General features: G+C 70.6%; 54 protein-coding genes, 1 pseudogene and 1 riboswitch (2 of these 56 only partly in view). Of the genes and pseudogenes, 29 read left to right on the forward strand and 26 right to left on the reverse strand.

The genetic code is table 11. The annotated features are described in order from the left end of the window. Nucleotides 1-75, reverse strand: the 5' end (the start) of a protein-coding gene (locus tag AB0D45_RS01720) for a hypothetical protein (RefSeq protein ID WP_362454832.1). The gene continues 987 nt to the left of window position 1, outside the view; the window shows 75 of its 1062 coding nt (coding positions 1-75); the start codon lies at nt 73-75; its stop codon lies off the left edge, out of view. Between the two features lie 291 nt (nt 76-366). Here AB0D45_RS01720 and AB0D45_RS01725 point away from each other — a divergent pair, with 291 nt between their 5' ends. Further along, on the forward strand, nt 367-1479 hold the full coding sequence (locus AB0D45_RS01725) for a glycosyltransferase (protein ID WP_362454833.1): 1113 nt from the start codon (nt 367-369) through the stop codon (nt 1477-1479). Nucleotides 1480-1600: 121 nt separating this feature from the next. On the opposite strand, the gene thiC is transcribed toward AB0D45_RS01725, so the two are convergent. Continuing rightward, nucleotides 1601-3388 (reverse strand): phosphomethylpyrimidine synthase ThiC, encoded by a 1788-nt coding sequence (gene thiC / locus AB0D45_RS01730; RefSeq protein WP_361595621.1) that lies wholly within the window; start codon nt 3386-3388, stop codon nt 1601-1603. Continuing rightward, nucleotides 3383-3527, reverse strand: a riboswitch (TPP riboswitch). It overlaps the preceding gene by 6 nt. A 39-nt stretch (nt 3528-3566) precedes the next feature. Between thiC and AB0D45_RS01735 the strand changes: the two genes are divergently transcribed. Then, the gene (locus tag AB0D45_RS01735; protein ID WP_362454834.1) at nt 3567-5000 is read left to right on the forward strand and encodes a YibE/F family protein; all 1434 of its coding nucleotides are present in this window, start codon (nt 3567-3569) and stop codon (nt 4998-5000) included. Nucleotides 5001-5066: 66 nt separating this feature from the next. Here the strand turns inward: AB0D45_RS01735 and AB0D45_RS01740 are convergent, their stop codons facing one another. From AB0D45_RS01740 to AB0D45_RS01755, 4 genes are all read right to left on the reverse strand, one after another. Next, nucleotides 5067-5516 carry an SsgA family sporulation/cell division regulator gene (locus tag AB0D45_RS01740; protein WP_362454835.1) on the reverse strand — a complete coding sequence of 150 codons (450 nt, stop codon included), beginning with the start codon at nt 5514-5516 and terminating at the stop codon, nt 5067-5069. 96 nt (nt 5517-5612) lie between these two features. Further along, on the reverse strand, nt 5613-6359 hold the full coding sequence (locus AB0D45_RS01745; RefSeq protein ID WP_362454836.1) for a helix-turn-helix domain-containing protein: 747 nt from the start codon (nt 6357-6359) through the stop codon (nt 5613-5615). A 356-nt stretch (nt 6360-6715) separates the two neighbouring features. Beyond that, on the reverse strand, nt 6716-6934 hold the full coding sequence (locus AB0D45_RS01750) for a DUF5326 family protein (RefSeq protein WP_361595873.1): 219 nt from the start codon (nt 6932-6934) through the stop codon (nt 6716-6718). A gap of 204 nt (nt 6935-7138) precedes the next feature. Beyond that, entirely contained in the window at nt 7139-7456 is a 318-nt protein-coding gene (locus AB0D45_RS01755) for a cupin domain-containing protein (RefSeq protein ID WP_361595633.1), read from the reverse strand. Between the two features lie 91 nt (nt 7457-7547). On the opposite strand from AB0D45_RS01755, the gene AB0D45_RS01760 reads away from it, so the two are divergent. From AB0D45_RS01760 to AB0D45_RS01775, 4 genes are all read left to right on the forward strand, one after another. Beyond that, nucleotides 7548-7928 carry a phage holin family protein gene (locus AB0D45_RS01760; protein WP_361595636.1) on the forward strand — a complete coding sequence of 127 codons (381 nt, stop codon included), beginning with the start codon at nt 7548-7550 and terminating at the stop codon, nt 7926-7928. Nucleotides 7929-7978: 50 nt separating this feature from the next. Then, nucleotides 7979-9151, forward strand: a complete 1173-nt coding sequence (locus tag AB0D45_RS01765; protein WP_362454837.1) for a cystathionine gamma-lyase — start codon at nt 7979-7981, stop codon at nt 9149-9151. Between the two features lie 175 nt (nt 9152-9326). Next, nucleotides 9327-10223 carry a LysR family transcriptional regulator gene (locus AB0D45_RS01770; protein ID WP_362454838.1) on the forward strand — a complete coding sequence of 299 codons (897 nt, stop codon included), beginning with the start codon at nt 9327-9329 and terminating at the stop codon, nt 10221-10223. A 61-nt stretch (nt 10224-10284) separates the two neighbouring features. Beyond that, nucleotides 10285-10764, forward strand: a complete 480-nt coding sequence (locus AB0D45_RS01775) for an NUDIX hydrolase (protein WP_361595645.1) — start codon at nt 10285-10287, stop codon at nt 10762-10764. 37 nt (nt 10765-10801) lie between these two features. On the opposite strand, the gene AB0D45_RS01780 is transcribed toward AB0D45_RS01775, so the two are convergent. Next, nucleotides 10802-12007 carry a globin domain-containing protein gene (locus AB0D45_RS01780; RefSeq protein WP_362454839.1) on the reverse strand — a complete coding sequence of 402 codons (1206 nt, stop codon included), beginning with the start codon at nt 12005-12007 and terminating at the stop codon, nt 10802-10804. A 120-nt stretch (nt 12008-12127) separates the two neighbouring features. Next, entirely contained in the window at nt 12128-12778 is a 651-nt protein-coding gene (locus AB0D45_RS01785) for a haloacid dehalogenase-like hydrolase (protein WP_362454840.1), read from the reverse strand. A 139-nt stretch (nt 12779-12917) separates the two neighbouring features. Between AB0D45_RS01785 and AB0D45_RS01790 the strand changes: the two genes are divergently transcribed. From AB0D45_RS01790 to AB0D45_RS01800, 3 genes are read left to right on the forward strand one after another with little or no spacing between them, the layout of a single operon-like run. Then, nucleotides 12918-13823: a GNAT family N-acetyltransferase gene (locus AB0D45_RS01790; RefSeq protein ID WP_362454841.1), complete on the forward strand. Its 906-nt coding sequence runs from the start codon at nt 12918-12920 to the stop codon at nt 13821-13823. Nucleotides 13824-13841: 18 nt separating this feature from the next. After that, a complete protein-coding gene (locus AB0D45_RS01795; RefSeq protein ID WP_362454842.1) occupies nt 13842-14306 on the forward strand; it encodes a GNAT family N-acetyltransferase in 465 nt (154 codons plus the stop codon). 54 nt (nt 14307-14360) lie between these two features. Beyond that, nucleotides 14361-15536 (forward strand): crosslink repair DNA glycosylase YcaQ family protein, encoded by a 1176-nt coding sequence (locus tag AB0D45_RS01800; RefSeq protein ID WP_362454843.1) that lies wholly within the window; start codon nt 14361-14363, stop codon nt 15534-15536. 35 nt (nt 15537-15571) lie between these two features. Here the strand turns inward: AB0D45_RS01800 and AB0D45_RS01805 are convergent, their stop codons facing one another. Next, nucleotides 15572-16957: a serine hydrolase domain-containing protein gene (locus tag AB0D45_RS01805; protein ID WP_362454844.1), complete on the reverse strand. Its 1386-nt coding sequence runs from the start codon at nt 16955-16957 to the stop codon at nt 15572-15574. A gap of 9 nt (nt 16958-16966) precedes the next feature. Further along, nucleotides 16967-18430, reverse strand: coding sequence for a replicative DNA helicase (dnaB, locus tag AB0D45_RS01810; protein ID WP_361595876.1), 1464 nt, complete (start codon nt 18428-18430; stop codon nt 16967-16969). A gap of 452 nt (nt 18431-18882) precedes the next feature. On the opposite strand from dnaB, the gene AB0D45_RS01815 reads away from it, so the two are divergent. Then, nucleotides 18883-20220, forward strand: a complete 1338-nt coding sequence (locus tag AB0D45_RS01815) for an MATE family efflux transporter (protein ID WP_362454845.1) — start codon at nt 18883-18885, stop codon at nt 20218-20220. Nucleotides 20221-20373: 153 nt separating this feature from the next. On the opposite strand, the gene rplI is transcribed toward AB0D45_RS01815, so the two are convergent. From rplI to rpsF, 4 genes are all read right to left on the reverse strand, one after another. Further along, nucleotides 20374-20820, reverse strand: coding sequence for a 50S ribosomal protein L9 (gene rplI / locus AB0D45_RS01820; RefSeq protein ID WP_125594108.1), 447 nt, complete (start codon nt 20818-20820; stop codon nt 20374-20376). A gap of 18 nt (nt 20821-20838) precedes the next feature. Further along, nucleotides 20839-21075 (reverse strand): 30S ribosomal protein S18, encoded by a 237-nt coding sequence (gene rpsR, locus AB0D45_RS01825; protein ID WP_005315025.1) that lies wholly within the window; start codon nt 21073-21075, stop codon nt 20839-20841. A gap of 42 nt (nt 21076-21117) precedes the next feature. Beyond that, a complete protein-coding gene (locus tag AB0D45_RS01830) occupies nt 21118-21705 on the reverse strand; it encodes a single-stranded DNA-binding protein (RefSeq protein ID WP_362454846.1) in 588 nt (195 codons plus the stop codon). A gap of 72 nt (nt 21706-21777) precedes the next feature. Next, complete coding sequence (rpsF, locus tag AB0D45_RS01835; RefSeq protein ID WP_004950685.1) at nt 21778-22068, reverse strand: 30S ribosomal protein S6; 291 nt, start codon at nt 22066-22068, stop codon at nt 21778-21780. A 251-nt stretch (nt 22069-22319) separates the two neighbouring features. On the opposite strand from rpsF, the gene AB0D45_RS01840 reads away from it, so the two are divergent. From AB0D45_RS01840 to AB0D45_RS01850, 3 genes are all read left to right on the forward strand, one after another. After that, entirely contained in the window at nt 22320-22643 is a 324-nt protein-coding gene (locus tag AB0D45_RS01840) for a hypothetical protein (RefSeq protein ID WP_361595674.1), read from the forward strand. Between the two features lie 131 nt (nt 22644-22774). Further along, the gene (locus AB0D45_RS01845) at nt 22775-23893 is read left to right on the forward strand and encodes a peptidoglycan bridge formation glycyltransferase FemA/FemB family protein (RefSeq protein WP_361595677.1); all 1119 of its coding nucleotides are present in this window, start codon (nt 22775-22777) and stop codon (nt 23891-23893) included. A 34-nt stretch (nt 23894-23927) separates the two neighbouring features. Continuing rightward, entirely contained in the window at nt 23928-24959 is a 1032-nt protein-coding gene (locus AB0D45_RS01850) for an alanine racemase (protein WP_361595680.1), read from the forward strand. 29 nt (nt 24960-24988) lie between these two features. On the opposite strand, the gene AB0D45_RS01855 is transcribed toward AB0D45_RS01850, so the two are convergent. Together AB0D45_RS01855 and AB0D45_RS01860 are read right to left on the reverse strand one after the other, a co-directional pair. Next, nucleotides 24989-26473 carry a glycosyltransferase 87 family protein gene (locus AB0D45_RS01855; protein ID WP_362454847.1) on the reverse strand — a complete coding sequence of 495 codons (1485 nt, stop codon included), beginning with the start codon at nt 26471-26473 and terminating at the stop codon, nt 24989-24991. A gap of 86 nt (nt 26474-26559) precedes the next feature. Further along, complete coding sequence (locus tag AB0D45_RS01860; protein ID WP_362454848.1) at nt 26560-29151, reverse strand: transglycosylase domain-containing protein; 2592 nt, start codon at nt 29149-29151, stop codon at nt 26560-26562. Between the two features lie 272 nt (nt 29152-29423). Here AB0D45_RS01860 and AB0D45_RS01865 point away from each other — a divergent pair, with 272 nt between their 5' ends. The 3 genes from AB0D45_RS01865 to AB0D45_RS01875 all read left to right on the forward strand — a co-directional run bounded on the left by AB0D45_RS01865 (nt 29424) and on the right by AB0D45_RS01875 (nt 32552). Beyond that, nucleotides 29424-30026, forward strand: coding sequence for a helix-turn-helix transcriptional regulator (locus tag AB0D45_RS01865; protein ID WP_361595689.1), 603 nt, complete (start codon nt 29424-29426; stop codon nt 30024-30026). Between the two features lie 50 nt (nt 30027-30076). Beyond that, nucleotides 30077-31159, forward strand: coding sequence for an inositol-3-phosphate synthase (locus tag AB0D45_RS01870; protein ID WP_361595692.1), 1083 nt, complete (start codon nt 30077-30079; stop codon nt 31157-31159). Nucleotides 31160-31262: 103 nt separating this feature from the next. After that, the gene (locus tag AB0D45_RS01875; protein WP_362454849.1) at nt 31263-32552 is read left to right on the forward strand and encodes an MFS transporter; all 1290 of its coding nucleotides are present in this window, start codon (nt 31263-31265) and stop codon (nt 32550-32552) included. 98 nt (nt 32553-32650) lie between these two features. On the opposite strand, the gene AB0D45_RS01880 is transcribed toward AB0D45_RS01875, so the two are convergent. Then, nucleotides 32651-34102 (reverse strand): CCA tRNA nucleotidyltransferase, encoded by a 1452-nt coding sequence (locus AB0D45_RS01880; RefSeq protein ID WP_362454850.1) that lies wholly within the window; start codon nt 34100-34102, stop codon nt 32651-32653. 185 nt (nt 34103-34287) lie between these two features. Here AB0D45_RS01880 and AB0D45_RS01885 point away from each other — a divergent pair, with 185 nt between their 5' ends. From AB0D45_RS01885 to trxA, 7 genes are all read left to right on the forward strand, one after another. Further along, the gene (locus AB0D45_RS01885) at nt 34288-36546 is read left to right on the forward strand and encodes a DUF6049 family protein (RefSeq protein WP_361595701.1); all 2259 of its coding nucleotides are present in this window, start codon (nt 34288-34290) and stop codon (nt 36544-36546) included. A 46-nt stretch (nt 36547-36592) separates the two neighbouring features. Next, on the forward strand, nt 36593-38773 hold the full coding sequence (gene murJ / locus AB0D45_RS01890; RefSeq protein WP_361595704.1) for a murein biosynthesis integral membrane protein MurJ: 2181 nt from the start codon (nt 36593-36595) through the stop codon (nt 38771-38773). 117 nt (nt 38774-38890) lie between these two features. Continuing rightward, a complete protein-coding gene (locus AB0D45_RS01895; RefSeq protein WP_362454851.1) occupies nt 38891-40603 on the forward strand; it encodes a serine/threonine protein kinase in 1713 nt (570 codons plus the stop codon). A gap of 26 nt (nt 40604-40629) precedes the next feature. Continuing rightward, nucleotides 40630-41331, forward strand: coding sequence for an RNA polymerase sigma factor SigM (gene sigM, locus AB0D45_RS01900; protein WP_361595710.1), 702 nt, complete (start codon nt 40630-40632; stop codon nt 41329-41331). Next, nucleotides 41328-42302 carry a hypothetical protein gene (locus AB0D45_RS01905; protein WP_362454852.1) on the forward strand — a complete coding sequence of 325 codons (975 nt, stop codon included), beginning with the start codon at nt 41328-41330 and terminating at the stop codon, nt 42300-42302. Before sigM ends, AB0D45_RS01905 begins: the two co-directional genes overlap by 4 nt. A gap of 147 nt (nt 42303-42449) precedes the next feature. Continuing rightward, nucleotides 42450-43409 (forward strand): thioredoxin-disulfide reductase, encoded by a 960-nt coding sequence (gene trxB, locus AB0D45_RS01910; RefSeq protein ID WP_361595716.1) that lies wholly within the window; start codon nt 42450-42452, stop codon nt 43407-43409. A 50-nt stretch (nt 43410-43459) separates the two neighbouring features. Beyond that, nucleotides 43460-43792: a thioredoxin gene (gene trxA / locus AB0D45_RS01915; protein WP_361595719.1), complete on the forward strand. Its 333-nt coding sequence runs from the start codon at nt 43460-43462 to the stop codon at nt 43790-43792. A 72-nt stretch (nt 43793-43864) separates the two neighbouring features. Here the strand turns inward: trxA and AB0D45_RS01920 are convergent, their stop codons facing one another. The 9 genes and pseudogenes from AB0D45_RS01920 to rpmH form a co-directional block, all read right to left on the reverse strand. Next, complete coding sequence (locus tag AB0D45_RS01920; protein WP_361595722.1) at nt 43865-44488, reverse strand: GNAT family N-acetyltransferase; 624 nt, start codon at nt 44486-44488, stop codon at nt 43865-43867. 100 nt (nt 44489-44588) lie between these two features. Next, nucleotides 44589-45671: a ParB/RepB/Spo0J family partition protein gene (locus AB0D45_RS01925; protein WP_362454853.1), complete on the reverse strand. Its 1083-nt coding sequence runs from the start codon at nt 45669-45671 to the stop codon at nt 44589-44591. Beyond that, nucleotides 45668-46768 (reverse strand): ParA family protein, encoded by a 1101-nt coding sequence (locus AB0D45_RS01930; protein ID WP_362454854.1) that lies wholly within the window; start codon nt 46766-46768, stop codon nt 45668-45670. Before AB0D45_RS01930 ends, AB0D45_RS01925 begins: the two co-directional genes overlap by 4 nt. Before the next feature lie 256 nt (nt 46769-47024). After that, nucleotides 47025-47762 (reverse strand): 16S rRNA (guanine(527)-N(7))-methyltransferase RsmG, encoded by a 738-nt coding sequence (gene rsmG, locus AB0D45_RS01935; protein ID WP_361595731.1) that lies wholly within the window; start codon nt 47760-47762, stop codon nt 47025-47027. 128 nt (nt 47763-47890) lie between these two features. Then, nucleotides 47891-48403: a R3H domain-containing nucleic acid-binding protein gene (locus tag AB0D45_RS01940; RefSeq protein WP_361595734.1), complete on the reverse strand. Its 513-nt coding sequence runs from the start codon at nt 48401-48403 to the stop codon at nt 47891-47893. Between the two features lie 16 nt (nt 48404-48419). Beyond that, nucleotides 48420-49526, reverse strand: coding sequence for a membrane protein insertase YidC (gene yidC / locus AB0D45_RS01945; protein WP_361595737.1), 1107 nt, complete (start codon nt 49524-49526; stop codon nt 48420-48422). A gap of 30 nt (nt 49527-49556) precedes the next feature. Further along, nucleotides 49557-49811: pseudogene (yidD, locus tag AB0D45_RS01950) on the reverse strand (membrane protein insertion efficiency factor YidD); the annotation flags it as partial. Then, nucleotides 49808-50182: a ribonuclease P protein component gene (gene rnpA / locus AB0D45_RS01955; protein WP_362454855.1), complete on the reverse strand. Its 375-nt coding sequence runs from the start codon at nt 50180-50182 to the stop codon at nt 49808-49810. The pseudogene yidD and the gene rnpA, both read right to left, overlap by 4 nt. 21 nt (nt 50183-50203) lie before the next feature. Beyond that, complete coding sequence (gene rpmH / locus AB0D45_RS01960; protein WP_161180774.1) at nt 50204-50341, reverse strand: 50S ribosomal protein L34; 138 nt, start codon at nt 50339-50341, stop codon at nt 50204-50206. Between the two features lie 359 nt (nt 50342-50700). Between rpmH and dnaA the strand changes: the two genes are divergently transcribed. From dnaA to gyrB, 6 genes are all read left to right on the forward strand, one after another. Then, entirely contained in the window at nt 50701-52482 is a 1782-nt protein-coding gene (gene dnaA / locus AB0D45_RS01965; RefSeq protein ID WP_361595743.1) for a chromosomal replication initiator protein DnaA, read from the forward strand. Between the two features lie 864 nt (nt 52483-53346). Beyond that, complete coding sequence (dnaN, locus tag AB0D45_RS01970; protein ID WP_267088734.1) at nt 53347-54477, forward strand: DNA polymerase III subunit beta; 1131 nt, start codon at nt 53347-53349, stop codon at nt 54475-54477. Nucleotides 54478-54671: 194 nt separating this feature from the next. Beyond that, entirely contained in the window at nt 54672-55547 is an 876-nt protein-coding gene (gene gnd, locus AB0D45_RS01975) for a phosphogluconate dehydrogenase (NAD(+)-dependent, decarboxylating) (protein ID WP_361595748.1), read from the forward strand. Between the two features lie 55 nt (nt 55548-55602). Next, nucleotides 55603-56739 carry a DNA replication/repair protein RecF gene (gene recF, locus AB0D45_RS01980; RefSeq protein WP_361595751.1) on the forward strand — a complete coding sequence of 379 codons (1137 nt, stop codon included), beginning with the start codon at nt 55603-55605 and terminating at the stop codon, nt 56737-56739. Beyond that, nucleotides 56736-57263 (forward strand): DciA family protein, encoded by a 528-nt coding sequence (locus AB0D45_RS01985; protein ID WP_362454856.1) that lies wholly within the window; start codon nt 56736-56738, stop codon nt 57261-57263. The genes recF and AB0D45_RS01985 overlap by 4 nt, the downstream gene beginning before the upstream one ends. 400 nt (nt 57264-57663) lie before the next feature. Then, on the forward strand, nt 57664-57671 hold the start of the coding sequence (gene gyrB / locus AB0D45_RS01990; protein WP_361595879.1) for a DNA topoisomerase (ATP-hydrolyzing) subunit B. The gene runs 2014 nt beyond the window's last position; the window shows 8 of its 2022 coding nt (coding positions 1-8); its start codon is at nt 57664-57666; its stop codon lies off the right edge, out of view.

Below are 57671 nucleotides of genomic sequence, written 5' to 3' on the forward strand. Positions count from 1 at the left end.
GGCGCCCCCGACCTGCCAGGCCCGGCTACGAGGAACGGGACCCAGGGAGGAACGGGTCCTGTGCTCACGACTCATCAAAGCGCTCCTTCGGAACGTACGGCCGCGCCGAAACGGGTGACACCCCGGTCGCGGGTTCGAGCTTCCTCCGGGAAAAACGGACGAAGTACCCCGCACCTTGAGCGCTGGGAGCCCGACGTCAACACATCGGCCTAGCAGACCCCCGCCCCGTGGGTGGCGTCACAGCCGCATCCGCAGTAGTGCTCTCGGCGAGTCGTGGACAACCGCACCGAAGCGCTCACTACGGTCACGAGCCGACACCGGCCTGGCCGTCCCCCGGGGGCGGCCCGCACACCGTGGACGGGACCTTTGAGCGCAACAGTCTGCCTGAACATGATCGTCAAGAACGAGGCTCCGACCATCCGGAAGTGCCTGGAGTCGGTGCGCCCCCTGATCGACACCTGGGTGATCGTGGACACCGGGTCGACGGACGGCACCCAGGACGTCATCCGGGAGTGCTTCGGCGATCTGCCCGGCACCCTGTACGAGCGCCCGTGGAAGGGCTTCGACGGCAGCCGCACGGAGGCCATCGAACTCGCCCGCTCCACGGCCGACTACCTGCTGTTCATCGACGCGGACGACGAGATGCGGGTGGAGCCCGGCTTCCGCATGCCGGACCTGACGCACGACGCGTACAAGCTGGCGGTCCACCACGGCCCGGTCATCCACTACCGTCCGTCGCTCGTCTCGACCCGGCTGCCCTGGCGCTACGTCGGCGTGCTGCACGAGTACCTCGACTGCGGACGAGAGCACAGCCAGGAGGTGCTCGAAGGGGTCAGCATGCTCATCGTCGGCGGAGGGGCCCGCCTGCGGGAGGGCGGCGAGCGGGCGAAGTACCTGCGCGACGCGAAGATCCTCGAAGAGGGGCTCGCCAAGGAGCCCGGCAACCCCCGGTACGCGTTCTACCTGGCCCAGAGCTGGCGCGACGCCGGCGAGCCGGAGAAGTCGCTCGCCGCCTACGACCACCGCGTCGCCATGGGCGGCTGGGTCGAGGAGACGTACTGCGCCCGGGTCTACGCCGCACGGATCGCCTCGGAGCTGGGACGGCCGCCGGCCGAGGTGATGGACCGCTACCTGCGCGCCCACGAGAGCCGCCCCACGCGCGCCGAGGCGCTCGGCGACCTCGCCCGCCTCTGCCGCGTCGAACAGCGGTGGCCGCTGGCCTACCTGTTCGCCCGGCAGGCGGTGCGGATCCCGTACCCGGACGACATCCTGTTCGTCGAGTACGCCTGGCACGACTGGCGCGCGCTCGACGAACTCGCCATCGCGGCCTACTGGACCGGCGCGTACCAGGAATCGCTGGACTGCTGCGAGCGTCTCCTCGGGGAGGGCAAACTCCCCGACGAGCAGCGCGAACGGGTCCTCGCCAACCGCGAGTTCGCCCGCCGCGGGCTGGGGGCGGGGTACGGCGTGGTGGCCTGAACCGCCCGCGGCCGGCGGACCCGCGCCGCCACCGCACCGGGCCGGCCCGCGACTCCCCCCATGAGGTCGCGGGCCGGCCCGTGTCCGGGTCCGGGGCCCGGATCGGTGTCCGGTCCCGGGGTCAGTCGGCCAGCGGCAGGTAGACCCGGTTGCCCGAGGCCGCGAACTCGGCGGACTTCTCCGCCATGCCCGCCTCGATCTCGTCGGCCTTCAGGTCACCGCCGTGCTCGCGGCGGATGTCCTGCGAGATCTTCATCGAGCAGAACTTCGGACCGCACATGGAGCAGAAGTGCGCGGTCTTGGCCGGCTCCGCGGGGAGGGTCTCGTCGTGGAACTCGCGGGCCGTGTCCGGGTCGAGGGCCAGGTTGAACTGGTCCTCCCAGCGGAACTCGAAGCGCGCGTCCGACAGGGCGTCGTCCCACTCCTGGGCACCGGGGTGGCCCTTGGCCAGGTCCGCCGCGTGTGCCGCGATCTTGTACGTGATGACGCCGGTCTTCACGTCGTCCCGGTTCGGCAGGCCCAGGTGCTCCTTGGGCGTGACGTAGCAGAGCATCGCCGTGCCCCACCAGGCGATCATCGCGGCGCCGATGCCCGAGGTGATGTGGTCGTACGCGGGCGCGACGTCCGTGGTCAGCGGGCCGAGCGTGTAGAACGGCGCCTCCTCGCAGATCTCCTGCTGGAGGTCGATGTTCTCCTTGATCTTGTGCATCGGGACGTGGCCCGGGCCCTCGATCATGGTCTGCACGTTGTGGCGCTTGGCGATGGTGTTCAGCTCGCCCAGCGTCTTCAGCTCGGCGAACTGCGCCGCGTCGTTGGCGTCCGCGATGGAGCCGGGGCGCAGGCCGTCACCCAGCGAGTAGGTGACGTCGTACGCCGCGAGGATCTCGCAGAGCTCCTCGAAGTTCGTGTAGAGGAAGTTCTCCTTGTGGTGCGCCAGGCACCAGGCGGCCATGATCGAGCCGCCGCGCGAGACGATGCCGGTCTTGCGGCGGGCGGTCAGCGGCACGTAGGGGAGCAGCACGCCGGCGTGGACGGTCATGTAGTCGACGCCCTGCTCGGCCTGCTCGATGACCGTGTCCTTGTAGATCTCCCAGGTCAGGTCCTCGGCCCTGCCGTCGACCTTCTCCAGCGCCTGGTAGAGCGGCACGGTGCCGATCGGCACGGGGGAGTTGCGCAGGACCCACTCGCGGGTGGTGTGGATGTTGCGGCCCGTGGAGAGGTCCATGACCGTGTCGGCGCCCCACTTGGTCGCCCAGGTCATCTTGTCGACCTCCTCCTCGATGGAGGAGGTGACGGCGGAGTTGCCGATGTTGGCGTTGACCTTCACCAGGAACTTCTTGCCGATGATCATCGGCTCGATCTCCGGGTGGTTCACGTTCGCCGGGAGCACCGCGCGGCCGGCGGCGATCTCCTCGCGCACGACCTCCGGGGAGACGTTCTCGCGGATCGCCACGTACTCCATCTCCGGGGTGACCTCGCCCCGGCGGGCGTACGCGAGCTGCGTGACGGCGGCGCCTCCACGGCCCCTGCGGGGCTGGCGCGGACGGCCCGGGAAGACCGCGTCGAGGTTCTTGAGGCCCCCGCGCGGGGAGGTGTGCTTGATGCCGTCGTCCTCGGGGCGGACCGGGCGGCCCGCGTACTCCTCGGTGTCCCCGCGGCCGATGATCCAGTTCTCGCGCAGCGGGGGCAGGCCCCGGCGCACGTCGGTCTCGATCTGCGGGTCGGTGTACGGCCCGGACGTGTCGTAGAGCGTGACGTCCTTGCCGTTGGTGAGGTGGACCTGGCGGACCGGCACCCGGATGTCCGGGCGGGAGCCCGCCAGGTATCCCTTGTGCCAGCCGGGCTGGCGCTCGGTCTGGCCGTCGGCGTCCTGGCTGACGGCAGGCGTGCGTGCGTCCTGAATGGTCATGAGACCTGATCTCCCTACGCCGGCATTACCCGGTAACAGGTTCGGCGGTCGACGCAGCCTCCTCCCGTACGCATTCTCCTGCGCGTACGGTGATCAGCGCCCTCTCAGCCCGGTGCTCCGAGCTCCCGCGTTGTGCAAAGTAGCCCCCACGTTAGCGTCGTGTGTGGCGTGCTGAACAGTGGGCCCCCTCATCTCTTGCGATGATCTGCCGGTGACGACCTCGCCGCAGCCTCCCCACGAGCCCACAGATCCCTCGGGCCACACCGGCCACGGGCATGCGTCCCACCGGCACGCGGCCGACTCCTCCCACGGGCATTCCCACGGCCACGGCCCGGCGGCTCCGGTCTCCAAGCACCTGCGCAAGGTGATCGCCGCCGTACTGATCCCCTTCGCCGCAGCCGTGTTCGTCGGCATGGCCGTGCTCTGGCCCGGCGGCGCCCCCGCCCACGAACGCACCGGGGTGGGCTTCGACCGGCAGACGCAGCAGGGCAAGGTCGTCGCTCTCGCGAAGGTCGACTGCAAATCGGTCAACGCCTCGCAGGTCCCCCCCACCGGCGACACCTCCACCCCCGAGGGGCGCGAGGCGCAGGCCGCCCGGACCGGCGAGTGCAAGAAGGCCACCGTCGAGGTCACCAGCGGACCGGAGCAGGGACGCGCCTTCTTCGAGATCGTCCAGCCGGGTGCGCCACGGCAGTTGGAGAAGGGCCAGGAGGTGGTGGTCGCCTACGCGCCGGACGCGCCGCGGGACCTCCAGTACTCGGTGATCGACCTGAACCGGAAGCTCCCGCTGGCCCTGCTGGCCGGCATCTTCGCCGTCGCGGTCGTCGTGGTGGGCCGGATGCGCGGACTGTTCGCCCTCATCGCGCTCGTCGTCAGCTTCGGCGTCCTGACGCTCTTCATCCTCCCGGCGATCCTCCAGGGCTCGAACCCCTTGCTCGTCGCCGTCATCGGCGCGAGCGCGATCATGCTGATCGCGCTCTACATGTGCCACGGGCTGACGGCGAGGACCTCCGTGGCGGTCCTCGGCACACTGGTCTCGCTGCTGCTGATCGGGCTGCTGGGCTCGGTGTTCATCGGCCGGGCGTTCCTGAGCGGCAACACGGACGACAACACCGGTCTCATCCACGGGCTCTACCCGGACATCGACATGAGCGGCCTGCTGCTCGCAGGCGTGATCATCGGATCGCTGGGCGTGCTCGACGACGTGACCGTCACCCAGACGTCGGCCGTATGGGAACTCCACCAGGCGGACCCGGACATGGGCCCGCGCGCCCTGTACCGGGCGGCCATCCGGATCGGCCGCGACCACATCGCGTCGGTGGTCAACACCCTCGTGCTGGCGTACGCCGGCGCCGCGCTGCCCTTGCTGCTGCTGTTCTCGATCGCCGACAGCAGCATGGGCACGGTGGCCAACAGCGAGCTGGTCGCGGAGGAGATCGTTCGCACCCTCGTGGGCTCCATCGGGCTCGTGGCCTCGGTGCCCGTGACCACGGCGCTGGCTGCGCTGGTGGTCTCGGCCGACCGGCCGGCGGGCGCGGGCGGCGCCGGGGCCTCCGGGGCGGCCGCGGGGCCGGCCCGCGGCGGCCGGGGCCGGCGGCGGCGCAAGCGCTGAAGGGCGGGCTGCCGGGGGGGGTGACGGTGACGGTGACGCCGCGCGGCCCCCGCCCCGTCGCGCTCGTCAGCCCGCGTTGCGCTCGTTCTGCTGTGAGTCGGCGAGGATCTTGTCGAGCGCCTGGTCGAGGCTCTCCTCGAAGTCGCCGAGGTTGCGCTCCTGACCGAGCGGAACGATCCGGTCGGTCCGGTCCAGGAACGCGACGAGCGGTGCGGCGCCGGCCCGGAACAGGGCTCGGTCCGCCGCGACCTGGAGCCGGATGTGGACGTCGGACAGCTCCTCCGGACCGGCGGGCGCGATGTGCACGTCGCCGTCACCGCAGGGCTTGTTGATGCCGTCGAGGAGCAGCTCCCGGCCGAACGCCCAGGTGACGGGCGCGTCTCCGGGAAGGTGGAAGGTGAGGCGTACCGCGTAGGGGTCCCCGGCGTCGTACCGGAGTTCCACCGGGATCCGGAACGCGAGCTCCTCGGAAACGAGGAAGCTCATCATGACCTCTGCCTGTACCGACTCGCGCATTGCCTACCCCGCTGTTGTGGAAGTGGCCGGAATGATCCCCCAGTGCCCCCTTGACAAGGGTGGTGGAAGCCCAAGCAGATCACAAGGAGTGAGTTTTCAGATACTGATAGAGAACGAGAGGGTGCTCAACAGCGCGCCTACTTCACTCCGTAGCCGTTCGATCACAGAGGGCAATCGGGCTTCCTGGTGCACGGGTAGGGAAATGGCCATGGTCGCCGCGGCGTCGCCGGCCGTGATGGGGATGGCCGCGCACACCGTGCCGAGGGCGTATTCCTGACGCTCGGTCACGGGCTGCATGCGCCCCAGGGAGCCGATCCGCTGCTCCAGTGCGTGCACGTCCCGCACGGTGTACGGCGTGATGCTCTCGACCGGGTGCCGGTCGTAGTGGTCCCTGCGGGTCTTCTCGTCGAGCTGGCCGAGCAGGCACTGGCCGATGGCGTGGGCATGGCCGGTCGCGCGGAAGTCCGCCCATTCCTCGCAGGCCGGATGGGCGGGGGTGTCCGAGACGCCTACGACTTCGATTTCACCCTCGCGGTACACCGCGAAGTAGACGGGGGCCCCGACCACCTCCCGGAAGTGCGCGAGCGAGTCGAGGATCATGCTGCGACGTTTCTGCTGAAGTCCGCCGCCCGCAAGCCGGCCGGCCGCGTCGCCGAGGACGAAGACACCGCTCTCGCGGCGCAGATAGCCCTCGTGCGTGAGGGTGCGGAGCAGGTGGTACGCGGTGGGGAGCGGGAGCCCGGCTTCGCGCGCCAGCTGTTTCGCCGGGGCTCCCCCACTATGGGAACCCGCCGCTTCGAGGAGTCTCAACGCCCGCTGCACCGAACCGATCAGGGTCGGCACACCGGCATTGGGAATCGATGACAAAGCTCACCCCCAGCCGTGGCGACGGGCCTTGGGGGGACCCGCCCTGCGGGGGCCGCCCCCGCGTGTGCCGTCGCTCCCGGGGGTCGTGCTCAGCGGCTGCTTCGACGCGACCGCCTGTGGAGGGCGGAGGTACCTGCTGTCGGCGCCCGGGGATCGGCACGGATTGCCACTGTATCCACCCGGTCCCGGCACACGGGCGGTCCGGCCGGGCCCGTTCCCCCGCCTGGGTTAATCCCCTTACCCGTTGGGGTCGGGACCCGTGGCGGTCCGGGGCCCGGGGGGGTCCAGGACGTGTGGGGTCCGGGGCGCCTGGGGTGGGCAGGGCCGCGTTCCTACCACTCGCCGGAGGAAGCCTTCGACCCGCTGCCGGTGAACTTCTTGACCGCGAAGACCACGGCGCCGACCAGGGCGACGAAGAGGAGCAGCTTGAAGGCGAAGGAGATCAGCGCGCCGAGGATGGAGGTGATCACCCCGCCGAAAACGAGGAGCGCCAGCAGCGGGACGGCGACCCACTTGACCCACCAGGGCATACCCGCGAACACCGCTCGGATCCCGTCCATGTTCCTACCTCTTCCTCGTCCGTGACCCCGTGCGCGCGACGCCGTGCGTACGCGTGTCCGGGAGCCCCCATGTCCGTTTCTTCCTCGCTCCGATGCTAGGAGGCGGCGGCTCCGCACGGGGGGCCGCCGGCCCCCGGAACCCCCTGACCCGCCCCCTAGGGGGATCGGGGGCGGGACCCTCGGACCGGGGCCGGCTCAGCTCTCCGGCGGGGAGAACACCACCATCACCTTCAGGGGTTCGGTGATGTGGTGGAACTTGTGCGGTACCCCCGCCGGGACGTAGACGACACTGCCGTTGGCCACCACCGTCGTCTCCTCGCCGACGGTGATCGAGGCCCTGCCGCTCACCACGAAGTACACCTCGTCCTGGCGGTGCGGCTGCTGCGGGTCGCTCTGCCCGGCGTCGAGCGCGTAGAGCCCGACCGACATGTTCCGCTCCCGCAGGAACTGCAGATAGGCGCCGTCGTTGGCGGCGCGCTCCGCCTCGAGCTCATCCAGCCGGAAGGCCTTCATCTTCGCTGTGCCCCTCGCTCTTGCCACTCGTGCACGAGATCCGCTGATCTGCCGATGCCCGGCCCGGATCTTCTCTGCCACGATCAGACACATGACGAATTTCGTAGTCAAGACGCTCGCCAACGCGGCGGCCCTGGCCGTCGCCATCTGGCTGCTCTCCGGCATCACGCTCGACGACGGCAGCAGCACGGGCCGCCGCGCCCTGACGCTGATCCTGGTGGCTCTGGTCTTCGGCCTGGTCAACTTCCTCGTCAAGCCGGTGGTGAAGCTGCTCTCGTTCCCGCTGTTCATCCTCACCCTGGGCCTGTTCACCCTCGTCGTGAACGCCCTGATGCTGCTGCTGACCTCCTGGCTGGCCGAGCAGTTCGACCTGAGCTTCCATGTGGAGGGCTTCTGGACCGCCGTCCTCGGCGGCCTGATCATCTCCGTCGTCTCCTGGGCCGTGAACCTGGCCCTGCCCGACAAGAACTGAGCCGTCCACCCGCGCACCCCGGGCCCGGCAGACGAGAAGGAGCACCCCGCGTGAACGAGCACACCGCCGGCGACACGGCCGCGGTCCCGTCCGAGCAGTACGGCGACGGCACCCGGGCCGTGCGCGCCGGGCTTCCCGAGCCCGTCAAGAACGAGCCCCCGCTGCCCGGCCCGGTCTTCGCCGCCCACTTCCACCTCCCCGGCGAGGTCGAGGGCCCGTACACCTACGGCCGCGACACCAACCCCACCTGGACCCTGCTGGAACGGGCCATCACCGAACTGGAGGCCCCGGGCCGGGAGGGGGCCGAGACCGTCGTCTTCGCCTCGGGCATGGCGGCCGTCTCCGCCGTCCTCCTGTCGCAGGCCCGTACCGGCGACACCGTCGTCCTACCGTCCGACGGCTACCAGGCCCTGCCCCTGGTACGCGAACAGCTGGAGGCGTACGGAGTGCGGGTGCGCACCGCGCCGACCGGCGAGGACGCCCAGCTCGGCGTCCTCGACGGGGCCCGGCTGCTGTGGATCGAGACACCGTCCAACCCGGGGCTCGACGTGTGCGACGTACGCCGCCTCGTGCGGGCCGCCCACACCGGGGGCACCCTCGTCGCCGTCGACAACACCCTGGCGACCCCGCTCGGGCAGCGCCCCCTGGAACTCGGCGCGGACTTCTCCGTCGCCAGCGGGACCAAGGGGCTCACCGGCCACGGGGACCTGCTGCTCGGCTACGTCGTCTGCCGCGGCCCCGAGCAGGCCGCGGCCGTCCGTCGCTGGCGCAAGATCGTCGGAGCGATCCCGGGGCCCATGGAGGCCTGGCTCGCCCACCGCTCCCTGGCCACCCTCCAGCTGCGGGCCGGACGCCAGTGGGGCAACGCCCTGGCCGTGGCCGAGGCGCTGGCCGACCGGGCCGAGGTCACCGGGCTGCGCTACCCGGGGCTCGCCTCGGACCCCTCGCACAAGACGGCCGCCCGGCAGATGCACGGGTTCGGCTCGGTCGTCTCCTTCACCCTGCCGGACCGGGCGCACGCGGAGCGCTTCATGACCGCCCTGCACCTGGTCGAGGACGCCACGAGCTTCGGCGGAGTCCGGTCCACCGCCGAGCGGCGCGGACGCTGGGGCGGCGACGCCGTGCCGGAGGGCTTCATCCGCTTCTCCGCCGGGGCCGAGGACCCCGAGGACCTGGTCGCGGACGTGCTCCGGGCCCTGGATTCCGCCGCCGCCGGGGCCTGAACGCGCAGGAGGGGAAAGCGGTCCGAGCCTCCCCCCTGGTGGCTCGGACCGCCCCGGTACCCCGTGGGGACCACGCCGACAAGGCTAGTTGACTCAGCGTCAGAGTCCAATCACGGTAACGACAGGGGCCTATCGGCATATTTATAGTTGAAGGCCCCCACCGAGAGGGGCCGCCATGGACCTGGCCCTGCTGCGCACCTTCGTCGCCGTGCACCGGGCCGGCTCGTTCACCCGGGCCGCCACGCTCCTCGGGCTGTCCCAGCCCGCCGTCACCTCGCAGATCCGCACCCTGGAGCGACAGCTCGGGCGGCCCCTGTTCCACCGGCGCGCCCGCGGCGTCACCCCCACCGCGGTCGGCGACGAGCTGGCCCACAAGGCCGCCCCGCACCTCGACGCCCTGCTCCGGATCGCCGAGACCGAGCGGGAGGCCGCCGGCACCCTGCGGACCCTGCACCTCGCCGGTCCTCCCGAATTCCTGTGCCTGCGCGTGCTGCCCGCCCTCGCACCGCTGGTCGGCCAGGGGCAGACGCTGCGCACCGCCCTCGTGCCCGGCGCCGAGGAGAACCTCGCCGGGCTGGCCGCCGGACAGCACGACCTGGTCGTCACCACCGCCCGTCCGCGCGGCGGCCCCTTCACCGCGAGCGCCCTCTGCGACGAGGAGCAGGTGCTGGTCGCCGCCCCGTACTGGGCCGCCCTGGCCGACCCGGCCGGGCTCAGCGCCTCGGGCCCGGCGGCACTGGAGGGGATCCCGGTGGTCGAGGTGCACGAGAGCCTGCCGCTGGTCACCCGCTACTGGGCCGCCGTCTTCGACTCCGTGCCCGATGCCGCCGCCACCGTCGTGGCCCCCGACCTGCGGGCCGTGCTGGAATGCGTCCGGGCGGGGGCGGGACTCGCCGTCCTGCCGCGCTACTTGTGCCAGGACTCCCTCGACCGCGGTGAGGTCGTCGCCCTGCTGGAGCCCGCCGTGCCCCCGCTGCGCACGTGGTTCCTCGTCGTCCGGGCCGGCAGCCTGGCCCTGGCCCACCTCGCCCGGGCCCACGAGCGCCTGGTGCGCGCCGCCGCGCACTGGTGAGCCCCTTGGGTTCCGGACGATGGCGCGTTTCAGATGCGCGGGCGCGGGCCACTCTTCACCCATGACCGAACGTCCCGTCGTCAAACGCACCGCCCGCGCGATCCTGCTCGACGGTGACGCCCTGATCCTCATCAAGCGCACCAAGCCCGGCGTCGATCCGTACTGGGTCACCCCGGGCGGCGGCGTGGAAGCGTCGGACAGCACGGTCGTCGAGGCGCTCCACAGAGAACTCCACGAGGAACTCGGCGCCAAGATCACCGACGTGGTGCCCTGTTTCGTGGACACGGTCGAGCACATCGGCTCCGGGGGAGTGACCGGGGTGAAGGTGCAGCACTTCTTCGTCTGCCGGCTCGCGTCGATGGACCCAGGCCTGCGGCACGGCCCCGAGGTCGACGACCCGCAGGGCGAGTACGAGATCGTCCGCGTGCCCTTCAGCCGCGTCGGCATCGCCGCCGTCCACCTCGTCCCGCTCTCCCTGCGCCATTACCTCGACGGCAACATCGAGGGGGTGCGCGCCATGCACGCCCCCGACCTGGGCTGACGGCCCTGCGGGCCGGGGATGGCGGGCCGGGCCGGTCTCAGCCGGCCACGCCCGCCAGCTCCTCCAGCGCGTCGTAGCGGATGCGCTCCCCGGGGATCCCGATCCGCTTGAGCGCGTCGACACCGCTGCGGATCATCGCCGGCGGCCCCGAGATGAAGGCGTCGTACGAGCTCCAGGGCCCGTTCTCACCGACCGCCTGCGGCAGCTGCCCGGCCAGCCCCTCCCCGATCACCGGGCGGACCGACAGCCACGGGTGGGACCGCTGCAAGCCCAGCAGGGTGTCCTTGTCGTAGAGGTCGTTGTCACTGCGCGCCCCGAAGAAGACCTCCATCGGACGCCGCTCCCCGTGTTCCGCCACGTCCTCGATCAGCGCCTTGATCGGGGCGATGCCGGTGCCACCGCCCAGACACAGCATCCCGTTGTCGGTGCTGTGGTCCACCACCATCGAGCCGGCCGGCGGTCCCAGCCTCAGGACGTCGCCCGGGCGGGCGTGCCGCACCAGGGCGTTGGAGACCCAGCCGGCCGGGACGGCCTTCACGTGGAAGGACAGCAGCCCGTCCGCGCGGGGCGCCGAAGCGAAGGAGTAGTGCCGCCAGACCCGCGGCCACCACGGGGTCTCCAGGCTCGTGTACTGGCCCGCGAGGAACGGGTACGGCTGGTCGGGGCGGACCGTCAGCACGGCGATGTCCGGGGTGCGCAGGTCGTGCGAGACCACCTCCGCGTGCCACCAGGCCGGTGCGCGGGCCTCGTCCTCCGCCGCCGCGTCGATCATCGTCTGCGAGATGGTGGTGTACGCGCGCACCCAGGCCGCCTCGGTCTCCGGGCCCCAGGACATCTCCGCGTACCGGGCCAGCGCGCCGAGCAGGGCCTCTCCGACCACCGGGTAATGGGTGGGGAGGGTGCCGTACTTGCGGTGCCCGGCTCCGAGCCGGCGCAGGTACGGGGTCAGTACGGCCGGGTCGTCGATGTGCTCGGCGGCGGTCAGCAGGGCCTTCAGCAGCCGGTCGCGCTGGGCGTCCATGGCGACGGGGAACATCTCACGGACCTCGGGGTGCCGCGTGAAGACGAGGGCGTAGAAGTAGGAGGTCACCTTGTCCGCGACGGGTGCGATCTCCGCGAGGGTACGGCGGATGAGCACGGCGTCCGGGGACGGCTCGATCGCACCGCCCCCGGAGGGTATCCGGCCCGTCGGTCTGGCCGATCTGGTGGGCGGAGCGTCCATGCGGTGCCTCGCTTCGAACATCTCGGTCGGGTCTGGTACGCCACGGCCTCGGATCCGTGGCTCCGGGTTCCACAGCGTGCCACCCGGCCGGAAGCTCTGCGGGGGAATGGAAAAAACGGAGTTTCGAACCCCCTTTTCCCCCTAGGATGCCTCGACTCCCGAACGTGCCCCGCCCACGAGCTGGTATGCCTCCCGGAGGTCCCGGCCCTCGTAGACGTACGTGGCCCGCGCCGCCAGGTAGGGCCGGGCGTTCACCGCGACCGAACGCGGCACCGCCTCGAAGAGCATCGAATCGGTCCTGGAGTCCCCGTACGCGACGCAGTCGGCCCGGCCCACTCCGAACTGCGCGCACAACCGGTCCGCGATGTCCACCTTGCGCTCGGGCGTCAGGATCCCGGTGACGTCGACGGGCTGGGTGAAGGGGACCGTCGGGTAGACCGATCCGTGAGCGGCGTGCGCGCCCCACTCCAGCAGCAGCTCCACGAAGAAGGAGGGTGACAGCGAGATCACCGCGCAGTAGTCCCCGCGCTCGCGGATCTCCGTCCAGACGTCCCGGATCCCCGCCAGCCACGGTGACCCGTCGAAAGCCGCCCGGACGTGTGCGAGCGTCAGGTCGGCCCACAGCTCCCGGGCCGCCACCGAGAATTCGTGCGGACCGATCTCCTGGGCAGCGAAGGCCCGTTCCAGCTCTGCGATCTGCCGGTCGACACCGAGCTGCCGGGAGATCTCCACCGGTGCGGCCGATCCGTACATCAGGGTGCCGTCGAGGTCGAACAGGTGCAGCGAGGTCATAGCAGTTGAGGCTATGCGATGTTTCACGTGAAACACGGAGCGGCATGTTTCACGTGAAACATCGAGCGGCCCGAAACATGGAGCGGCCCGATCGTCAATTCTCTGGACTCCCCGCAAGTCGGTGATCCACTCTGGGCCGGTGACACCACCACTGCTCACCGACCTGCCGATCCGCGTACTGACCCCGGACGACCTCCGTCACTGCGCCGACCTGTCCGAGGACCGCGGCTGGCCGCGCGAGGACCACAAGTGGGGGCTGCTGCTCACCGCCGGAACCGGATACGGCATCGACGCCCCCGACGGCCGGGGGCTCGCCGCCGCCTGTGTCGTCACCCGGTACGGAGACCCCGGCGCGAAGCCCGACCTCGCCGCCATCGGGATGGTCCTGGTCGCCGACCGGTACGCCCGCAACGGCCTGGGCCGCCGCCTGATGACGCACGTGTGCGACGACATGCTCGCCGGGGTCCCGCTCACCCTGCACGCCACCCCGTACGGCCGCCCGCTCTACGAGGAGCTCGGCTTCGACACCACGGGCCGCGCGGAGATGCTCAGGGGCGCCTTCCGCCCCGAACCGGACGGCCTCCCGTCCGCTCCCGCTTCCGCCGCTGCCGGTGTCCGCGTCCGGCCGGCCACCGCCGAGGACCTCCGGGGAATCGTCCGGCTGGACACCGAGGTGTTCGGCACCGACCGGACCCACCTCCTCACCCGGCTCCCGGCCTTCACGGACAGGCTGGTCGTCGCCGAGGACGACGCCGGCACCCTCATCGGCTATGCCGCGATCTGGCCCAACATGGACACCCATGTCGTCGGCCCGCTCATCGCCCGCGACACCACCGCCGCCAAGGCCCTGGTGTCCGCCCTGGCCGCGAGCACCGAACGGGACCTGCGGACCGATGTCGACGTGCGCCACGAGGAACTCCTCGCGTGGCTGAAGGAACGCGGCCTGCGGTCCGTGGCCTTCAACGCCGTCATGACGCGCGACATCCCCGGCCTCCCCGGTGACTGGTCCCGTCGCTGGGCTCCACTCACCGTCGCCGCCGGCTGAAACGAGGACACTCCTTCCATGACCGAAGCCACCCCCGAGCTGACCATCCGGCCCGCCACCGAAGCGGACCTGCCCGACATCGTCGCCATGCTCGCCGACGACCCCCTCGGCGCCACGCGCGAATCCCCGGACGACCTGGCCCCTTACGCCGCGGCCCTGGAACGCCTGACCAACGATCCCCACCAGCACGTCGTCGTCGCCGTCCGCGGCGAGCGCGTCGTGGGCACCCTCCAGCTCACGATCGTTCCGGGCCTCTCCCGCAAGGGCGCCACCCGCTCGATCATCGAAGGAGTCCGCATCCACGCCGACGAGCGCGGCAGCGGCCTGGGGACCCTCTTCGTCGAATGGGCCGTCGAGCGGTCGCGGCAGGAGAACTGCGCGCTGGTGCAGCTCACCTCGGACGCGACCCGCACCGACGCCCACCGGTTCTACGAGCGGCTCGGTTTCACCGCCTCCCACGTGGGGTTCAAGCTCCAGCTCTGAGCGGTTCCGGCACAGGCCGGGCCGCCGTCGGCGGCCCGGCCTACGATCGGGAGGATGAGCCCCAGCCTTCCCCTGGTCACCACGGCCGAGCGCCGCCACCGGCTCGGCCGGCGGCACCGTCTGGCTCCCTCCGCCCGCGCCGCCACCGTGAGCGAGGCCGCGGACGCCGTCGTCGCCCTCCACGCCACGGACGCCGCGACGCTCTACCTGTCCGTCCGTGCCCGGCTGGCCGAGGGCGGGCCCGCCACGATCGAACAGGCCCTGTACGAGGACGTCAGCGTCGTCCGCATGCTCAGCATGCGCAACACCCTCTTCGCCGTCTCCGCCGGCCTCGCTCCGTACGTGGACGCGTCCACCGCCCGGAGCATCGCGGTGAAGGAGCGCCGGACCTTCCTGAAGCACCTCGCCGAGGACGGCCGGGGTCTCGACGCCGACTGGCTGGCGCACGCGGAGGCCGCCGCCCTGGAGGCGCTCGACTCCCGGGGTGCCTTGACGGGCAGCCAGCTCTCCGCTGCGGTACCGGCCCTGCGGCAGAAGATCACCATCGGCCGCGGCAAGACGTACGAGACCGAGACCGGCGTCGCCACCCGCGTCATCCGTCTCCTAGCCGCCGACGGCCGGATCCGGCGGGGCCGGCCGCGGGGTTCGTGGACCTCCAGCCAGTTCCGGTGGGTGCACACGCAGCCCTGGCCTCCGGTGCCCGCTGCCGAGGCACGCGCCGAGCTGGCCCGCCGCTGGCTGCTCGCGTACGGCCCGGCCACCGAGGCCGACCTCAAGTGGTGGACGGGGTGGAACCTCACCGACGTGCGCAAGGCCCTGGTGGCCGTGGGGCCCGAGCAGGTCCGCCTCGACGGTGGCGCAACGGCGCTCGTCTGCCCCGGGGACACCGGGCCCGAGCCGGCCGTGGAACCCTGGGCCGCACTGCTGCCCGGACTCGACCCCAGCGCCATGGGCTGGGCCGACCGGGGATTCCACCTCGACCCCGCCCACCGCCCGGCCCTGTTCGACTACGCGGGCAACATCGGGCCGACCGTGTGGTGGAACGGCGAGATCATCGGCGGCTGGGCCCAGCGCCCCGACGGCGAGATCGTCTGGCGGCTGCTGGGCAGTCCGGGCCGGGCCGCCGAGGAGGCGGTCGCCGCGGAGGCCGCCCGGCTGGCCGACTGGGTGGGGGCCGCCCGGATCACGCCCCGCTTCCGCACTCCGCTGGAGCGGGAACTCGTCGCCTGAGCCGGGCACGAGCCCCCGGCCCCCGGCCCGCGGTGTCAGCCGATGCCCCGCCAGCCCTGCGGATCCACGCCGCCGGGGACGGGGGCCGCGGGGTCGTAGGGTTCGCGCGTGAAGACGAACGAGGCGAGGTCGAGGTGGCTCACGGAGCCGTCCTCCCGCCGCACCGCCCGCAGCGTCTCCCCGGCGTAATAGCCCGTCAGGCCGGTCCAGGTGCCGTCCGCTTCGGCGCGGAAGCGGGCCGGCCGGCCAGTGGCGCCCACCGGGCTCAGCTCCAGCGATCCGTCGGCGTTCAGCCGCACGACCTGGGCCGACGTCCCCCAGTACCAGGGGCCGCACAGCTCCAGGGGCACCTGGTCGCCCTCCTTGAACGGCTGCCACGGCTCGGGGATGCGCGGCTCCGCGTCCGCCACGATCGCCACGAGGTCGGCGGCCACCGTCGACGGCGGCAGACCCGAGGTGCAGTTGGCCAGCACGACCGCCGCCACGTCGTCGGCCTCGCTGAACCACAGGCCGGCGACGAAGCCGGGCAGCGAGCCGCCGTGCCCGGCGAGCCGGCGCCCGCCCTGGTCCGCCAGCTGAAGGCCCAGCCCGTACCCGAGCTCGGCGAGCCCCGGCTCCGGGGGCGACGCCGCCGTACGCATCTCCCGTACGCTCGCGGCGCTCAGTACGCGCTCGTCACCGCGCATCAGCAGCCGGGCGAACCGGGCGAGGTCGCCGGTCGTCGACCACAGCTGACCGGCTGCGGCCATCAGCCCCAGGTCCTCGGACGGCTCGGGCATCATCACGTCCGCCCAGGGGTGCACCGCCCAGCCCCCCGCGTGCGGGGCCTGCGGAAGGCCGCTCGTACGCTTCAGCCCCAGCGGCTCCAGCACCTCGGCGCACAGCACCTCCTCCCACGGCTTGCCGCGCAGCGCCTCGACGAGCGAACCCAGCAGGGTGTAGCCGGGGTTGGAGTAGTGGTGCCGGGTCCCGGGAACGTGCCTGAACGGCTCCTCCCCGAGCACGTCGGCGAGCTCCGGCCGCAGTACGGCCGGCGAGCGCTCCCACCACGCGCCGGGCGTCTCCGCCGCGAGTCCCGCGGTGTGGGCCAGCAGCTGGCCGATGGTCACGTCGTCCGCTCCGCTGCCCGGGAGGTGCTTGCCCAGCGGGTCCGACAGCTGGAGGAGGCCCTCGTCCCGCAGTCGCATCACCAGGACGGCCGTGAAGGTCTTGGTGATCGATCCGATCCGGTACTGCACGTCGCCGTCCGGCCCGTGGCCCTCGACGCAGGTCCGGGAACCCTCCCAGACCACCTCGCCGCCCCGTACGACTGCCGCCACCAGCGAAGGGGACCGCCCCTCGCGCTGTGCGACGGCGATCCGGTGCCTCAGGGCGCGCCGGGTGGCAGGGAGCAGTTCCAGGTCTTCAGAGAGGGCATCCATGATCGGATGCTACGTGTTGGCCATGTCCACGAACCGCGAATAATGGCCCTGGAAAGCCACGGTGATGGTGGCCGTGGGGCCGTTTCGGTGCTTGGCGACGATCAGGTCCGCCTCGCCCGCGCGGGGCGACTCCTTCTCGTACGCGTCCTCTCGGTGCAGCAGGATCACCATGTCGGCGTCCTGCTCGATCGAGCCGGACTCGCGCAGGTCGGAGACCATCGGCTTCTTGTCGGTGCGCTGCTCGGGACCACGGTTCAGCTGGGAGAGCGCGATCACCGGCACCTCCAGCTCCTTGGCCAGCAGCTTGAGGTTTCGGGACATGTCCGAGACCTCCTGCTGACGGCTCTCGGGACGGCGCGAGCCACCCGACTGCATCAGCTGGAGGTAGTCGATGACGACGAGCGAGAGGTCGTTGCGCTGCTTGAGCCGGCGGCACTTGGCCCGGATCTCCATCATCGACAGGTTGGGGGAGTCGTCGATGTAGAGCGGGGCTGCGGAGACGTCCGGCATCCGGCGGGCGAGGCGGGTCCAGTCGTCGTCGGTCATCGTGCCCGAGCGCATGTGGTGCAGCGCCACCCGGGCCTCGGCCGACAGCAGGCGCATCGCGATCTCGTTGCGGCCCATTTCGAGGGAGAAGATGACGCTGGGCAGATTGCTCTTGATGGAGCACGCGCGGGCGAAGTCCAGCGCGAGCGTCGACTTTCCCATGGCGGGTCGCGCGGCGATGACGATCATCTGGCCCGGGTGCAGGCCGTTGGTCAGCGAGTCGAGGTCGGTGAACCCGGTCGGCACCCCCGACATCTGGCCGGAGCGCGATCCGATCGCCTCGATCTCGTCGAGTGCGCCCTCCATGATGTCGCCGAGCGGCAGGTAGTCCTCGGACGTGCGCTGCTCGGTGACGGCGTAGATCTCGGCCTGGGCGCTGTTGACGATCTCGTCGACGTCCCCGTCGGCCGCGTACCCCATCTGTGTGATCTTCGTACCGGCCGCCACGAGGCGGCGCAGTACGGCCCTCTCGTGGACGATCTCCGCGTAGTACTCGGCGTTGGCCGCGGTCGGGACGGACTGCACCAGGGTGTGCAGGTACGAGGCACCGCCGACCTTGCCGATCTCACCGCGGCGGGTCAGCTCGGCGCCGACCGTGATCGGGTCGGCGGGCTCGCCCTTCGCGTACAGGTCGAGGATGGCCTGGTAGATCGTCTCGTGCGAGGGCCGGTAGAAGTCGTGGCCCTTGAGGACCTCGACCACGTCGGCGATGGCGTCCTTGGACAGCAGCATGCCGCCGAGCACGGACTGCTCGGCGTCCAGGTCCTGCGGCGGGACGCGCTCGAAGCCGCCTCCTCCGCCGTCCCAGGAACCGCCCTCGCGGCCCCGGTCCTGCTGGTCGTCGCCGCGGCCGCGGCCTTCGCCACCCCGGCGCGAGCGGGTGGGGAGACGGTCGCCGGGACCGCTGTCGGCCCAGGGGTCGTCCATGGGCTCGGGCATGCTCACCGGGCCGCCTCCTCCCGTCCGCAGCGCGGACCTCGCCGTGGCAGTCTTTCTACGACACGGCTCTGACATTCGGGACACCCGGACCGGCTCTGAGCGCGTCGGGCAACGCCCAACGGTAGGGCCGCGAGCGGCGACAGCCAATCTTGTTATCCACAGGCTGTGTGGATGAGATGTGGACGACGGACCCAATGCTGTGGGTAAGTCGCCCGAAGCTGTGCACAGACCGGGGGACGACGCTGTGGACAAAATCACCCACCCCACCCCTACACCGCGACTGACCTGCGCTTTCTCCCAGGGAGGGCGAGGGTGGGGAAAAATCTTGGCCACCGTCTCAAGATCGTCCCCGACGGGCCGGAAAGAACGCCCAAGTCAGAAGCTTGGTAATGACCCAAGGACCCTTGTGTCCATTACCTGTGGAAGATTAGATTGGGCGCATGACACAGGCCCCCACAGCCGCGAAGGCCACACCGAAACGGCACGACCGCGAGATACTCGCGCTCGCCGTGCCCGCCTTCGGCGCCCTCGTCGCCGAGCCCCTCTTCGTGATGGCCGACAGTGCCATCGTGGGCCACCTCGGCACCCCGCAGCTGGCCGGCCTGGGCGTCGCGGCGGCCCTGCTCACCACCGCCGTGAGCGTCTTCGTCTTCCTCGCCTACGCCACCACCGCGGCCGTGGCCCGGCGCGTGGGAGCGGGCGACCTCCAGGCCGCCATCCGGCAGGGCATGGACGGCATCTGGCTCGCCCTGCTGCTCGGCACGGCGGTCGTGCTCGCCGTCCTGCTCACCGCGCCGTGGCTGGTCTCCCTCTTCGGCGCTTCGGACACCGTCGCGCCGTATGCAGAAACGTATCTTCGGATCTCCGCCCTCGGCATACCCGCGATGCTCGTGGTCCTGGCCGCCACCGGCGTCCTGCGCGGCCTCCAGGACACCCGCACGCCGCTCTACGTGGCCGTGGGCGGTTTCGCCCTCAACGGCGCCCTGAACGTGGCCCTGGTCTACGGCGCCGGTCTCGGCATCGCCGGATCCGCCTGGGGCACGGTCATCGCCCAGTGCGCCATGGCCGGGGTGTACCTCGTCACGGTCGTCCGCGGCGCCCGGCGCCACGGCGCCTCGCTGCGGCCCGACGCGGCCGGCATACGGGCCTGCGCCCAGGCCGGGGTGCCGCTGCTGGTCCGCACCCTGTCCCTGCGCGCCATCCTGATGATCGCGACGGCCGTGGCGGCCCGGCTGGGGGACGCCGACATCGCCGCCCACCAGATCCTGCTGTCCCTCTGGAGCCTGCTCGCCTTCGCGCTGGACGCCATCGCCATCGCGGGCCAGGCCATCATCGGCCGCTACCTGGGCGCCGGGGACACCGAGGGAGCGAAGGCCGTCTGCCGCCGCATGGTGCTCTGGGGGATCGTCTCGGGCGTCGTGCTGGGCCTGCTGGTCGTCCTGGCCCGCCCCGTGTTCATCCCGCTGTTCACCGGCGATCCCGTGGTCGAGGACGCCCTGCTGCCCGCCCTGCTGGTGGTGGCCCTGAGCCAGCCGGTCTGCGGAGTGGTGTTCGTGCTGGACGGGGTGCTGATGGGTGCCGGCGACGGCCGCTACCTCGCCTGGGCGATGCTGGTGACCCTGGCGGTCTTCGCGCCGGCCGCGCTCCTGGTTCCCGCCCTCGGCGGCGGCCTGACGACGCTCTGGTGGGCCATGACGCTGATGATGCTGGTCCGGATGGCCACCCTCCAGCTCCGTGCCCGCTCCGGCCGGTGGCTGGTCGCCGGGGCCACTCGTTGACCACGCTGATGTTTCACGTGAAACACGACCGCTGTGGGGCCATGTTTCACGTGAAACGACGAAAGCCGTGTTTCACGTGAAACGACGAACCATGTTTCACGTGAAACGACGAAGGGCCGCACCCCGGAGGGTGCGGCCCTTCATGCGCTGCCCTTAGGCGGCGACGACCTCGATGCCCACGTTCGCGACGACCTCGGCGTGCAGACGCACGGAGACCTGGTACGAACCGAGGGTCTTGATCGGGGAGCCCAGCTCCACGCGGCGCTTGTCGACCTTCGGGCCACCGGAAGCCTCGACCGCGGAAGCGATGTCGGCCGGAGTGACGGAACCGAAGAGACGACCGGCGTCACCCGCGCGGGTGGCCAGACGGACCTTCACGCCCTCGAGCTTGGCCTTGACCTCGTTGGCCTGCTCGATGGTCGCGATCTCGTGGATCTTGCGGGCGCGGCGGATCTGCGCCACGTCCTTCTCGCCACCCTTGGTCCAGCGGATCGCGAAACCACGCGGGACCAGGTAGTTGCGAGCGTAACCGTCCTTGACGTCGACGACATCGCCGGCGGTGCCGAGGCCAGAGACCTCGTGGGTCAGGATGATCTTCATTAGTCGGTCACCCTTTCCTTATCGCGCGGTGGACGTGTAGGGCAGCAGCGCCATCTCACGGCTGTTCTTGACGGCCGTGGCGACGTCACGCTGGTGCTGCGTGCAGTTGCCGGTAACGCGGCGGGCACGGATCTTGCCGCGGTCGGAAATGAACTTCCGCAGCATGTTCGTGTCCTTGTAGTCCACGTACGCGGTCTTGTCCTTGCAGAACGCGCAGACCTTCTTCTTAGGCTTGCGCACAGGCGGCTTCGCCATTGTGTCTCTCCTGTGTGATCAAGAAGTTTGGATGCGAGCGCCCTAGAAGGGCGGCTCGTCCGAGTAGCCACCGCCGGAGCCGCCGGAGCTTCCGCCCCAGCCGCCCCCGCCGCCCTGCTGCTGGCCGCCGGCCGGCGCGCTGGACGCCCACGGGTCGTCGGAGGGAGCTCCGCCGCCCTGGGGCGCACCGCTGGGGGCTCCGCCCCAGCTGCCGCCGCCCTGCTGCTGACCGCCACCGCCGCCGTATCCACCCTGGCCACCGCGACCGGTGGTCTTGGCGACCTTGGCCGTGGCGTTCTTCAGGCTGGGGCCGACTTCCTCGACGTCCAGCTCGTAGACCGTGCGCTTGACACCCTCACGGTCCTCGTACGACCGCTGCTTCAGCCGGCCCTGCACGATGACGCGCATGCCCCGCTGAAGGGACTCGGCGACGTTCTCCGCCGCCTGACGCCAGACCGAGCAGGTCAGGAACAGGCCTTCGCCGTCCTTCCACTCATTGGTCTGCTTGTCGAAGATGCGGGGAGTGGACGCGACACGGAACTTCGCGACCGCCGCACCCGAGGGGGTGAAGCGCAGCTCGGGGTCGTCGACGAGATTGCCGACGACCGTGATGACGGTCTCGCCTGCCATGGATGAACCTCTCGGCGGGGATTGCTGCTGGGCTGCTGTGCTACTCGATCCCGATTACCGCTGAACCGGGGTTCAGTGGGTCTCGGGGCGAAGGACCTTGGTCCGGAGAACCGACTCGTTCAGGTTCATCTGGCGGTCGAGCTCCTTGACGACCGCAGGCTCGGCCTGAAGGTCGATGACCGAGTAGATGCCCTCGGGCTTCTTCTTGATCTCGTAAGCGAGACGACGACGGCCCCAGGTGTCGACCTTTTCGACCTTTCCGTTGCCCTCACGGACGACGGAGAGGAAGTTCTCGATCAGCGGGGAGACAGCGCGCTCCTCGAGATCGGGGTCGAGGATGACCATCACTTCGTAGTGACGCATGTGGAACCCACCTCCTTTGGACTCAGCGGCCACGGTCGTTCCGTGGCAGGAGGGTCGTGATGCGTGCCGCACGGCGACTGAGAGCAGACACCGCGCAGACCGTACAGACTACCTGCTCGACTCCTTCCGGTTGAAATCCGGCGGGAGGAGGCCACAATCTGTAGGCACCGGGTGTGCTCGGTGCTATGCCTCCCGCCCAGGCGGGAGGCGGCCGCGCGCGCCGTTCTGCGTCAGCCAGGAGGTGCCTTCCGATGGCACAGGCCATGCATCGCCAGTCCTCGCCCCCGCCGATCTCGCTCCTCTCCACCGACGGCAAGCCGCATCCGCTCCAGGACACCCTGATGGCGGTCACCCTGGTCCTCGGCGCCGTGGCGTTCGTCACTGCGTTCTTCCACCATCTGCACCTGCTCAGCTCGTGGGCCGGGCTGATCGGGATCGGGACCGGGCTGTACGGACAGTTCATCTCCGCCACCACCCGCGAGCGCTTCGCGCTGATCATCGGCCTTGGCGCGTCTGCCATCGGCTTCTTCCTCGGAATGGCGCACGGCGGTCTCTTCGGCGGCTGGTTCGGCTGACCGGGGGACCTCCGCGGCGGGGCGCCGGCCTCACTCCGGCCCGGGCACCGGCCCGACCCCCAGATGGGTGGCGCCCCCGTCGCAGTAGGCTTCGCGCCATAGCAGCGAAGCCGCCCGAGGAGACACCCCGCATGAGCCTGTCCCTGAGCACCATCAGCCGAGAGCAGCATCTGGCGTACCTCCAGAGCCTGCCCTCGGCTAGCCACTGCCAGGTCCCGGCATGGGCCGACGTCAAGAACGAGTGGCGCTCGGAGAACCTCGGATGGTTCGACAAGTCCGGTCAACTCGTCGGTGCCGCGCTCGTGTTGTACCGCCAGCTGCCCAAGGTGAAGCGGTACCTCGCGTACCTCCCCGAGGGCCCGGTCATCAACTGGTACGCCCCCAACCTGGAGGAATGGCTCCAGCCGATGCTGGCCCACCTCAAGCAGCAGGGCGCCTTCACGGTGAAGATGGGCCCGCCCGTCGTCATCCGCCGCTGGAACTCCGCCGCCATCAAGGCCGGCATCCAGGACCCCGAGGTCAAGCGCCTGCGCGACGTCGAGGCCACGCACATCGAGCCCCGCGCCTTCGAGGTGTCCGACAAGCTGCGCCGGATGGGCTGGCAGCAGGGTGAGGACGGCGGTGCGGGGTTCGGCGACGTCCAGCCCCGCTACGTGTTCCAGGTCCCGCTGGCCAACCGCTCCCTGGACGACGTCCTCAAGGGCTTCAACCAGCTGTGGCGCCGCAACATCAAGAAGGCCGAGAAGGCCGGCGTCGAGGTCGTCCAGGGCGGCTACGACGACCTGCCCACCTGGCAGTACCTGTACGAGATCACGGCCGAGCGCGACAAGTTCCGCCCGCGTCCGCTCAGTTACTTCCAGCGCCAGTGGACGGCCCTCAACTCCGAGGACCCCAACCGGATGCGGCTGTACATCGCCACGCACGAGGGGGAGCCGCTGGCCGCCGCCACGATGCTCACCGTCGGCCAGCACGTCTGGTACTCGTACGGCGCCTCCGCGAACCACAAGCGCGAGGTGCGGCCCTCGAACGCGATGCAGTGGCGCATGCTGCGCGATTCGTACGCGCTCGGTGCCAGCGTCTACGACCTGCGCGGCATCTCTGACACGCTGGACGAGAACGACCACCTGTTCGGCCTGATCCAGTTCAAGGTCGGTACGGGCGGCGAGGCCGTCGAGTACGTCGGCGAGTGGGACTTCCCGCTCAACAAGGTGCTGCACAAGGCGCTCGACATCTACATGTCGCGCCGCTGACCCAGCTGTATTTCGAGAGAGGTTCCGGACGGGCATGGCGCTCACGCTCTACGTCGACACCGCGCGCTGGCGTGCGCACCAGAAGCAGATCACGGACCAGTTCCCCGGTCTGATCCCGGTCTGCAAGGGCAACGGCTACGGCTTCGGCCACGAGCGGCTGTGCGAGGAGGCGACCCGGATGGGCGCCGACATCCTGGCCGTCGGCACCACCTACGAGGCCGCGAGCATCAAGGACTACTTCGGCGGCGACCTGCTCGTCCTCACCCCCTTCCGGCGGGGTGAGGACCCGGTTCCGCTGCCGGACCGGGTGATCCGCTCGGTGTCCTCGGTGGACGGGGTGCGCGGGCTGGTCGGCGCCCGCGTGGTCATCGAGTGCATGAGCTCGATGCGCCGCCACGGCGTCTCCGAGCAGGACCTGGGCCTGCTCCAGTCCGCGATCGAAGACGTCCGGCTGGAGGGCTTCGCCCTGCACCTGCCGCTGGACCGCCCGGACGGCTCGGACGCCGTCGAGGAGGTCATCGGCTGGATGGACCGGCTGCGCGCGGCCCGGCTGCCGCTGCACACCATGTTCGTCAGCCACCTGCGGGCCGAGGAACTGGCGCGGCTCCAGCAGCAGTTCCCGCAGACCCGCTTCCGGGCCCGCATCGGCACGCGGCTGTGGCTGGGCGACCACGACGCGACCCAGTACCGGGGCTCGGTCCTGGACGTCACCCGGGTGGTCAAGGGGGACCGGTTCGGCTACCGGCAGCAGAAGGCCGCCTCCGACGGCTGGCTGGTCGTGGTCGCGGGCGGCACGTCGCACGGGGTGGGCCTGGAGGCCCCCAAGGCCCTGCACGGGGTGATGCCGCGCGCCAAGGGCGTGGCGCGGGCCGGTCTGGCCACCGTCAACCGGAACCTGTCGCCCTTCGTCTGGGCGGGCAAGCAGCGCTGGTTCGCCGAGCCCCCGCACATGCAGGTGTCGATCCTGTTCGTGCCCTCGGACGCCACCGAGCCGAGGGTCGGCGACGAGCTGGTGGCGCACCTGCGCCACACGACGACGCAGTTCGACCGGGTCCTCGACGCCTGATCCGCCCGCCGGCCGGGCCGCCCGCCCGGTCAGTCCCTGGGCTCCACGCCCCAGGCGACCCGCTGTCCCTCCGAAGGCGCCGCGTCATGCGGCGCCTTCGCCCGTTCCGACAGCGTGAACACGTCCTCGGCCCCGTCCAGGACGCCGCCGGAGGGGTCGTCCGAGCCGTCGCGGCGTACGACGTCGCGCTCGGGCAGCACGATGTCCCGTACGACGACGGCGCACAGGTACAGCGTGGCCAGCAGGTGGGCGGCGATGGCCAGCTGGTAGCCCTCCACGGGCAGCCCCTGGTGCTTGTCACCGCTGCTCGTGTAGGCCAGGTAGAACCAGATCCCGAGGTAGTACGCGATCTCGCCGGCCTGCCAGATCAGGAAGTCCCGCCAGCGGGGCCGGGCCAGCGCGGCGAGCGGGACGAGCCACAGCACGTACTGGGGCGAGTACACCTTGTTGGCCAGGATGAAGGCGGCGACGACCAGGAAGGCCAGCTGGGCGAAGCGCGGGCGCCTGGGCGCGGTCAGGGTGAGCAGGCCGATGCCGAGGCACAGGAGCAGGGTCAGCCCGGTCGCGTAGGTGTTGGCGTCCTCGAGCGGGTTGCCGGTGCGCTGGGAGATCAGCAGCCAGACGGAGCCGAAGTCGATGGGCCGCTCCTGGCTGAACTCGTAGAACCGCTTCCAGCCGTCCCAGGCGACGTACATGACGGGGCCGTTCACCAGCAGCCAGGAGGCGGCCGCGCCGAGGGCGGCGGCAGCGAACGCCCGCCACTTCCCGGCCCGCCAGCACAGCACGAACAGCACTCCGAGCAGGAGGACGGGATAGAGCTTGGCCGCGGTCGCCAGGCCGATGAAGACGCCGGCGAGCAGCGGGCGGCTGCGGGACCACATCAGCATCGCGACGGCGGCGAGCGCGACGGCCGGCAGGTCCCAGTTGATGGTCGCGTTGAGCGCGAAGGCGGGCGCCAGCGCGAGCAGCAGGGCGTCCCAGGGCCGGTGCCGGTGGGTGCGTGCGACGCAGACGGCGATGACCGCGGCGCAGACCATCAGCATGCCCGCGTTGACCATCCAGTACATCTGCTCGCGGTGCTGGACGGAGCCGGCGGTCGGCGTCATCCAGGAGGCGACCTGCATGAAGGCACCGGTGAGCACCGGGTACTCGAGGTACTGCATGCCGCCGTACTTCGGGTCGGTGGCGATGTCGGGGAAGCGGTCGAGGTAGGGCACGAGGCCGTCGGCGAAGCCGCGGGCGGAGTACAGGTGCGGGATGTCGGAGTAGCAGGCGTGGGTGTACTGCGAGGCCGCTCCCCGGAACCAGGCCCAGTCGTAGCAGGGCAGCTTCTGCGCCATGCCCAGCGCGAACATGCCGAGGGCCACGAGGACCACGACGCGGACGGGGCCCAGCCAGTGGCCGCCCAGCCGGGCGCGACGGCCGGCCGGTCCCCCGATGAGCTCGCTGCCGGCGGCGGCGACCTCGTCCTGCCGGGTGGGTGGTACGGGCCGGTCCTCGTGCACCTTGGTCATGGCGCCCATCCTGCCGTACCGGGCCGTACGCGCGGGAGGGCCGCCGCACGGTGTGCGACGGCCCTCCCGGGTCGGGCGGTTCGGGGTCAGCCGGAGGCGCCCATGATGCTTCCCCAGCTGGTCGAGCCTCCCGGCCGGCCGGGACGGGTGGTGGCGGACCGGGAGGGCTCGCCGGTGGTACCGCCATCGGGGAACCCGCCGGAGGTGGTGCCGCCGTCGGCTCCGCGGTTCGTACCGCCGGTGACCGAGGGGTCGCAGTTCAGGTTCCAGGGCCTGGGCTTGCAGGTCGGCTTGCCGTCGCCGGACGGCGACGGCGAGACCGACGGCGAGGTGCTGGGCGAGGGCGACGGCGCCGAGGTGGAGGGCGAGGGGACGGCCGAAGGGGTCGGCTGGGGCGCGCCGGCCGCGTCCGCGATGACGCCGATGTCCTCGGCCTCCGGGAAGTCCTTGACCGGGGTGCCCTTGAGCGCCTCGCGCATGTACTCGGTCCAGATGGCCGCCGGAATGTCACCACCGTGGATGGAGTCGACCCCGCCCACGTGGTTCATGGACATGAGCTCCTTGTTCTTGGAGGTCGGGTCGTTGCGGAAGAGGGTGACCGAGGTGGACAGCTCCGGGGTGTACCCGACGAACCAGGCCGACTTGTTCAGGTCGGTGGTGCCGGTCTTGCCCGCGGCGGGGCGGCCCAGCTTCTTCGCCTTGGTTCCGGTGCCGTTCTCGACGACGTTGCGCAGCACCTTGGTGATGTTGTCCGCGATGGAGTCGTCCATGGCGCGGGATTCCCTGGGCGGCGCGAAGCCGGGAATGTCCTTGCCGTCCTTGACGACCTTCGTCACCGAGAAGGGCTCCCGGTGGGTGCCGGAGGCGGCGAAGGTGGCGTAGGAGTCGGCCATGCGGATGGCGCTGGGCGTCGAGGTGCCGAGGGCGAAGGAGGCGTTGTTGTTCTTGTCCATCGACTCCTCCAGGATCCCGGTCGCCTTGGCGACCTCGCGGACCTTGCTGTGGCCGACGTCGAAGACGAGCTGGGCGAACGGGACGTTGATGGACTTCTCCATCGCCTCGTTGAGCGTCACGTAGCCGTAGGGGTACTCGCTCTCGTTCTTCTGCCGGAACGGCGTCCCGTCGTTGGCGAGCAGCGGCTTGCCCTCACGGTTGTTGATCACGGTGAGGTCGTCGGCGTTGTACTTGCTGTCGACCGAGATGCCCGCGCCCTTGGAGTTCTGCGTGCCGTACTGCATGGCGGCAGCGAGGACGTACGGCTTCCAGGTCGAGCCGACGGGGACGCCGGAGGTGTTGGCGTTGTTGGCGAAGTACTTGTGGTCCCAGCCGGGGCCGCCGTACAGGGCCACGATCGCCCCGGTCTTGACGTCCACGGAGGCGGCCCCGAACTGCACGAAGGTGTCGTACTGCGGGCGCTTCTTCTCGTCGAGGAAGTCGTTGCGGGTGTCCTCCACCGCCTTGACCAGGGCGTCCACCCTGGGCTTCTGGAAGGTGGTGGTGATCGTGTAGCCGCCGAGCGCCATCTTCTCGGCGGTGATGCCGGCGGTCTTCATGACGTACTGCTTGGCCACCTCGACGAGGTAGCCGGTCTGGCCGGACATGCCGCGGGCCTGCTCGGAGTCCACCCGCGCGGGGAACTCCTTGTACTTGTCCCGCTCGGACTGCGTCATGCGGCCCACCGCGACCTCGCGGTCGAGCACCCAGGCCCAGCGGAGCCGGGCGCGCTTCTCGTTGGCTTCCGGGGTGGCCGCGGGGCCGATGCCGCCGTCCGGGTTGTAGAGGTTGGGGCCCTTGAGCATGGAGGCGAGGAAGGCGCTCTGGGACGGGTCGAGGTCCTTGGCGTCCTTGCCGAAGTAGGCGCGGGCGGCGGCCTGGATGCCGTAGGCGTCCCGGCCGTAGTAGGCGGTGTTGAGGTAGCCCGCGAGGACGACGTCCTTCTCCTCGCTGACCCCCAGCTTGATCGCGATGAAGAGCTCGGTGACCTTGCGCTTGAGCGTCTGCTCGGAATCGAGGTACATGTTCTTGACGTACTGCTGGGTGATCGTGGAGCCACCCTGCGTCGAGCCGCCCGTGGCCATGTTCACCACGGCCCGCGCGATGCCCATCGGGTCGACGCCCTTGTCCGTTTCGAACGACTCGTTCTCCGCCGCGATCACGGCGTTCCGCATGGACAGGGGGATCTGGTCGATCGGGACGATCTGCCGGTTCGTGCTCCCGCCGGTGGCGACCATCTGGGTGCCGTCGGCCCACTGGAAGACGTTGTTCTGCGCCTTGGCCGCCTTGTTGGCGTCCGGCGTGTTCACACTGGCGATACCGATGCCGGCCCCGGCGAAGATGACCGCGAAGAAGCCGAGGAAGCTCCCGCCGACCAGCTTCCAGGACGGTACGAAGCGCTTCCAGCCCACCCTGCCCGCACGCGGGTAGTCGATGAGCCGGCTGCCTCCCTTCCCGCCCCCGCCGCCCTGCCCACCTGCGCGTCCGCGGCCGGCGGCACCCCGCGGGGCGGCGCGGCGGGCGTCGGCGCGGCTGCTGTGCTCCGCGTAGGGCCCGCCGGGCGGCGCGGCGGGGAGGTCACGGCCGGGACCGGCGCCCCGGCCGGGGCGCTGCGGTGCAGCCCGACGGGACGCGGCGCGGCCGCCACCCTGGGACTGCGGCGGTTTACGGCGGTGCTCGCTCATCGAACGACTACTCCTCGGGCAGGCGAGTGGCCTGGAAGCGGCAGGTGATTCCGGTTCCCCCCGGTTGTCCTGCAGCACAGACTACGCACGGCCAAAACCCAACCAGTGCCGAAGGTCACCCCAAATCAGGCAACTTGCGTCGTACGAATCGGTGATGTGACGCCGGTCACTACGCCACCGCTTGTCGCCTGGAGCAACGCGATCTATCGTCTGGATGTATCGGGCCGATACATCAGCCCGACATAAACTCCGGGGCAGAGAGGGGTAGGCGGATGAGCAGGCGCTCAGGCATCCTCGAGTTCGCCGTCCTCGGCCTGCTCCGTGAATCCCCCATGCACGGTTACGAGCTCCGCAAGCGGCTCAACACCTCGCTGGGAGTGTTCAGGGCGTTCAGCTACGGGACTCTCTACCCCTGCCTCAAGACTCTGGTCTCAAACGGCTGGTTGATCGAAGAACCGGGGAACGCCCCGGAAGACGCTCTCGCCGCTTCACTCGCAGGGCGCCGCGCCAAGATCGTCTACCGGTTGACGGCAGCAGGTAAGGAGCACTTCGAAGAGCTCCTGTCCCACACCGGCCCCGACACATGGGAGGACGAGTCCTTCGCCGCCCGCTTCGCCTTCTTCGGTCAGACCGAACGAGAGGTGCGGATGCGGGTACTGGAGGGCCGCCGAAGCCGGCTGGAGGAGCGCCTGGAGAAGATGCGCGCCTCGCTCGCCCGTACACGGGAGCGCCTGGACGACTACACGCTCGAGCTGCAGCGGCACGGAATGGAATCCGTCGAGCGTGAAGTGCGCTGGCTGAACGAGCTCATCGAGAGCGAGAGGGCGGGACGGGACCGGAGACGGTCCGGCCCGCCCGACGAAACTGCAAAGTGAGGCCTGTATCTCGCAGGCCTCGTTCCGAGAACAAACAGGGAGCAACCGGAATGGGTTCGGTTCGCGTAGCCATCGTCGGCGTGGGCAACTGCGCCGCCTCGCTGGTGCAGGGCGTCGAGTACTACAAGGACGCCGACCCGGCGGCCAAGGTCCCCGGTCTGATGCACGTCCAGTTCGGCGACTACCACGTGGGTGACGTCGAGTTCGTCGCCGCGTTCGACGTCGACGCGAAGAAGGTCGGCCTCGACCTTTCGGACGCCATCGGCGCCAGCGAGAACAACACCATCAAGATCTGCGACGTCCCGAACTCGGGCGTGACCGTCCAGCGCGGCCACACCCTGGACGGCCTGGGCAAGTACTACCGCATGACCATCGAGGAGTCCGCCGAGGCTCCGGTCGACGTGGTCCAGGTCCTCAAGGACCGCCAGGTCGACGTTCTCGTCTGCTACCTTCCGGTCGGCTCCGAAGAGGCGGCGAAGTTCTACGCCCAGTGCGCCATCGACGCCAAGGTCGCCTTCGTCAACGCCCTCCCGGTCTTCATCGCCGGCACCAAGGAGTGGGCCGACAAGTTCACCGAGGCCGGTGTCCCGATCGTCGGTGACGACATCAAGTCCCAGGTCGGCGCCACCATCACGCACCGCGTGATGGCGAAGCTGTTCGAGGACCGCGGTGTCCGGCTCGAGCGCACCATGCAGCTCAACGTCGGCGGCAACATGGACTTCAAGAACATGCTCGAGCGCGACCGTCTCGAGTCGAAGAAGATCTCCAAGACGCAGGCCGTCACCTCGCAGATCCCCGACCGTGAGCTCGGCGAGAAGAACGTCCACATCGGCCCGTCCGACTACGTCGCGTGGCTCGACGACCGCAAGTGGGCCTACGTCCGCCTTGAGGGCCGCGCCTTCGGCGACGTCCCGCTGAACCTCGAGTACAAGCTCGAGGTGTGGGACTCCCCGAACTCCGCCGGTGTCATCATCGACGCGCTGCGTGCCGCGAAGATCGCCAAGGACCGCGGCATCGGCGGCCCGATCCTGTCGGCGTCCAGCTACTTCATGAAGTCCCCGCCGGTCCAGTACTTCGACGACGAGGCCTACGCCAACGTCGAGAAGTTCATCAAGGGCGAGGTCGAGCGCTAGTCGCACCCCGGGGTCTGCGGACACCTGGTCTTCGACCGCTCTTCCACCGAGGGTCCCCGGACAATGTGTCCGGGGACCCTCGGTGTGTGTGACCCTTGCCCTCATGCCTGTCGTAGGTGATCTGCGCGTACTCCTGCGCCTGAGGGACTTCCGCAACCTGCTCGCCGTGAGGCTGCTCTCCCAGGCCGCCGACGGCGTCTACCAGGTCGCGCTCGCCACCTTCGTGGTCTTCTCCCCCGAGAAGCAGACCTCGCCCGCGGCCATCGCCTCGGCCATGGCGGTACTGCTGCTGCCCTATTCGGCGATCGGCCCCTTCGCCGGGGTGCTGCTGGACCGGTGGCGCCGGCGCCAGGTCTTCCTCTACGGCAACCTGCTGCGGGCCTTCCTCGCCTGCGTGACCGGCCTGCTGATCGTCGTGCAGGTCCCCGACTGGCTCTTCTACGCCTCGGCCCTGTCCGTGACCGCCGTCAACCGCTTCGTCCTGGCCGGGCTGGCCGCGTCCCTGCCCCATGTCGTCCGCTCCGACCAGCTGGTCACCGCCAACGCCCTCTCGCCCACCGCCGGAACGCTCGCGGCCGTCGCCGGGGGAGGCCTGGCCTTCCTGGTCCGTCTGCTGGCCTCGGGGTCCAACGCCCTCGTCGTGCTGCTCGGCGCCGCCCTCTACCTGTGCGCGGCCCTGGCCGCGCTGCGCCTGGCCGTCGGGCTCCTCGGCCCCGACCACCGGGAGGGGCCGGCCCATCCTTCGGTCGGCGAGGGGATCGTCCTCACCGTGCGGGGCATGGCGGAAGGCCTGCGGCACCTGGCCGGCCGGCGGGAGGCCGCACGGGCGCTGACCGCGATGACCCTGATGCGGTTCTGCTACGGGGCCCTGACCGTGATGCTGCTGATGCTCTGCCGCTACTCCTGGTCCGACAACGAGTCCGACGGGCTGGCCCTGCTGGGGATCGCCGTGGGGGTGTCCGGAGCCGGGTTCTTCGCGGCCGCCCTCGTCACCCCGTGGCTGGTGCACCGGCTCGGCCCCTTGGGCTGGATCACCGCCTGCTCGGCGGGCGCGGCCGGGCTGGTGCCCGCGCTCGGCCTGTTCTTCGCGCCCGGGCCCATGCTCGTCGCCGCCTTCGTGCTCGGCCTCGCCACCCAGGGGGCCAAGATCTCCACGGACACGGTCCTCCAGTCACGGGTGGCGGACGAGTTCCGGGGGCGGGTCTTCTCCGTCTACGACGTGCTCTTCAACATCGCCTTCGTCGGAGCGGCCGCGGTGGCGTCCCTCATGCTCCCCACCGACGGCCGGTCCGTCGCCCTGCTCCTCGGCGTGGCCCTGCTCTACGCGGCCACGGCCGGTTTCCTTCGGGGCCGGCGCCGGGGCGGTGTTTCACGTGAAACATCGCCCTCGTGAAACACCGCGTCCTCTAGGACCCCGGCCCGGCGGAAAGCAGCACATCCTGCAGGGGGCATCGATGTTTCACGTGAAACACCGGTGCGGTGGGCCCCGCGTCAGGCCTGGGGGGCCTGGTCGGCCCACCACTCCTTGAGGGCCGCCACCGCCGCGTCGTGGCCCATCGGGCCGTGCTCCAGCCTCAGCTCCAGCAGGAAGGCGTAAGCCTTGCCCACCGCCGGGCCCGGCCCGATCCCCAGGATCTGCTGGATCTCGTTCCCGTTGAGGTCGGGACGGATCGCATCCAGCTCCTCCTGCTCCTGGAGCTGCGCGATCCGCGCCTCCAGGCCGTCATAGGTACGGGAGAGCGCGCTGGCCTTGCGCTTGTTGCGCGTGGTGCAGTCCGACCGGGTCAGCTTGTGCAGCCGGTCCAGCAGCGGTCCCGCGTCGCGGACGTAGCGGCGCACCGCCGAGTCGGTCCACTCCCCGTCCCCGTACCCGTGGAAGCGCAGGTGCAGCTCCACCAGCCGGGACACGTCCTTGACCATGTCGTTGGAGTACTTCAGCGCCGTCATGCGCTTCTTGGTCATCTTCGCCCCGACCACCTCGTGGTGGTGGAAGGAGACGCGGCCGTCGCTCTCGAAGCGGCGCGTGCGGGGCTTGCCGATGTCGTGCAGCAGGGCAGCGAGGCGGAGCACCAGGTCGGGGCCGTCCTCCTCCAGGTCGATCGCCTGCTCCAGAACGATCAGCGAGTGGTCGTAGACGTCCTTGTGCCGGTGGTGCTCGTCCCGCTCCAGGCGCAGGGCCGGCAGCTCGGGCAGCACCCGGTCGGCCAGACCGGTGTCCACGAGCAGCCCCAGCCCCTTGCGGGGGTGCGCCGAGAGCAGCAGCTTGTTCAGCTCGCCCTGGACGCGCTCGGCCGAGACGATCCCGATCCGGTCGGACATCGCCTTCATGGCCGACACGACCTCGGGAGCGACCTCGAAGTCCAGCTGAGCGGCGAACCGGGCGGCGCGCAGCATGCGCAGCGGATCGTCCGAGAAAGAGTCCTCCGGCGTGCCGGGCGTGCGCAGCACGCCGGCGGCCAGGTCCTCCAGCCCGCCGTGCGGGTCGACGAACTCCTGCTCCGGGAGCGCGAGGGCCATGGCGTTGACCGTGAAGTCCCGTCGGACCAGGTCCTCCTCGATGGAGTCGCCATAGGAGACCTCGGGCTTGCGCGAGGTGCGGTCGTACGCCTCGGAGCGGTACGTGGTCACCTCGATCTGGAACCCGTCGCGCTGCGCCCCGACGGTGCCGAAGGCGATGCCGACGTCCCAGAGAGAGTCGGCCCACGGCCGCATGATCTTCAGCACGGCCTCGGGACGCGCGTCGGTGGTGAAGTCGAGATCGTTGCCGAGACGCCCGAGCAGCGCGTCGCGGACGGACCCGCCGACCAGGGCGAGGCGGAAGCCCGCCTCCTGGAACCGGCGGCCGAGCTCGTCGGCGACAGGAGCGACCCGCAGCAGTTCACTGACCGCGCGGCGCTGCACCTGACTCAGGGCACTGGGGTTGTCTTCATTGGCGTTCGGCACAACAGAAAAGGGTACGTGGCCCGCCCGGCGCGGGCTCCCCCGTTTCACGGGCACCCCGCCGTCGGCGGCGACGAAGCGGAACCGATCATGTGGAGCAAGGCGCGGCACTCGCACACAGCGCCTCTCGTTACCATGCGTGGACGCAGAACCGACGACCACTGACACTTCGAGGGACGGGCGAACGCGTGGCCGAGGCGGCAGACAACCAGGGGACGGCCCCCGTCCCTGCCCGGCGCCGCTGGCTGCGGCGGGCAGTCGTCCTGCTCGGCGGGACGCCGGTGCTGGCCGCCCTGGTGTACGCCCCCGCCCCCGCCGCACAGGCCGCCGAGGCACCGGTCGACGTCCAGCTGACCGAGGTGACGCCGAACGCTCCGGTGAAGAGCGACACGCTCACCATCTCCGGCACCGTGGTCAACAACGGCTCGGAGACGATCAGGAACGCCCACGTCGGACTGCGGGTCGGGCCCCGGCTGGGAGACCGGTCGGCGATCGGCGAGGTCGCGGACCGCAAGGGCTTCCGGCCCGGCGTGGACCCGGGGGAGATCGACTCGGCCTTCGCCGTGAAGATCGACTCACTGACCTCCAAGGTCGGCCGGCAGTTCACGATCAAGGTGCCGGTCAACAAGCTCGAGCTGGGGGCGGACGGGGTCTACCAGCTCGGCGTCTCCCTGTCCGGGTCGACCGAGAGCCGCCCGAACGAGCAGGTCCTGGGCATCCAGCGGACCTTCCTGCCCTGGCAGCCGGACCCCGCCGCCAAGCGGTCGTCCCTCACCTACGTGTGGCCGCTGATCTCCACCACGCACGTCACGGCGGAAACCGGCTCGGACGAACTCCAGACGCCCGTCTTCCTCGACGAATCCCTCGCCGACGAGCTCCGCCCGGGCGGCCGCCTGGAGCGGATGGTCGCGCTGGGCAAGGACCTGCCCGTCACCTGGGTCATCGACCCCGACCTGCTCACCACGGTCGACGCCATGACCAAGGGCTACCGGGTCCGCAGCTCCGACCCGGACGGGAAGCCCGTACAGGGCAGGAACAAGGCCGTCGCCGAGCAGTGGCTCAGCGCGCTGGAGACCGCCGTCCAGGGCAAGAAGGTCGTCGCACTGCCCTTCGCCGACCCGGACATCGCCTCCCTGGCCCATCGCGGCAAGGACGTCTCGGGCACCCTGGGCCAGCTGCGGCCCGCCACCGACAAGGCGAAGCAGGCCGTCGAGACGGTGCTGCACGTCACCCCGTCCACCGACTTCTCCTGGCCGGTGGACGGCGCGATCGACCCCTCGATCGTCAACGTCGCCACGTCGGCCGGTGCGCACAACGTCCTGACCCGCAGCGACAGCCTCCAGGAGACCGGCGCCCTCGGCTACAGCCCGACGGCTGCCCGTCCGATCGGCGCCGGTGCCACCGCCGTGGTGGCCGACGCCGACCTCTCCACCGCCTTCGAGGGCGACATGACCGCCGCCGGGAACTCCACGCTCGCCGTGCAGCGGTTCCTGGCCCACAGCCTCGCCCTGAACCTGCACAACAGCGACGAGCCGCGCAGCTACGTGGTCACGCCCCAGCGCAGGCCGTCGGCCAGCCAGGCCGACACGATGGCCACCGCCCTGCGCGGGCTCCAGGCCGCCCGCTGGACGCAGCCCTCCGACCTGGAGGCGGCGGCCGCGGCAAAGCCCGACCCCGGCGCCGCGACCCAGGTCCCCGGCGCGGGCCTGTACCCGGAGGCCCTGAGCAAGCAGGAACTGCCGGTCTCCGCGTTCGAGGGGATCCGCACCACGCAGAACACCCTCGACCACTTCAAGGTCATCCTCTCGGCACCGGACCGCGTCGAGATCCCCTTCGGCAACACCACGAACCGGGAGATGTCCACCACCTGGCGCGGCCGCCCCGAGGAGGCCGCCCGGTACCGGGACCAGGTCCAGGACTACCTGATCGGGCTGACCGACAAGGTCAAGGTCATCCCCAAGTCAGACGCCACCCTGTCCGGCCACAGCGCGACCATTCCGGTGAGCGTCCAGAACGGCCTCGTCCAGGACGTCCACAACCTCGTGCTGCGCGTGAAGTCCGCCAACCCGACCCGTCTGATGTTCGGCGAAGGCGAGCAGGAAGTCACCGTTCAGGGCGGGCACAGCCAGACGGTAAAGTTCACCGCCAACGCCACCGCGAGTGGTCCGGTCGAGGTCACGGTGCGCCTGTACACCAAGGACGGCGTGCCGTACGGCAAGGAACGCACGTTCACTGTCGAGGCCACCGAGATCACCCCCACCGTCATGCTCGTCATCGCCGGCGGTGTGCTCCTCCTCGTCCTGGCGGGCATCAAGATGTACGCCAGCCGCAAGCGCGTCGCCGCGCGCGCGGCCGCAGAGGAGAGCACGCAGCCGAGTGACGGGACCACGGACACCGGACCGCAAAGCACCGAGGGTTCCGGCACGGGTGAGACAGTGGACCGTTGAGCGATGCCGTGGCCGGTCGGCCTGGGGACGATGAGGTGGGGTTGCGATGAACGCGCCGTACGACGGTGACCGCGCGCAGGGCACTGGTGGGCCGATGCCCTCCCAGGGCACTGCCCCGGGCGCTCCGGTGCCCGGACAGGTTCCGGCGCCCGCGCCCGCGCCGGACCACGACCCGTACGTCCAGGACGCCTACGACTACGACCCCTACCGGTCGCAGGACCTGTCGGCCCAGGACCCCGTGGCCGAGGCCCTCTACGACCGGGCCTCCCACCCCCCGCCGCCGCCGGGCACCTACCAGGAGCCCGGCCCGCTCTACGCGGCCCCCCAGTCGTCCTCGCACGGTCCCGACCCGCGCGTGTGGGCCCAGACCCCGCCGCCCGAGCCGGACGGCCCCTCCCGCCACCTGCCCTACGGCGACCGCGCGGCGACGACGCAGTTCGTCGGGGTGGACTCGCTCGTGACCCGGGCCGCAGAGGAGGAGGAGCCCGCGTCGGACGCCTTCACGCACCTCTACCGCGACCAGCAGGCCGCTCCCGGCGCTCCTGCCGAAGACGCCCCCGTCGCCGCCCCGGCACCGGCCAAGCCCGCGGGCAAGGCCGCCAGCCTGATGAAGTCGAGCGCCCTGATGGCGGCCGGCACGATCGTCTCCCGCATCACCGGCTTCGCCCGCACCCTGGTGATCGCGGGCGCCATCGGCGTCACCACCCTCAACGACTCCTACCAGGTCGCCAACACCCTGCCGACGATGATCTACGTCCTGGTCGGCGGCGGCGCCCTCAACGCGGTCTTCATCCCGCAGCTCGTGCGCGCCATGAAGAACGACGACGACGGCGGCGAGGCCTACGCGAACCGCCTCCTCACCCTCGTGGTGGTCCTGCTCGGCGCCGTCACCACCATCTGCGTCCTCGCGGCCCCGCTGTTCATCGGGATGATGTCCCAGAAGATCGCCGGCGATCCGCAGCGGCTCGAGGTCGCGGTCGCCTTCGCCCACTACTGCCTGCCCACCATGTTCTTCATGGGCGTGCACGTGGTCCTCGGTCAGATCCTCAACGCCCGCGGCCGGTTCGGGGCGATGATGTGGACCCCCGTCCTCAACAACATCGTCGTCATCACCACCTTCGCCGCCTTCATCTGGGCGTTCGGCGGCTTCACCCTCACCGGTGTCTCCGAGTCGACCATCACCCCCGAGGGCGTCCGCCTGCTGGGCATCGGCACCCTGCTCGGCCTCGTCGTCCAGTCCCTGGCGATGCTGCCCTACCTGCGCGACGCGGGCTTCAAGATGCGCCTGCGCTTCGACTGGAAGGGCCACGGCCTGGGCAAGGCCGCCGGACTGGCCAAGTGGACCTTCTTCTTCGTCCTCGCCAACCAGCTCGGCCTCGTCGTCGTGACCCAGCTCGCCACCTGGGCCGGCGAGATCGCCGACAAGCAGGGCCACGGCGGTACCGGCATCACCGGCTACAACTACGCCCTGCTGCTCTGGCAGATGCCGCAGGCCATCATCACCGTCTCCGTCATGACGGCCGTCCTGCCCCGTATTTCCCGCTCCGCCCACGACGGGGACGCCGCCGCCGTCCGCGATGACATCTCCTACGGCCTGCGCACCTCGGCCGTGGCGATCGTCCCCTGCGCCTTCGCCTTCCTCGCGCTGGGCGTACCGATGTCGACGCTGCTCTACGCCAGCACCGGCGCCGACGACGCCACCAACATCGGCTTCATCCTGATGGCCTTCGGCCTCGGCCTGATCCCGTACTCCGTCCAGTACGTGGTCCTGCGCGGCTTCTACGCCTACGAGGACACCCGCACCCCCTTCTACAACACCGTCATCGTGGCCGCCGTCAACGCCGGCGTGTCCGCCCTGGCCTTCTTCGTCCTTCCGGCGCGCTGGGCCGTCGTCGGCATGGCCGCCGCCTACGGCCTCGGCTACGCCGTGGGCGTCGGCGTGGCCTGGCGCCGCCTGAAGGCCCGCCTCGGCGGGGACCTCGACGGCGCGCACGTGATGCGCACCTACACCCGCCTGATCGGCGCCTGCGTCCCGGCTGCCGCCGTGGGCGGTGCCGCTGCCTACGGCGTGACGCGGTGGCTGGGGAACGGAGCACTCGGTTCCCTCGCCGCTCTGGTCGCGGGTGCCATCGTCCTCGGCGCCGTGTTCCTCCTCGCCGCCAAGCGGATGCGGATCGAGGAGCTCAATTCCATGGTCGGAATGGTCCGCGGACGTCTGGGGCGCTGATGCGCACAACCGTCACCCCCCTTCGTGTGTCGTGCATAGCACCGGACTGTGGGCACAATTGGCATGGCTTCGCAGACTGGCCGACAGCGCGTAACGGATGGGGAGGCAGGGACGACGGTGGCGGAACGTAGCACGGCTGCCGTCGACGTGGCCGACAACAGCGGCGACCAGCCGCTGGCCGCAGATGCGGTGATGGCCACGGCCGACGGGGCGGACACCCAGAACGGACGAGCCTCGGACGGTCCCATGCCCGAGAAGGACGGCGAACGCAGGAGCGCGGCCCCCACGGCCGCGCCCGAACTCCACAGCGGCCACAAGCTCGCACGGCGCTACCGCCTGGAGGAGTGCGTCACCCGTTTGGACGGCTTCAGCAGCTGGCGGGCGATGGACGAGAAGCTGCGCCGCGCGGTGGGCGTCCACCTGCTGCCCGCCGATCACCCCAGGGCCCGTACCGTCCTGGCCGCCGCCCGCTCCTCCGCCCTGCTCGGCGACCCCCGGTTCGTCCAGGTCCTCGACGCCGTCGAGGAGAACGACCTCGTCTACGTCGTCCACGAGTGGCTGCCCGACGCCACCGAACTGACTTCCGTCCTCGCCGCCGGCACCCTCGAACCCCACGAGGCCTACCAGCTGGTCAGCCAGGTCTCCCAGGCCATGGCCGCCGCCCACCGCGAGGGGCTGGCGCACCTGCGCCTGACGCCCAGCGCGATACTGCGGACCTCCACGGGCCAGTACCGCATCCGCGGCCTCGCCGTGAACGCCGCCCTGCGCGGCATCACCAGCGACACCCCGCAGCGCGCCGACACCGAGGCCATCGGCGCCCTGCTGTACGCCGCCCTCACCCAGCGCTGGCCCTACGAGAACGACGCCTACGGTCTGCGCGGCCTGCCCAAGGGCGTCGGGCTGCTCGCCCCCGACCAGGTCCGCGCCGGCGTCCACCGGGGCCTCGGCGAGCTCGCCATGCGCGCCCTCGCCAACGACGGGGCCACCGCGTCCCGCCAGGAGCCCGCCTGCACCAGCCCGGAGGAGCTCGCCAAGGCCGTCGCCGCGATGCCCCGCATCCGGCCGCCGGAGCCCGCGTTCACCGCGCCCCCGGAGTACCAGCAGACCACCTACCAGCAGGGCACCTACGGCCGGCCCGCGCCGGTCGGCCAGCCCACCACGCAGGCGGTCCCCTCCATCCCGCCGCCGCCTTTGCAGAGCCGCACCGGCCGCGCCCTGAAGTGGGGCGTCGCCGCCCTGCTGATCGTCGCCCTGGGCCTCGGCAGCTGGCAGCTCGCCGACACCCTCCTGGAACGCAGCAACTCGAACGACGGCGAGAGCACCCAGACCCAGCAGCAGGGCCCCAACGACACGGCGCCGAAGAAGGAGCCCGTCCCGCTCTCCATCAAGGGCGCCCAGGAGTACGCGCCGGACGGCACCCCCCAGAACGCCGGCGACGTCGGCAAGACGTACGACGGGGACCCCTCCAGCTACTGGCGGACCAAGAGCTTCTCCGACGGCCCCCAGGTCGTGATCAAGCCGGGCGTCGGGATCGTCTACGACCTCGGCTCCGAGCAGGAGGTCAGCGAGGCCTCGATAGCGCTGAGGTACCCGGGAGACCACACCACCCTGACGTTGTACGCGGCCGACCGCCCCAAGGGCAGCATCGGCCAGATGAAGAAGATCGCGGCCACGACCACCAAGGACAGCAGCGTCAAGGTCACCGCGGAGAAGCCGGTCAAGGCGCGCTACCTGCTGGTGTGGATCACGGCCATGCCGTACGCCCCCTACGACAACTTCAGCGGCGCCGGCTACAAGCAGGGCATCACGGACGTGCAGTTCAAGGGCTGACGCGCGGCAGGGGAGGGGGCTCAGCGGTGGACGAAGCCGCGACCGGCGAGCGCAGCGACCAGGACCTCCTGGCCCTGCACGTCGCCGGCGATCCCGACGCCTTCGGGGAGCTGGTACGCCGCCACCGCGACCGGCTGTGGGCCGTCGCGCTGCGCACCCTCGGCGACCGCGAGGAGGCCGCCGACGCCGTGCAGGACGCCCTGGTCTCCGCCTACCGGGCCGCCCACACCTTCCGCGGCGACTCCGCCGTGACGACCTGGCTGCACCGCATCACCGTCAACGCCTGCCTCGACCGCGCCCGCAAGGCCGCCTCCCGCCGGACCTCCCCCCTCGACGACACGGACCGCCTGGAGCGGCTCCTGGAGCCCCACGAGTCGGCCGAGGCCCCCGCGGAGCGCCAGGACCTCCACCGCCAGCTCCTGGCCGCCCTCAGCACCCTCCCCGCCGAGCAGCGGGCCGCCCTCGTCCTCGTCGACATGCAGGGATACCCCGTCGCCGACGCCGCCCGCATCCTCGACGTCCCCACCGGCACCGTGAAGAGCCGGTGCGCGCGCGGCCGGGCCAAGCTCCTCCCGCTGCTCACTCATCTGCGCTCGAATGCCGGGGATAACAGCGCTTCGGAGCGGGGAAGGAACCGGACGCCGGGGACATCCGTCCCACCTGCGGCAGATCCCAGGCATCCAGAACCGGATCCAGACGCTGTGAAGGGCGGAGGTGGACGACCGTGAGCCCCACAACCGGCACGACCGGCACTGCAGGCACGACCTGGCACCCGGAGGTCTCCGAGATCTCCGACCTGACCGAAGGCCTGCTCTCCCCGTCCCGCACCGCCGAGGTGCGCGGCCATCTCGACGGCTGTGCCCTGTGCGCGGACGTCCAGGCCTCCTTGGAGGAGATCCGCTCCCTCCTCGGCACCCTTCCCGGGCCGCCGCGCATGCCCTCCGCCATCGCGGGCCGGATCGACGCCGCCCTCGCCGCCGAGGCACTCCTCGACTCCACGGCCTCCCGGGCCGAAGCCGCCCCCGCCGCCGAACCGCTCGCCGACAGCGATGTTCCACGTGAAACGTCCCCGGCCGGCGCCGGCCGCTCCGCCCGAGCCGAGGCCCACCGGCCCACCGGTCACCCGTCCGGCCCATCGGGCCCCGGCCGTCGACGGGCTCGGCGACGTATCGCCGTCCTCACCGGCCTGGCCGGAGCGGCCGCCTGCGCGCTCGGCGTCCTGCTGTTCAACGGACTGGGCGGCAGCGCCTCGCACGACACCGCCACGCGCAACGACACGGCGAGGACCTCCGCCGGCTCCGCCACCCCCGGCGAGTACACGGCCCAGGGACTCGGTCAGAGCGTCCGGCAGCTCCTCGCCGGCGAGGCCGCGGGGAACTCCCCCCGGACCGCGCCGGGTGAGACCAACAAGACCATGGGGCTGGAGAACACCCCGCCCGGTATGGCCCCCGCCGACCGGCTGGCCTCGCCGGAGCCGGCACCGGTCCCGCAGTGCGTCCAGCGGGCGACCGGGCGCACCGAACCCCCGGTCGCCGCCGAACGCGGCAGCTACCAGGGCGAGCCCGCCTACCTCGTCGTGCTGCCCCACTCGGGGGACCCCGCCCGGGTCGATGCCTATCTCGTGGCCGCCGACTGCGCGGACGATCCCGCGCAGACCCCCGGCCAGCCCCTGCTGACCAGCACATATCCCCGTAGCTGACGGGTACGGGGGGTGGTGCCCCGCGCGTTGGGAACCGGAGGGGGACAAGCGGGGAATGCGCGCGCCGTAGGATCCGTTGGGTGGGGTGAGAGTCCGCACCGGCCCCCGGTAGGCACCACGAAGTCCGCAGAGACGAGGAAAGAACCCGTGAGCGACGTACGAAACGTGATCATCATCGGCTCCGGGCCGGCCGGTTACACGGCCGCCCTGTACACCGCCCGCGCTTCGCTCAACCCCCTGGTCTTCGAGGGTGCCGTCACCGCCGGCGGCGCGCTGATGAACACCACCGAGGTCGAGAACTTCCCCGGCTTCCGTGACGGCATCATGGGCCCGGACCTCATGGACAACATGCGCGACCAGGCCGAGCGCTTCGGTGCCGAGCTCGTCCCGGACGACGTCGTCGCCGTGGACCTCACCGGTGACATCAAGACGGTCACGGACACGGCCGGCACGGTCCACCGCGCCAAGGCCGTCATCGTCACGACCGGCTCCCAGCACCGCAAGCTCGGCCTCCCCAACGAGGACGCGCTCTCCGGACGCGGTGTCTCCTGGTGCGCCACCTGCGACGGGTTCTTCTTCAAGGACCAGGACATCGCCGTCGTCGGCGGTGGTGACACCGCGATGGAGGAGGCCACCTTCCTCTCCCGGTTCGCCAAGTCGGTCACGATCGTCCACCGCCGTGACAGCCTGCGCGCCTCCAAGACCATGCAGGACCGCGCCTTCGCCGACCCGAAGATCAAGTTCGCCTGGGACAGCGAGGTCGCCGAGATCCACGGCGAGCAGAAGCTCTCCGGCCTCACCCTGCGCAACACCAAGACCGGGGAGACCTCCGAGCTGCCCGTGACCGGCCTCTTCATCGCCGTCGGACACGACCCGCGCACGGAGCTGTTCACCGGGCAGCTCGAGCTGGACGAGGAGGGCTACCTCAAGGTCGACGCCCCCTCGACGCGTACCAACCTCACCGGTGTCTTCGGCGCCGGCGACGTCGTGGACCACACGTACCGTCAGGCGATCACCGCTGCGGGCACCGGCTGCTCCGCCGCCCTGGACGCGGAGCGATTCCTCGCTGCCCTCTCGGACGCCGAGCCGGCGGCCGTCACCGTCTGACCCAGCTCCATCCCCACACTCCACACCCCGTAGAAGAGAAGGAGGCCGCTGTGGCCGGCACCCTCAAGAACGTGACCGACGCGGACTTCGACGAAGTCGTCCTGCGCAGCGCCAAGCCCGTGCTGGTGGACTTCTGGGCCGCGTGGTGCGGCCCGTGCCGGCAGATCGCCCCTTCGCTGGAGGCCATCGCCGCCGAGCACGGCGAGCAGATCGAGGTCGTCAAGCTCAACATCGACGAGAACCCGGCCACGGCGGCCAAGTACGGCGTCATGTCCATCCCGACGCTCAACGTCTACCAGGGCGGCGAGGTCGCCAAGACCATCGTCGGTGCCAAGCCCAAGGCCGCCATCCTCCGTGACCTCGAGGGCTTCATCCAGGCCTGACGGATCCATGTTTCACGTGAAACGGGGCCGCCCCCAAGGGCGGCCCCGTTCGCATGTCCCCACGCCGCGCGTTCACAGGGGGCGCAGCGCCGGTTCCTTCCGGGCTCTCGCCCCGCCCAACAGCCGGTCCAGGGCCAGCTCCACGTCTTCCTTCCACGACAGCGTCGTGCGCAGCTCCAGCCTCAGCCGGGGATGGGCCGGATGGGGCCGTACGGTCTTGAAGCCCACCGACAACAGATGGTCGGCCGGCAGCAGGCACGCGGGCCGCTCCCACCGCGCTTCGCCGAAGGCCTCGATCGCCTTGAAGCCACGCCGCAGCAGGTCCTTCGCGACCGTCTGGACCATCACCCGTCCCAGGCCCTGCCCCTGATACCCCGGCATGATCCAGCCCGTGATCAGCTGCACCGCGTCCGGGGACACCGGGCTCGTCGGGAAGGAAGCGGCCCTCGGCACATAGGCGGGCGGCGCGTACAGGACGAACCCCACCGGGACGTCGTCCACGTAGACCACCCGGCCGCAGGAGCCCCAGTCCAGCAGGACGGCGGAGATCCAGGCCTCCTTCTCCAGCTCCGGGGTGCCCGCCTTCACGGCGGCGTCGCCGGTGACGGGATCCAGCTCCCAGAACACGCAGCTCCGGCAACGCCTGGGCAGATCCTGGAGGTTGTCCAGCGTGAGCGGTACCAGCCGACGACCCATGACGCCATCGTAAGCACTGCCCCCTGCTTCTTCGAGTGTGGACATCTCGAAGAAGCAGGGGGCAGTAAGAAGCAGGGGGCAGTGAGGAGGCAGTCGGGTGCTACTCCCCGGAGAGGCCCTGGTCGAGGACCCGGCCTTCGCCCGGCGCCAGGGTCCCCAGGATCCGCTCCAGATCCTCCATCGAGGCGAACTCGACGGTGATCTTGCCCTTCTTCTGGCCCAGATCCACCTTCACCCGCGTCTCAAACCGGTCCGACAGACGGGTCGCCAGCTCGCTGAGCGCCGGAGACACCCGCGTCCCGGCTCGCGGGCCCTTGGGCTTCACGGTGCTCGACGGCTCCGTACCCATGAGCTGCACGATCTCCTCGACCGACCGCACCGACAGGCCCTCGGCCACGATCCGCTGGGCCAGACGCACCTGCTCCTCGGCGTTCTCCACCGATACCAGCGCCCGTGCATGTCCCGCCGACAGCACTCCTGCGGCCACCTTGCTCTGCACCTCGGGCGAGAGCCTGAGCAGCCGCAGGGTGTTCGTGACCTGCGAACGTGATCGTCCGATCCGGTCCGCCAGCTGGTCATGGGTGCACTTGAAGTCCCCGAGGAGCTGGCCGTAGGCGGCCGCCTCCTCCAGCGGGTTCAGCTGCACCCGGTGCAGGTTCTCCAGCAGGGCGTCCAACAGGAGCTTGTCGTCCTCCGTGGCCCGGATGATCGCGGGGATGCGCTCCAGCCCCGCCTGGCCGCAGGCCCGGAAGCGCCGCTCGCCCATGATCAGCTCATAGCGCCCGGGCCCGGTCTCCCGGACCACCACGGGCTGCAGCAGGCCCACCGTCCGGATCGAGGTCACCAGCTCCGCGAGCGCGTCCTCGTCGAGGTGCTCCATATTGCGTGGCTGACGCGGGTTCGGCGCGATCGCATCCAGCGGAAGCTCCGCGAAGGTCGCCCCGGCCACCTCCTCGGCCACCGCCTGCGGAGCCGCCGTCGCAACGGGCGGCAACGTTTCACGGGAAACATCCGCCTGTACGAGTGAAGCGAGCTTCGCCGCGGCGATCCCCCGCTCCGACGGCAGCACCGGCAGCGCTGACGGGGACGCCGAACCGGTACCCATGACCGGTGTCTTCTCCTGGGGAGCGGCCGGGATCAGCGCGCCGAGCCCCCGCCCCAGACCCCTACGTCGCTCGCTCACTGGATCCCCTCCGCCACGCTCTGCGTGCTGTTCATGCCCGCGCCCGGATGGGCGTGCTGGGCGTCGTAATGGATTCCGGCACCCCGCAGCGCGATCTCGCGCGCTGCCTCCAGGTAGGAAAGGGCGCCACTGGAACCCGGGTCGTACGTAAGAACCGTCTGCCCGTAGCTCGGGGCCTCCGAGATGCGCACCGACCGCGGGATGCTCGTACGCAGCACCTCGTTGCCGAAGTGGGTGCGCACCTCCTCCGCCACCTGCGAGGCCAGCCGCGTCCTGCCGTCGTACATCGTCAGCAGGATCGTCGACACGTGCAGCGTCGGATTCAGGTGGGCCCGTACCAGGTCGACATTGCGCAGCAGCTGTCCCAGCCCCTCCAGCGCGTAGTACTCGCACTGGATGGGGATCAGCACTTCCGCCCCGGCCACCAGGGCGTTCACCGTCAGTAGGCCCAGGGAGGGCGGGCAGTCGATGAGGATGTAGTCGAGGGGCTGCTCGTAGGCCTGGATCGCCCGCTGGAGCCGGCTCTCACGGGCCACCAGCGACACCAGCTCGATCTCCGCTCCCGCGAGGTCGATCGTGGCCGGGGCGCAGAAGAGCCCTTCCACGTCCACCACCGGCTGGACGACTTCCAGCAGCGGGCGGCTGTCCACGAGCACGTCGTAGATGGAGGGGACGTCCGCGTGGTGGTCGATCCCCAGCGCCGTGGAGGCGTTGCCCTGCGGGTCGAGGTCGATGACCAGGACCCGCGCACCGTGCAGGGCCAGCGAGGCCGCCAGGTTCACGGTCGTCGTGGTCTTGCCGACCCCGCCCTTCTGGTTGGCGACGACCACGATCCGGGTCTGCGCCGGCCGCGGCAGAGGCGTACCGGTGCGGCCCATCGCCTCGATCGCCTGCTGGGCGGCGCGGGCGATGGGGGTGTCCTCGTTGTCGTCGTTGTCCACGAGGGGTGGGGACGATGTTTCACGTGAAACATCGTCGCCGGGCGATTCAGAGCGGGGACCGGGGACCGGATCGGCCATCGGCCCCGCGAGGTTGGCGTCGGACCGCACGGTGTCACTCTCCTCGGCAGCGGGCTCGCGATGAACAGAGACTGCCATGCCACCCGGCTCGCGAACCAGCGGGGCCCGCACTCCTGTGGATGAATCCACCGTTGTGGACAACTCCGTCACCCCCTCGTCCTTGCGCGGACGAGGGGCCGCAGCGGCACGGCCGCGGTTGATGATCCCGTGCAGCAGAGAGCGATGTTTCACGTGAAACACGATGCCCGGACGGCGTCTTCAGCCCGCTACGACACTCCGAAATCCATACCGATAGGGCGCAACACGCCCCATATCGGACCGCCCTCCGCCAGGGTCAGCGGCGCCTGCGGGTCCGCCCCACGCGTGCGGCCTTGGCCCGCTTAGCCGCGAACCTCACTCCGCCGGGGCTTTCGCCCACCTCCACCCGCACCACCGTGGACATCGGGTCGACGACGCCCTCTCCCACATGGAGCACTGAGGTCTTCACCACACCCAGCTTGGTCAGCGCGACCTTCGCCGAGACCAGCTCCTCCTCGGCGGTGTCGCCCTTCAGGGCCAGCATCTCCCCGTAGGGACGCAGCAGCGGCACGCCCCAGCCCGCGAGCCGGTCCAGCGGGGCCACCGCGCGGGCCGTCACCACGTGCACCGGCTGGAGCTTGCCGAGCACTTCCTCGGCCCGGCCGCGCACCACGGTCACATGGTCCAGCCCGAGCAGCTCCACGGCTTCCTGGAGGAAGTTCGTCCGACGCAGCAAGGGTTCCAGCAGGGTGATCTTCAGATCCCGCCGCACCAGAGCGAGCGGGATGCCTGGCAGGCCGGCACCCGAACCCACGTCGCACACGGTGACCCCCTCCGGGACCACCTCGGACAGCACCGCACAGTTCAGCAGGTGCCGCTCCCACAGACGGGGCACCTCGCGCGGCCCGATCAGGCCCCGCTTGACCCCCGCGTCCGCCAGCAGCTCCGCATACCGCACAGCTTCCGGGAAAAACTCACCGAACACCGCGCGCGCCTCGTCGGGCGCCGGGGGCGCCTCTTCAGGCGCCGGGGGAAGCTCCGCTGCCTCCGTCACGGGGACCGTCCTTCCGTACAGAACCGCTCACGCCAAAACCGTGTCGTTCAACCGTGTCGTTCAACTGCCAGGCTTACAAACTTCGGCCCCGCCTGCGACACAGGCGGGGCCGACACACAACTTTCCCGTCAGGCCGGGAGCACAACGACGAAGCGCTGCGGCTCCTCGCCCTCGGACTCGCTCTTCAGGCCGGCGGCCGCCACGGCGTCGTGGACGACCTTGCGCTCGAACGGCGTCATCGGGGCCAGCTTCAGCGCCTCACCCGAGGCCTTCACGTCCGCCGCGGCCTTGGCGCCCAGCGCCGCGAGCTCCTCGCGCTTCTTCGCCCGGAAACCGGCGATGTCCAGCATCAGCCGGCTGCGGTCCCCGGTCTCCCGGTGCACGGCGAGGCGGGTCAGCTCCTGGAGGGCCTCCAGGACCTCCCCGTCACGGCCCACGAGCTTCATCAGGTCGCGGCTGGAGGAGTCGCTGACGATCGACACCGCGGCGCGGTCGGCCTCGACGTCCATGTCGATGTCGCCGTCCAGGTCGGCGATGTCCAGCAGACCCTCAAGGTAGTCGGCCGCGATCTCACCCTCCTGCTCGAGGCGGGTCAGGGTGTCGCCACTCTCAGCGGCGGCGGTGGTGGTGCCTTCCGTCACGGGAGGGACTCCTTACTTACTTCTTGGAGGGCTTGCTGGGGGGCGTCTGACGCTTGGACTTCGTCTGCCGCTTCGGCTGCTGCCGCTTCGTGGCGACACCACCGCTCGCCGCGTCCGAGTCGGCCGTGGCCTCAGAACTCTTGATCACGGAGCCGTCCGCCTGCGCGGCCATGCCCTGCTTCGTCAGCGCGGTGATGAACTTCCGCTCGTTGTCGTTGCGGTCCGGGCCCTTGGCCACGATCGCCGCGACGATCTTCTTCTTGCTCCGGCCCTTGACGTCGCCGTGGGTGCTGACGTGCTTCAGCAGGCGCGTGAGGTACTGGTCCTGCGCCTTGCTGCCCGGCGTCGGGTTCTGGTTGATCACGTACATCTGCTGGCCCATGGTCCACACGTTGGTGGTCAGCCAGTAGACGAGGACACCGACGGGGAAGTTGATGCCCATGAACGCGAAGATCAGCGGGAAGATGTACATGAGCATCTTCTGCTGCTGCATGAAGGGCGTCTTGACCGAGAGGTCGACGTTCTTCTGCATCAGCTGGCGCTGCGTGTAGAACTGCGACAGCGACATCATGACGATCATGACGGCGGTCACGATCCGCACATCGGTGATCGAGGCCCCGAGCTTCGCCACCTCTTCGGAGCTGTTCATGAACTTGGCGGCCAGCGGGGCGCCGAAGATGTGCGCCTGGCGGGCACTCTCCAGCAGCGACTGGTTGATGACGCCGATGGTCTTGCCGCTCGCGATGGACGAGAGCACGTGGTAGAGCGCGAAGAAGAACGGGGACTGCGCCAGGATGGGAAGGCACGAGGAGAGCGGGTTGGTGCCCGTCTCCTTGTACAGCTTCATCATCTCTTCGGACTGACGCTGCTTGTCGTTCTTGTAGCGCTCCTGGATCGCCTTCATCTTCGGCTGGAGCGCCTGCATGCCGCGCGTCGCCTTGATCTGCTTCACGAAGAGCGGGATCAGACAGATACGGATCAGGACCACCAGGGACACGATGGACAGGCCCCAGGCCCACCCACTGTCCGCACCGAAGATCGCGCCGTAGACCTTGTGGAACTGGACGATGATCCACGACACGGGTGTGGTGATAAAGCTGAACAGACTGGCAATCGTGTCCACTAATCAGGCTCCTTGAGCATTGCGAGATCTACGCAACGCACTGCGCAGCTGCTCGTGCCAACGCGGGCGTTTCCGGGGTGGGACATGATCCACACCACCCGGGGACCACGGATTGCACCGCAGGATCCGCCAGGCGGTCAGAGCCGTCCCCTTCACCGCACCATGCCGGTCGATGGCCGTGAACCCGTAGTGCGAGCACGACGGGTAATAGCGGCACACCGGCCCGAGCAGCGGACTGATCGTCCACTGGTACAGCTTGATCAAAGCGAGCAGCGGGTACTTCATCGAGCCACGCCTCCCAGCAGCCGCGCCAAGGCGGCGTCCAGGTCGCGGGCCAGCTCGTCGACGCCGGCATCAGCGGCACCGGGCAGAGCCCGCACCACCACCAGGCTACCGGGGGGCAGCTGAGCCAGCCGGTCGCGGACGAGATGGCGCAGTCGGCGCTTGACCCGGTTGCGGACGACGGCGATGCCCACGGCCTTGCTGACGACGAAACCCGCACGCGGCGGGGGATCCATATCCCCCGGCGCGTGCGGGTCCGTTGCACCGCTTGTACGTAGGTGGACGACGAGGAGCGGGCGACCGGCCCGGCGCCCTCGGCGCACCGCGCTCGCGAAGTCCTCGCGCCGCCTCAGCCGATTTTCGGGAGACAGCACGACGTCACGACCTGCGCGTTGTTACGCGGAAAGGGCGGTGCGGCCCTTGCTGCGACGGTTCGCGAGGATCGCGCGACCGGCACGGGTACGCATCCGCAGGCGGAAGCCGTGGGTCTTGGCACGACGGCGGTTGTTCGGCTGGAAGGTGCGCTTGCTCACTCGGGGGCTCCAGAGAATGAATCGTTGTGGCGGTACATCGCCTGGCTGTCACCGTGCGCCCACGAGGAACTCGCGTGTTCGCCCGAGTGGACACCGCTAAACGATCACAAGTAGTGATCTTCGCCCATCGGTAGGCAGGCGGCAGCAGCCATCGACAACTCGACCTCGTTACGGTACGCGCGGCTACGCCATCCGGTCAAACCGAGCGGGCCCTGCCCCACACTGTGCACAGGCTGTGGACAACGACTTGAACCCTAGCCACCGGCCTGACTACCGTTGTCTGATCCCGGATTTTTCGTCCCGACCGTCCCAAAGAACCACACATTCGTGGGACCGGGACCTGTGAGAGAGCGTGCTCTGTGGCTGACGTACCTGCCGATCTTGCCGCAGTGTGGCCACGCGTGCTCGAGAAGCTGCTCGGGGAGGGCCAGCAGGGCATCGAGCCCAAGGACAAGCAGTGGGTGGAACGGTGCCAGCCCCTGGCCCTCGTCGCCGACACCGCGCTGCTCGCCGTCCCCAACGAATGGGGCAAGCGCGTCCTCGAGGGCCGCCTCGCCCCGCTCATCAGCGACGCCCTCAGCCGTGAGTGCGGCCGCCCCATCCGGATCGCGATCACCGTGGACGACTCCGCGGGCGAGCCCGCGCCGCCGGCCCCGCCCGCCTCCTCCCCGCGCGAGGGCTACGAGCCGTACGGCGGCCAGCGCCCCGGCGGCGGTCCGGGCGACGACCAGCTCCCCACCGCCCGCCCCGCCTACCCCGAGTACCAGCAGCCCCGCCAGGAGCCCGGCTCCTGGCCCCGCGGCGGGCAGGACGACTACGGCTGGCAGCAGCAGCGCCTCGGCGGCTTCCCCGAGCGGGACCCGTACGCCTCTCCCCAGCCGGGCTACCTCCAGCAGTCCGAGCCGGGCGGCTACGACCAGGGCGGCTACGACCAGCAGAAGTACGACCAGCAGAAGTACGAGTCCCAGGGCTACGAGCAGCAGAAGTACGAGCCCCAGGGCTACGACCAGCAGCAGTACGACCAGCCCGCCGCGCGCTCCTCCCCGGGCCGCCCGGGCCCGCCGCCGTCGGCTCCTTCCGGCGGCTCCACCTCGGGCCCGCTGGAGCCGACCGCACGGCTGAACCCTAAGTACCTCTTCGACACCTTCGTCATCGGCGCCTCCAACCGCTTCGCGCACGCCGCCGCGGTGGCCGTCGCCGAGGCGCCGGCGAAGGCGTACAACCCCCTCTTCATCTACGGGGAGTCGGGGCTCGGCAAGACGCACCTGCTGCACGCCATCGGGCACTACGCGCGGAGCCTCTACCCCGGCACCCGCGTGCGGTACGTGAGCTCGGAGGAGTTCACCAACGAGTTCATCAACTCCATCCGCGACGGCAAGGGCGACGCGTTCCGCAAGCGCTACCGCGAGATGGACATCCTGCTCGTCGACGACATCCAGTTCCTCGCGAGCAAGGAGTCGACGCAGGAGGAGTTCTTCCACACCTTCAACACGCTCCACAACGCCAACAAGCAGATCGTCCTCTCCTCCGACCGGCCGCCCAAGCAGCTCGTCACCCTGGAGGACCGGCTCCGCAACCGCTTCGAGTGGGGCCTGATCACCGACGTCCAGCCGCCCGAGCTGGAGACCCGCATCGCGATCCTGCGCAAGAAGGCCGTCCAGGAGCAGCTCAACGCCCCGCCGGAGGTACTGGAGTTCATCGCCTCCCGCATCTCGCGCAACATCCGCGAGCTGGAGGGGGCGCTGATCCGCGTCACGGCCTTCGCGAGCCTCAACCGGCAGCCGGTGGACCTCGGTCTCACGGAGGACGTCCTCAAGAACCTGATCCCCGGCGGCGAGGACAGCGCGCCCGAGATCACCGCGGCCGACATCATGGCCGCCACCGCCGACTACTTCGGGCTCACGGTGGACGACCTGTGCGGCTCCTCGCGCAGCCGGGTCCTGGTCACCGCCCGGCAGATCGCCATGTACCTGTGCCGGGAGCTCACCGACCTGTCCCTCCCCAAGATCGGGGCCCAGTTCGGCGGCCGCGACCACACCACCGTCATGCACGCGGACCGCAAGATCCGCGCCCTGATGGCGGAACGCCGCTCGATCTACAACCAGGTCACGGAGCTCACCAACCGCATCAAGAACGGCTGACGCGGGCCCCTCGGGGGCCTGCTGGCGGTCCCTCAGGCCGCACCAGAGGGCGCTTCCGGACCACACCGGGGGCGCCCTTCTTCGTCCGCGCGCCCCTGCTCTGTTCGAATGCGCCCCCGCGAGGGGCCGTCATCCACAGATTTCCCCGGTTTCTTCCGTCCACAGCCTGAGGACAGCGCCCGTCACGCACAATCTGTCCACAGGCATCCGGGTTGAGGAACCATCAGACCAGGTCAACCGCCTGTGGAATTGTGCGCAAGCGTCATCCACAGCCTGTGGACAGAAAATTCGTCCACAGGCTCGTCCACGCCTCTGTCCACCGCCGACCCACAGGTTGCCGCATCCTGTGCACAGGTTCCCGGCGGTTCTCCACACCGTTGTCCACTGTTCGGCAACCGCACACCCGCGGTCACCGCCCCGAGTGAAAGCGGTCACACGGATGTCGACGTTTGGTCTGTGGACCACTGGGGAAAAGCTGGGGACACACCTGTGGAGTAATGCGGGTCCCCTGGGGACGGCCTGTGCAGAACTTTCCTTTCTCCACAGGGACCCCGGGTTGTCCACCGGTGCCACCCACAGGGTGTGGGGATAAAAAACCGGTGCTGACCTGCGAGAACGGGCTTATCCACCGTTTCCACAGGCCCTACTACTACCCCCATGGAGAGTTAGGCCGGTTTCGGTTTTCAAGCAGGCCCTGTGCACAACTCGCCGGACGGCCGCCCGGACGCCCCGCTCCCGACTTGACCGCCGGCCGCGACGGCTGTCGGCGCCGTACGTCAGACTGGTCCCCGGCATCGGTCGAGGCATCGACGAGCCGACGACGAAGGCCGGCAGACGAGCGAGCAACAGCAGGAGGCGGTTCCGGTGAAGATCCGGGTGGAGCGCGACGTACTCGCGGAGGCGGTGGCCTGGGCTGCACGCAGCCTCCCGGCCCGGCCGCCGGTGCCCGTACTCGCGGGCCTGCTGCTGAAGGCCGAGGACGGCACCCTGTCCCTCTCCGGCTTCGACTACGAGGTCTCGGCCCGCGTCTCCGTCGAGGCGGACGTCGAGGAGGACGGCACCGTCCTCGTCTCCGGCCGGCTCCTCGCCGACATCTGCCGCGCCCTCCCCAACCGCCCGGTGGAGATTTCCACAGACGGTGTACGGGCGACCGTGGTCTGCGGCTCCTCGCGGTTCACCCTCCACACCCTGCCTGTGGAGGAGTACCCGGCGCTGCCCCAGATGCCGACCGCGACGGGCACCGTCCCCGGCGAGGTGTTCGCCTCCGCCGCCGCCCAGGTGGCCATCGCCGCCGGCCGCGACGACACGCTGCCCGTCCTGACCGGTGTCCGCATCGAGATCGAGGGCGACCGCGTCACCCTGGCCTCCACCGACCGCTACCGCTTCGCGGTCCGCGAGTTCCTGTGGAAGCCCGAGAACCCGGACGCCTCGGCCGTGGCCCTGGTGCCCGCCAAGACGCTCCTGGACACCGCGAAGTCCCTCACCAGCGGCGACACGGTCACGCTGGCGCTCTCCGGCTCCGGCCAGGGCGAGGGCCTCATCGGCTTCGAGGGCGCGGGCCGCCGCACCACCACCCGCCTGCTCGAGGGCGACCTGCCGAAGTACCGCACGCTCTTCCCGACGGAGTTCAACTCCATCGCCGTGATCGAGACCGCCCCGTTCGTCGAGGCCGTCAAGCGCGTGGCCCTCGTCGCCGAGCGCAACACCCCGGTCCGCCTCAGCTTCGAGCAGGGCGTGCTCATCCTGGAGGCCGGGTCCAGCGACGATGCACAGGCTGTGGAGCGGGTCGACGCGAAGCTGGAGGGCGACGACATCTCGATCGCCTTCAACCCGACGTTCCTGCTGGACGGCCTGAGCGCCATCGACTCGCCGGCCGCCCAGCTCAGCTTCACCACGTCGACCAAGCCCGCACTGCTCAGCGGGCGCCCGGCGGTCGACGCGGAGGCCGACGAGGCCTACAAGTACCTGATCATGCCGGTCCGCCTCTCCGGCTGACCGCTCCCGCCGTACGCCGGCACCGGGCCCGGTCTCGCAGCCGCGAGAGCCGGGCCCGGCGCCGTCCGGACCGGCCGCGGGCCATGCCCCGGCGTAGGCTCGGATCCGGCGGGCAGCCCCGGAAAGCGACCGGAAACCACCGGTACCGGGGGAGCCCCCGTACAGACGGCCCCAACGCTTAAGGAACCCACCTGATGGAGCTCGGTCTCGTCGGTCTCGGCAAGATGGGCGGCAACATGCGCGAGCGCATCCGCCGCGCAGGCCACACCGTCATCGGATACGACCGCAACCCGGACCTCGCCGACGTCCACAGCCTGCAGGAGCTTGTGGACAGCCTGCAGTCCCCCCGCGTCGTGTGGGTGATGGTCCCGGCAGGGGCTGCCACGCAGTCCACCGTCGACGAGCTGGCGGAGCTGCTCTCGCCCGGCGACATCGTCGTCGACGGCGGCAACTCGCGCTGGACCGACGACGAGAAGCACGCCGAGGAGCTCAAGGCCAAGGGCATCGGCTTCGTCGACTGCGGCGTCTCCGGCGGCGTCTGGGGCCTGGAGAACGGCTACGCGCTGATGTACGGCGGCGAGGAGAAGCACGTCGCCGCGGTCCAGCCGGTCTTCGACGCCCTCAAGCCCGAGGGTGACTTCGGCGCCGTGCACGCCGGCAAGGTCGGCGCGGGCCACTTCGCGAAGATGGTCCACAACGGCATCGAGTACGCCATGATGCAGGCCTACGCCGAGGGCTGGGAGCTCCTGGAGAAGGTCGACTCGGTCACCGACGTCCGCGAGGTGTTCCGGTCCTGGCAGCAGGGCACGGTCATCCGCTCCTGGCTGCTGGACCTCGCCGTCAACGCGCTGGACGAGGACGAGCACCTGGAGCAGCTCCGGGGCTTCGCCCAGGACTCGGGCGAGGGCCGCTGGACGGTCGAGGCGGCCATCGACAACGCGGTCCCGCTGCCGGCGATCACGGCCTCGCTGTTCGCCCGGTTCGCGTCCCGCCAGGACGACTCGCCGCAGATGAAGATGATCGCCGCGCTGCGCAACCAGTTCGGCGGCCACGCGGTCGAGAAGAAGTAGCAGCACCACAGCACCACGAGCACAGCAGCAGGAAGCCGGGGGAGGTCGGCGCCGTATGCATGTTTCGCATCTCTCATTGGCCGACTTCCGCTCGTACGCCCGGGCCGAGGTTCCCCTCGCCCCGGGCGTCACCGCTTTCGTGGGCCCCAACGGCCAGGGCAAGACGAACCTGGTCGAGGCCATCGGCTACCTGGCCACGCTGGGCAGCCACCGCGTCTCCTCGGACGCCCCGCTCGTCCGGATGGGCGCGGAGCGGGCCGTCATCCGGGCCGCCGTCACCCAGGGCGAACGCCGCCAGCTGGTCGAGCTCGAACTGAACCCGGGCCGCGCCAACCGCGCCCGCATCAACCGGTCCTCGCAGGTCAGGCCCCGTGACGTCCTGGGGATCGTACGCACCGTGCTGTTCGCCCCCGAGGACCTCGCCCTGGTCAAGGGCGACCCGGGGGAGCGGCGCCGCTTCCTGGACGAACTGGTGACGGCCCGCTCGCCGCGCATGGCGGCGGTCCGCTCCGACTACGAGCGCGTGCTCAAGCAGCGCAACACCCTCCTGAAGTCCGCCGCGATGGCCCGCAGGCACGGCGGCCGCTCCATGGACCTCTCCACCCTCGACGTCTGGGACCAGCACCTGGCGCGCGCCGGAGCCGAGCTGCTCGCCCAGCGGCTCGACCTGATCGCCACGCTGCTGCCGCTGGCGGACAAGGCGTACGAGCAGCTCGCGCCCGGCGGTGGCCCGCTCGGGCTCGCGTACAAGTCCTCCGCGGGCGAGCCCGTGGACAGCGGCGCGGCGCGTACCCGGGAGGAGCTGTACGAGGTGCTGCTTGCCGCCCTGGCCGGGATCCGCAAGCAGGAGATCGAACGCGGGGTCACCCTGGCCGGCCCGCACCGGGACGACCTCCTGCTGCGCCTGGGCGAGCTGCCCGCGAAGGGGTACGCCAGCCACGGCGAGTCCTGGTCGTACGCGCTGGCGCTGCGCCTGGCCTCGTACGAGCTGCTGCGCTCGGAGGGGGCGGAGCCGGTGCTGATCCTGGACGACGTCTTCGCGGAGCTGGACGCGCGCCGCCGCGAGCGCCTCGCGGAACTGGTGGCGCAGGGCGAGCAGGTCCTGGTGACGGCGGCGGTGGACGACGACGTCCCGGGCGTGCTGGCGGGCACCCGGTTCGCGGTGTCCGGCGGTGAGGTGACCCGGCTGTGAACGAGGGCGAGCAGCACCGGCGCAAGGCCCCGGAGCCGTCCGGGGTGGATCTGGCCCGCCAGGCCCTCGCGGCCGCCCGGGAGCAGGCCCGCGCCCGGGGCAACGCGGCCGGCGGCCGCAAGCGCCAGCAGCAGCCCGGGCTGCGCTCGGGCGCGCGCGCCGACGGGCGGGACCCGATGCCGCTGATGGCGGCCCTGGACCGGCTGCGCACGGAACGCGGCTGGGAGATGCCGATCGCGGTGGCCGGCGTGATGGAGCGCTGGGCGGAGATCGTCGGCCCGGAGATCGCGGCGCACTGTGAACCGGAACGCTACGAGGACCGTGAGCTCCTCGTACGGTGCGATTCCTCGGCCTGGGCCGCGCAGCTGAAGCTGCTGGCCCCGCAGCTGGTGGCGCGGCTGAACGCGGAGCTCGGCCAGGGCACGGTGCGGCTGATCAAGGTGCAGGGTCCCGGCGGGCGCCCGAAGCGGTACGGGCCGTGGCGGGCCCCGGGCAGCACCGGACCGGGCGACACCTACGGCTGATCGGCCTCCGGCCGCCGCGCGCCGCATGCCGCGGCGGTCCTACGCCGGCCCCCAGGGCCCGCGTACCTCCGGCGGAGGCCCCGGGAGGGCCCCGCGGAGCCCCCGCCCGACCGCCCTGGCGCGACGGGCGCGGGTGGTGTCCCTCACGGTAGTGGAAGGTTGACAGGCCGAAGCGCTGGATGCCCGCGTGAGCCACTTTGAGCCCCTCCCCGAATATGGGGAGTCTCGGAGAGGAGGTTCAGGGCGGCACATGCGGACTCAGGCACCGGCAAACCCCCATTCGTGTCAGCGATACCGGTAGACTGGAGACAATCCTGCCCGTTCGCGGGGTCAGGCAGACAACGCAGATCGACGCGGCCGCTCCCGCCGGCGCACACGCTGGTCCGGGGTACGGGCTGCGCTGTGCCA

The sequence above is a fragment of the Streptomyces sp. NPDC048352 genome (assembly GCF_040651895.1).
GTDB lineage: Bacteria > Actinomycetota > Actinomycetes > Streptomycetales > Streptomycetaceae > Streptomyces.

Coding starts and splice junctions, on each gene's coding strand:
- thiC (WP_361595621.1), bottom strand. CDS start 3,388: ATGACCATTCAGGACGCACGCACGCCTGCCGTCAGCCAGGACGCCGAC.
- AB0D45_RS01740 (WP_362454835.1), bottom strand. CDS start 5,516: ATGCGCGAGTCGGTACAGGCAGAGGTCATGATGAGCTTCCTCGTTTCC.
- AB0D45_RS01755 (WP_361595633.1), bottom strand. CDS start 7,456: ATGAAGGCCTTCCGGCTGGATGAGCTCGAGGCGGAGCGCGCCGCCAAC.
- AB0D45_RS01760 (WP_361595636.1), top strand. CDS start 7,548: ATGACGAATTTCGTAGTCAAGACGCTCGCCAACGCGGCGGCCCTGGCC.
- AB0D45_RS01770 (WP_362454838.1), top strand. CDS start 9,327: ATGGACCTGGCCCTGCTGCGCACCTTCGTCGCCGTGCACCGGGCCGGC.
- AB0D45_RS01775 (WP_361595645.1), top strand. CDS start 10,285: ATGACCGAACGTCCCGTCGTCAAACGCACCGCCCGCGCGATCCTGCTC.
- AB0D45_RS01780 (WP_362454839.1), bottom strand. CDS start 12,007: ATGTTCGAAGCGAGGCACCGCATGGACGCTCCGCCCACCAGATCGGCC.
- AB0D45_RS01785 (WP_362454840.1), bottom strand. CDS start 12,778: ATGACCTCGCTGCACCTGTTCGACCTCGACGGCACCCTGATGTACGGA.
- AB0D45_RS01795 (WP_362454842.1), top strand. CDS start 13,842: ATGACCGAAGCCACCCCCGAGCTGACCATCCGGCCCGCCACCGAAGCG.
- AB0D45_RS01800 (WP_362454843.1), top strand. CDS start 14,361: ATGAGCCCCAGCCTTCCCCTGGTCACCACGGCCGAGCGCCGCCACCGG.
- AB0D45_RS01805 (WP_362454844.1), bottom strand. CDS start 16,957: ATGGATGCCCTCTCTGAAGACCTGGAACTGCTCCCTGCCACCCGGCGC.
- dnaB (WP_361595876.1), bottom strand. CDS start 18,430: ATGGACGACCCCTGGGCCGACAGCGGTCCCGGCGACCGTCTCCCCACC.
- AB0D45_RS01815 (WP_362454845.1), top strand. CDS start 18,883: ATGACACAGGCCCCCACAGCCGCGAAGGCCACACCGAAACGGCACGAC.
- rplI (WP_125594108.1), bottom strand. CDS start 20,820: ATGAAGATCATCCTGACCCACGAGGTCTCTGGCCTCGGCACCGCCGGC.
- rpsR (WP_005315025.1), bottom strand. CDS start 21,075: ATGGCGAAGCCGCCTGTGCGCAAGCCTAAGAAGAAGGTCTGCGCGTTC.
- AB0D45_RS01830 (WP_362454846.1), bottom strand. CDS start 21,705: ATGGCAGGCGAGACCGTCATCACGGTCGTCGGCAATCTCGTCGACGAC.
- rpsF (WP_004950685.1), bottom strand. CDS start 22,068: ATGCGTCACTACGAAGTGATGGTCATCCTCGACCCCGATCTCGAGGAG.
- AB0D45_RS01840 (WP_361595674.1), top strand. CDS start 22,320: ATGGCACAGGCCATGCATCGCCAGTCCTCGCCCCCGCCGATCTCGCTC.
- AB0D45_RS01845 (WP_361595677.1), top strand. CDS start 22,775: ATGAGCCTGTCCCTGAGCACCATCAGCCGAGAGCAGCATCTGGCGTAC.
- AB0D45_RS01850 (WP_361595680.1), top strand. CDS start 23,928: ATGGCGCTCACGCTCTACGTCGACACCGCGCGCTGGCGTGCGCACCAG.
- AB0D45_RS01855 (WP_362454847.1), bottom strand. CDS start 26,473: ATGACCAAGGTGCACGAGGACCGGCCCGTACCACCCACCCGGCAGGAC.
- AB0D45_RS01860 (WP_362454848.1), bottom strand. CDS start 29,151: ATGAGCGAGCACCGCCGTAAACCGCCGCAGTCCCAGGGTGGCGGCCGC.
- AB0D45_RS01865 (WP_361595689.1), top strand. CDS start 29,424: ATGAGCAGGCGCTCAGGCATCCTCGAGTTCGCCGTCCTCGGCCTGCTC.
- AB0D45_RS01870 (WP_361595692.1), top strand. CDS start 30,077: ATGGGTTCGGTTCGCGTAGCCATCGTCGGCGTGGGCAACTGCGCCGCC.
- AB0D45_RS01875 (WP_362454849.1), top strand. CDS start 31,263: ATGCCTGTCGTAGGTGATCTGCGCGTACTCCTGCGCCTGAGGGACTTC.
- murJ (WP_361595704.1), top strand. CDS start 36,593: ATGAACGCGCCGTACGACGGTGACCGCGCGCAGGGCACTGGTGGGCCG.
- AB0D45_RS01920 (WP_361595722.1), bottom strand. CDS start 44,488: ATGGGTCGTCGGCTGGTACCGCTCACGCTGGACAACCTCCAGGATCTG.
- AB0D45_RS01930 (WP_362454854.1), bottom strand. CDS start 46,768: ATGGCAGTCTCTGTTCATCGCGAGCCCGCTGCCGAGGAGAGTGACACC.
- gnd (WP_361595748.1), top strand. CDS start 54,672: ATGGAGCTCGGTCTCGTCGGTCTCGGCAAGATGGGCGGCAACATGCGC.
- recF (WP_361595751.1), top strand. CDS start 55,603: ATGCATGTTTCGCATCTCTCATTGGCCGACTTCCGCTCGTACGCCCGG.